At 48.7% G+C, this 57,671-nt stretch carries 52 protein-coding genes, 2 tRNA genes and 1 pseudogene (1 of these 55 running past the window's edge); 40 read left to right on the forward strand and 15 right to left on the reverse strand.

All coding sequences use genetic code 11. From position 1 onward, the window contains the following. Positions 1 to 402: 402 nt before the first annotated feature. The 3 genes from DW085_RS13475 (at position 403) to metA (ending at position 4,361) form a co-directional block, all read left to right on the forward strand. The gene (locus DW085_RS13475) at positions 403 to 1,191 is read left to right on the forward strand and encodes a pseudouridine synthase (RefSeq protein ID WP_118493190.1); all 789 of its coding nucleotides are present in this window, start codon (positions 403 to 405) and stop codon (positions 1,189 to 1,191) included. Between the two features lie 112 nt (positions 1,192 to 1,303). After that, positions 1,304 to 3,265 (forward strand): NAD-dependent DNA ligase LigA, encoded by a 1,962-nt coding sequence (gene ligA / locus DW085_RS13480; protein WP_107001284.1) that lies wholly within the window; start codon positions 1,304 to 1,306, stop codon positions 3,263 to 3,265. A 172-nt stretch (positions 3,266 to 3,437) separates the two neighbouring features. Then, positions 3,438 to 4,361 (forward strand): homoserine O-succinyltransferase, encoded by a 924-nt coding sequence (gene metA / locus DW085_RS13485; RefSeq protein WP_107001283.1) that lies wholly within the window; start codon positions 3,438 to 3,440, stop codon positions 4,359 to 4,361. Between the two features lie 308 nt (positions 4,362 to 4,669). On the opposite strand, the gene DW085_RS13495 is transcribed toward metA, so the two are convergent. The 4 genes from DW085_RS13495 to DW085_RS13510 form a co-directional block, all read right to left on the reverse strand. Continuing rightward, positions 4,670 to 6,085, reverse strand: a complete 1,416-nt coding sequence (locus tag DW085_RS13495) for an alanine/glycine:cation symporter family protein (RefSeq protein ID WP_117796004.1) — start codon at positions 6,083 to 6,085, stop codon at positions 4,670 to 4,672. A gap of 40 nt (positions 6,086 to 6,125) precedes the next feature. Further along, positions 6,126 to 7,058, reverse strand: coding sequence for a glutaminase A (glsA, locus tag DW085_RS13500; protein ID WP_107001281.1), 933 nt, complete (start codon positions 7,056 to 7,058; stop codon positions 6,126 to 6,128). 231 nt (positions 7,059 to 7,289) lie between these two features. Then, on the reverse strand, positions 7,290 to 8,222 hold the full coding sequence (locus tag DW085_RS13505; RefSeq protein WP_118493192.1) for a LysR family transcriptional regulator: 933 nt from the start codon (positions 8,220 to 8,222) through the stop codon (positions 7,290 to 7,292). A gap of 118 nt (positions 8,223 to 8,340) precedes the next feature. After that, positions 8,341 to 9,831 (reverse strand): polysaccharide biosynthesis protein, encoded by a 1,491-nt coding sequence (locus DW085_RS13510; RefSeq protein WP_118493194.1) that lies wholly within the window; start codon positions 9,829 to 9,831, stop codon positions 8,341 to 8,343. 292 nt (positions 9,832 to 10,123) lie between these two features. On the opposite strand from DW085_RS13510, the gene DW085_RS13515 reads away from it, so the two are divergent. Next, positions 10,124 to 11,419 carry a Na+/H+ antiporter NhaC family protein gene (locus tag DW085_RS13515; RefSeq protein WP_118493196.1) on the forward strand — a complete coding sequence of 432 codons (1,296 nt, stop codon included), beginning with the start codon at positions 10,124 to 10,126 and terminating at the stop codon, positions 11,417 to 11,419. Positions 11,420 to 11,438: 19 nt separating this feature from the next. Further along, a complete protein-coding gene (locus DW085_RS13520; RefSeq protein ID WP_107001277.1) occupies positions 11,439 to 12,353 on the forward strand; it encodes an AEC family transporter in 915 nt (304 codons plus the stop codon). A 186-nt stretch (positions 12,354 to 12,539) separates the two neighbouring features. Here DW085_RS13520 and DW085_RS13525 read toward each other — a convergent pair whose 3' ends face one another. After that, entirely contained in the window at positions 12,540 to 13,340 is an 801-nt protein-coding gene (locus tag DW085_RS13525) for a helix-turn-helix transcriptional regulator (RefSeq protein WP_118493198.1), read from the reverse strand. A gap of 437 nt (positions 13,341 to 13,777) precedes the next feature. On the opposite strand from DW085_RS13525, the gene DW085_RS13530 reads away from it, so the two are divergent. From DW085_RS13530 to DW085_RS13540, 3 genes are read left to right on the forward strand one after another with little or no spacing between them, the layout of a single operon-like run. Beyond that, on the forward strand, positions 13,778 to 14,281 hold the full coding sequence (locus DW085_RS13530) for an NAD(P)H-dependent oxidoreductase subunit E (RefSeq protein ID WP_118481989.1): 504 nt from the start codon (positions 13,778 to 13,780) through the stop codon (positions 14,279 to 14,281). 1 nt (position 14,282) lies between these two features. After that, the gene (gene nuoF, locus DW085_RS13535; RefSeq protein WP_182430888.1) at positions 14,283 to 15,746 is read left to right on the forward strand and encodes an NADH-quinone oxidoreductase subunit NuoF; all 1,464 of its coding nucleotides are present in this window, start codon (positions 14,283 to 14,285) and stop codon (positions 15,744 to 15,746) included. Further along, a complete protein-coding gene (locus DW085_RS13540; RefSeq protein ID WP_347475098.1) occupies positions 15,743 to 17,467 on the forward strand; it encodes an NADH-dependent [FeFe] hydrogenase, group A6 in 1,725 nt (574 codons plus the stop codon). The genes nuoF and DW085_RS13540 overlap by 4 nt, the downstream gene beginning before the upstream one ends. 92 nt (positions 17,468 to 17,559) lie before the next feature. Here DW085_RS13540 and DW085_RS13545 read toward each other — a convergent pair whose 3' ends face one another. Beyond that, positions 17,560 to 18,339, reverse strand: a complete 780-nt coding sequence (locus DW085_RS13545; RefSeq protein WP_118493202.1) for a DUF3878 family protein — start codon at positions 18,337 to 18,339, stop codon at positions 17,560 to 17,562. Then, positions 18,312 to 18,515, reverse strand: coding sequence for a DUF3878 family protein (locus DW085_RS20210; RefSeq protein ID WP_118493204.1), 204 nt, complete (start codon positions 18,513 to 18,515; stop codon positions 18,312 to 18,314). The genes DW085_RS13545 and DW085_RS20210 overlap by 28 nt, the downstream gene beginning before the upstream one ends. Before the next feature lie 364 nt (positions 18,516 to 18,879). On the opposite strand from DW085_RS20210, the gene DW085_RS13555 reads away from it, so the two are divergent. From DW085_RS13555 to DW085_RS13580, 7 genes are all read left to right on the forward strand, one after another. Next, a complete protein-coding gene (locus tag DW085_RS13555; protein WP_107001272.1) occupies positions 18,880 to 19,101 on the forward strand; it encodes a DUF1858 domain-containing protein in 222 nt (73 codons plus the stop codon). A 311-nt stretch (positions 19,102 to 19,412) separates the two neighbouring features. After that, positions 19,413 to 20,369 carry a LysR family transcriptional regulator gene (locus tag DW085_RS13560; RefSeq protein WP_117795998.1) on the forward strand — a complete coding sequence of 319 codons (957 nt, stop codon included), beginning with the start codon at positions 19,413 to 19,415 and terminating at the stop codon, positions 20,367 to 20,369. A gap of 625 nt (positions 20,370 to 20,994) precedes the next feature. Beyond that, positions 20,995 to 21,828, forward strand: a complete 834-nt coding sequence (locus tag DW085_RS13565; RefSeq protein WP_243034032.1) for a fumarylacetoacetate hydrolase family protein — start codon at positions 20,995 to 20,997, stop codon at positions 21,826 to 21,828. A 328-nt stretch (positions 21,829 to 22,156) separates the two neighbouring features. Beyond that, the gene (locus tag DW085_RS19885) at positions 22,157 to 22,390 is read left to right on the forward strand and encodes a hypothetical protein (protein ID WP_243015244.1); all 234 of its coding nucleotides are present in this window, start codon (positions 22,157 to 22,159) and stop codon (positions 22,388 to 22,390) included. Beyond that, a complete protein-coding gene (locus DW085_RS13570) occupies positions 22,312 to 22,950 on the forward strand; it encodes an SDR family oxidoreductase (protein ID WP_243015249.1) in 639 nt (212 codons plus the stop codon). Before DW085_RS19885 ends, DW085_RS13570 begins: the two co-directional genes overlap by 79 nt. Before the next feature lie 273 nt (positions 22,951 to 23,223). Further along, positions 23,224 to 24,471 carry a dicarboxylate/amino acid:cation symporter gene (locus DW085_RS13575; protein ID WP_107001268.1) on the forward strand — a complete coding sequence of 416 codons (1,248 nt, stop codon included), beginning with the start codon at positions 23,224 to 23,226 and terminating at the stop codon, positions 24,469 to 24,471. Positions 24,472 to 24,600: 129 nt separating this feature from the next. Further along, a complete protein-coding gene (locus DW085_RS13580; protein WP_107001267.1) occupies positions 24,601 to 25,779 on the forward strand; it encodes a pyridoxal phosphate-dependent aminotransferase in 1,179 nt (392 codons plus the stop codon). Between the two features lie 270 nt (positions 25,780 to 26,049). Here the strand turns inward: DW085_RS13580 and DW085_RS13585 are convergent, their stop codons facing one another. Beyond that, positions 26,050 to 26,988 (reverse strand): LysR family transcriptional regulator, encoded by a 939-nt coding sequence (locus DW085_RS13585; protein ID WP_107001266.1) that lies wholly within the window; start codon positions 26,986 to 26,988, stop codon positions 26,050 to 26,052. Between the two features lie 781 nt (positions 26,989 to 27,769). On the opposite strand from DW085_RS13585, the gene nifS reads away from it, so the two are divergent. The 5 genes from nifS to DW085_RS13610 all read left to right on the forward strand — a co-directional run bounded on the left by nifS (position 27,770) and on the right by DW085_RS13610 (position 32,069). Next, a complete protein-coding gene (gene nifS, locus DW085_RS13590; RefSeq protein ID WP_022358754.1) occupies positions 27,770 to 28,957 on the forward strand; it encodes a cysteine desulfurase NifS in 1,188 nt (395 codons plus the stop codon). A gap of 64 nt (positions 28,958 to 29,021) precedes the next feature. Next, positions 29,022 to 29,459: a Fe-S cluster assembly scaffold protein NifU gene (nifU, locus tag DW085_RS13595; protein ID WP_022358753.1), complete on the forward strand. Its 438-nt coding sequence runs from the start codon at positions 29,022 to 29,024 to the stop codon at positions 29,457 to 29,459. Continuing rightward, positions 29,459 to 30,538, forward strand: coding sequence for a tRNA 2-thiouridine(34) synthase MnmA (gene mnmA / locus DW085_RS13600; RefSeq protein ID WP_118493206.1), 1,080 nt, complete (start codon positions 29,459 to 29,461; stop codon positions 30,536 to 30,538). Before nifU ends, mnmA begins: the two co-directional genes overlap by 1 nt. Before the next feature lie 140 nt (positions 30,539 to 30,678). After that, entirely contained in the window at positions 30,679 to 31,899 is a 1,221-nt protein-coding gene (locus DW085_RS13605) for an N-acetylmuramoyl-L-alanine amidase (RefSeq protein WP_118493208.1), read from the forward strand. An 80-nt stretch (positions 31,900 to 31,979) separates the two neighbouring features. Further along, positions 31,980 to 32,069: transfer RNA gene (locus DW085_RS13610), tRNA-Ser, on the forward strand. A gap of 180 nt (positions 32,070 to 32,249) precedes the next feature. Here the strand turns inward: DW085_RS13610 and DW085_RS13615 are convergent. Next, entirely contained in the window at positions 32,250 to 33,098 is an 849-nt protein-coding gene (locus tag DW085_RS13615; protein ID WP_107001264.1) for an aminotransferase class IV, read from the reverse strand. A 117-nt stretch (positions 33,099 to 33,215) separates the two neighbouring features. Then, the gene (locus tag DW085_RS13620) at positions 33,216 to 34,370 is read right to left on the reverse strand and encodes a hypothetical protein (RefSeq protein WP_243034033.1); all 1,155 of its coding nucleotides are present in this window, start codon (positions 34,368 to 34,370) and stop codon (positions 33,216 to 33,218) included. Between the two features lie 219 nt (positions 34,371 to 34,589). On the opposite strand from DW085_RS13620, the gene DW085_RS13625 reads away from it, so the two are divergent. Further along, the gene (locus tag DW085_RS13625) at positions 34,590 to 35,483 is read left to right on the forward strand and encodes a LysR family transcriptional regulator (protein ID WP_284525747.1); all 894 of its coding nucleotides are present in this window, start codon (positions 34,590 to 34,592) and stop codon (positions 35,481 to 35,483) included. Between the two features lie 110 nt (positions 35,484 to 35,593). Here DW085_RS13625 and DW085_RS13630 read toward each other — a convergent pair whose 3' ends face one another. After that, positions 35,594 to 35,938 carry a cupin domain-containing protein gene (locus DW085_RS13630; RefSeq protein ID WP_118493210.1) on the reverse strand — a complete coding sequence of 115 codons (345 nt, stop codon included), beginning with the start codon at positions 35,936 to 35,938 and terminating at the stop codon, positions 35,594 to 35,596. A 65-nt stretch (positions 35,939 to 36,003) separates the two neighbouring features. Beyond that, complete coding sequence (locus DW085_RS13635) at positions 36,004 to 36,858, reverse strand: 4Fe-4S binding protein (RefSeq protein WP_118493212.1); 855 nt, start codon at positions 36,856 to 36,858, stop codon at positions 36,004 to 36,006. Positions 36,859 to 37,379: 521 nt separating this feature from the next. Between DW085_RS13635 and DW085_RS13640 the strand changes: the two genes are divergently transcribed. The 10 genes and pseudogenes from DW085_RS13640 (at position 37,380) to holA (ending at position 46,250) form a co-directional block, all read left to right on the forward strand. Further along, positions 37,380 to 38,555: an aminotransferase class I/II-fold pyridoxal phosphate-dependent enzyme gene (locus DW085_RS13640; RefSeq protein WP_118493214.1), complete on the forward strand. Its 1,176-nt coding sequence runs from the start codon at positions 37,380 to 37,382 to the stop codon at positions 38,553 to 38,555. 44 nt (positions 38,556 to 38,599) lie between these two features. Continuing rightward, on the forward strand, positions 38,600 to 39,169 hold the full coding sequence (locus DW085_RS13645; RefSeq protein ID WP_118493216.1) for a VanZ family protein: 570 nt from the start codon (positions 38,600 to 38,602) through the stop codon (positions 39,167 to 39,169). Between the two features lie 26 nt (positions 39,170 to 39,195). Then, positions 39,196 to 39,423, forward strand: coding sequence for a hypothetical protein (locus DW085_RS20645; protein ID WP_347475100.1), 228 nt, complete (start codon positions 39,196 to 39,198; stop codon positions 39,421 to 39,423). Continuing rightward, positions 39,384 to 39,950: a tRNA pseudouridine synthase A gene (locus DW085_RS13650; RefSeq protein ID WP_347475101.1), complete on the forward strand. Its 567-nt coding sequence runs from the start codon at positions 39,384 to 39,386 to the stop codon at positions 39,948 to 39,950. The genes DW085_RS20645 and DW085_RS13650 overlap by 40 nt, the downstream gene beginning before the upstream one ends. 120 nt (positions 39,951 to 40,070) lie before the next feature. Next, positions 40,071 to 40,661 carry a sigma-70 family RNA polymerase sigma factor gene (locus DW085_RS13655; RefSeq protein ID WP_118471852.1) on the forward strand — a complete coding sequence of 197 codons (591 nt, stop codon included), beginning with the start codon at positions 40,071 to 40,073 and terminating at the stop codon, positions 40,659 to 40,661. Then, entirely contained in the window at positions 40,658 to 41,887 is a 1,230-nt protein-coding gene (locus tag DW085_RS13660) for a hypothetical protein (protein WP_118493218.1), read from the forward strand. Before DW085_RS13655 ends, DW085_RS13660 begins: the two co-directional genes overlap by 4 nt. Then, entirely contained in the window at positions 41,851 to 42,111 is a 261-nt protein-coding gene (locus DW085_RS13665; RefSeq protein ID WP_182430889.1) for a hypothetical protein, read from the forward strand. The genes DW085_RS13660 and DW085_RS13665 overlap by 37 nt, the downstream gene beginning before the upstream one ends. Before the next feature lie 286 nt (positions 42,112 to 42,397). After that, positions 42,398 to 42,470: transfer RNA gene (locus DW085_RS13670), tRNA-Gln, on the forward strand. Positions 42,471 to 42,724: 254 nt separating this feature from the next. Next, a pseudogene (gene feoB / locus DW085_RS13675) lies at positions 42,725 to 45,084 on the forward strand (ferrous iron transport protein B). A gap of 212 nt (positions 45,085 to 45,296) precedes the next feature. Then, positions 45,297 to 46,250 (forward strand): DNA polymerase III subunit delta, encoded by a 954-nt coding sequence (gene holA / locus DW085_RS13680; protein WP_347475102.1) that lies wholly within the window; start codon positions 45,297 to 45,299, stop codon positions 46,248 to 46,250. 189 nt (positions 46,251 to 46,439) lie between these two features. On the opposite strand, the gene rpsT is transcribed toward holA, so the two are convergent. Then, complete coding sequence (rpsT, locus tag DW085_RS13685; protein WP_022358531.1) at positions 46,440 to 46,703, reverse strand: 30S ribosomal protein S20; 264 nt, start codon at positions 46,701 to 46,703, stop codon at positions 46,440 to 46,442. Between the two features lie 516 nt (positions 46,704 to 47,219). On the opposite strand from rpsT, the gene DW085_RS13690 reads away from it, so the two are divergent. Beyond that, positions 47,220 to 47,714: a DUF2798 domain-containing protein gene (locus tag DW085_RS13690; RefSeq protein ID WP_117795985.1), complete on the forward strand. Its 495-nt coding sequence runs from the start codon at positions 47,220 to 47,222 to the stop codon at positions 47,712 to 47,714. 40 nt (positions 47,715 to 47,754) lie between these two features. Here the strand turns inward: DW085_RS13690 and DW085_RS13695 are convergent, their stop codons facing one another. Then, positions 47,755 to 48,231, reverse strand: a complete 477-nt coding sequence (locus DW085_RS13695) for a GHKL domain-containing protein (RefSeq protein WP_182426599.1) — start codon at positions 48,229 to 48,231, stop codon at positions 47,755 to 47,757. Positions 48,232 to 48,811: 580 nt separating this feature from the next. On the opposite strand from DW085_RS13695, the gene DW085_RS13700 reads away from it, so the two are divergent. The 8 genes from DW085_RS13700 to ytvI all read left to right on the forward strand — a co-directional run bounded on the left by DW085_RS13700 (position 48,812) and on the right by ytvI (position 56,647). Next, positions 48,812 to 49,240 carry a hypothetical protein gene (locus tag DW085_RS13700; protein WP_107001300.1) on the forward strand — a complete coding sequence of 143 codons (429 nt, stop codon included), beginning with the start codon at positions 48,812 to 48,814 and terminating at the stop codon, positions 49,238 to 49,240. Further along, the gene (locus DW085_RS13705; protein ID WP_022359167.1) at positions 49,237 to 50,172 is read left to right on the forward strand and encodes a hypothetical protein; all 936 of its coding nucleotides are present in this window, start codon (positions 49,237 to 49,239) and stop codon (positions 50,170 to 50,172) included. The genes DW085_RS13700 and DW085_RS13705 overlap by 4 nt, the downstream gene beginning before the upstream one ends. Before the next feature lie 98 nt (positions 50,173 to 50,270). Continuing rightward, the gene (gene cdaA, locus DW085_RS13710; RefSeq protein ID WP_118467076.1) at positions 50,271 to 51,146 is read left to right on the forward strand and encodes a diadenylate cyclase CdaA; all 876 of its coding nucleotides are present in this window, start codon (positions 50,271 to 50,273) and stop codon (positions 51,144 to 51,146) included. Further along, positions 51,124 to 52,500, forward strand: coding sequence for a CdaR family protein (locus DW085_RS13715; protein WP_118493222.1), 1,377 nt, complete (start codon positions 51,124 to 51,126; stop codon positions 52,498 to 52,500). The genes cdaA and DW085_RS13715 overlap by 23 nt, the downstream gene beginning before the upstream one ends. 44 nt (positions 52,501 to 52,544) lie before the next feature. Continuing rightward, positions 52,545 to 52,808 (forward strand): HPr family phosphocarrier protein, encoded by a 264-nt coding sequence (locus tag DW085_RS13720; protein ID WP_107001249.1) that lies wholly within the window; start codon positions 52,545 to 52,547, stop codon positions 52,806 to 52,808. 53 nt (positions 52,809 to 52,861) lie between these two features. Further along, positions 52,862 to 54,163 carry an O-antigen polymerase gene (locus DW085_RS13725; protein ID WP_118493224.1) on the forward strand — a complete coding sequence of 434 codons (1,302 nt, stop codon included), beginning with the start codon at positions 52,862 to 52,864 and terminating at the stop codon, positions 54,161 to 54,163. A gap of 139 nt (positions 54,164 to 54,302) precedes the next feature. Next, positions 54,303 to 55,493, forward strand: a complete 1,191-nt coding sequence (locus DW085_RS13730) for a pyridoxal phosphate-dependent aminotransferase (RefSeq protein ID WP_107001247.1) — start codon at positions 54,303 to 54,305, stop codon at positions 55,491 to 55,493. Between the two features lie 38 nt (positions 55,494 to 55,531). After that, positions 55,532 to 56,647 carry a sporulation integral membrane protein YtvI gene (gene ytvI, locus DW085_RS13735; RefSeq protein ID WP_117795979.1) on the forward strand — a complete coding sequence of 372 codons (1,116 nt, stop codon included), beginning with the start codon at positions 55,532 to 55,534 and terminating at the stop codon, positions 56,645 to 56,647. A 163-nt stretch (positions 56,648 to 56,810) separates the two neighbouring features. On the opposite strand, the gene DW085_RS13740 is transcribed toward ytvI, so the two are convergent. Next, positions 56,811 to 57,671: the 3' portion of an AraC family transcriptional regulator gene (locus DW085_RS13740; protein WP_118493226.1), read on the reverse strand. It continues 63 nt past the right edge of the window; 861 of the gene's 924 nt are visible here — the last part of the coding sequence; its start codon lies beyond the right edge, outside the window; its stop codon occupies positions 56,811 to 56,813.

Raw genomic sequence — 57,671 nt, forward strand, 5'->3', positions numbered from 1 at the left:
GATATTTTATACGGGAACTTTTAAAACCCTTGCCGGAAACGGAAAGGTCTTCACTGGAGGCAAAAGTACCTGCAGTGAAGCGTAGAACCTCCTGTGTTTATGCAGATTTGAGAAAGCTTTATGTAGAAGTAAACAATTTAAAAGCGGCATAAATGCAGGCAGATATACAGCGGACTACCTGTAATGTGGAAACCAGCCGTATCCGGCATGGGAAAAGTGCGTATCCGCACGAATTCTAAGTTACTGGCGTATCCGCCGATATTTAGTCTTGCCGTTTAAAACGGCTGAGAAGCATGTGACTTTAGCCATGTGAGGTTCACCCCCATGGACGAAAATGTTATAATTTTTATACTTTGGTTGCCGGAATCCTACGGCACAATAAATCGAAATGAGATGAATAAAATGCAAAAAAATCAAAATGATAAATCATACAAGAGATTACAGCCAGGTGAAAAGCAGGAATCCCGGATTCCAACGGAAGGCATTCGTTTAAACCGCTTTTTGAGCGAGGCGGGCATCTGCTCCCGGCGGGAGGCGGATCGGCGGATCGCGGACGGGCGTGTGACGATCGATGGGCGCGTGGCAGAGGTCGGGCAGAAGCTGATGCCGGGACAGCGCGTGGCGTGCGATGGCGTAGCGGTGTCCGGCAAGGATGCGCCGGTGCTTTTAGCGGTCAATAAGCCGCGGGGGATTGTCTGCACGACTTCTGATAAAGATCGGGCAGAAAATATCGTAGAATTTTTAGATTATCCGGTCCGGATTTACCCGATCGGGCGTCTGGACAAGGATTCAGAAGGGCTGCTTCTCATGACGAATGAGGGCGAGCTGGTCAACCGGATTCTAAGGGCTCGTTACGGACATGAAAAGGAATATCTGGTAACGGTGGATAAACCCATTGATAGTGAGTTTGTCCGGAAGATGAGCGCAGGAGTGAAGATTTTAGATACGGTTACCCGTCCTTGTGAGGTGGAAAAGACCGGGAAGACGAGTTTCCGGATCATCCTGACCCAGGGACTCAACCGCCAGATCCGCCGGATGTGCGAGGCGCTGGGGTACCAGGTGCAGACGTTAAAACGCGTCCGGATGCTGAACATTACGCTGGATGGGCTGAAAACAGGCGAGTACCGGGAAGTGACAGCGGCAGAGAGACAGAAATTAGAAGATATTTTGAACGGAAAGAAGAATGACTGAGACAATGTTGTCTGGCAGTCAGTGCAGGTTCACATATGAGGTTGCATAGAAATGCTTGAAAACGCATTCAGAGGTAGTTGGAGAGAGCGATGGGAAAGGTGGAGTCAGATAGATGGCAGAGGACAAGACAAAACGGATACGGGAGCTGATTGGGACGCTGCGGGCAGCAGGGCGCGCCTATTATCAGGAGAGCCGGGAGATCATGAGCAACTTTGAGTATGATAAGCTTTATGATGAACTGGTTTCATTGGAGAAAGAGACGGGAATTGTGTTTGCGAACAGCCCGACGCAGAATGTAGGATATGAGGTAGTCAGCGCGCTTCCGAAGGAGCGCCATGAGAAGCCGATGCTTTCGTTAAATAAGACGAAGAGCGTGGAAGAGCTGGCAGACTGGCTCGGCGGGCAGACCGGGCTTTTATCCTGGAAGATGGACGGTCTGACGATCGTCCTGACCTATCAGAATGGAACACTTGTCAAGGCGGTTACGCGTGGAAATGGTGAGATTGGCGAGGTTATCACGGCAAATGCAAAGGCGTTTGTCAATGTGCCGTTAAATATTTCCTACCAGGGTGAGCTTATCCTGCGCGGTGAGGCGATCATCCGGTATTCGGATTTTGAGAAGATCAATGAGCAGATCGAGGATGTCGATGCGAAATATAAGAATCCGCGAAACTTATGCAGCGGTTCGGTGCGTCAGTTAAACAGCGAAATCACAGCGCAGAGACAGGTCCATTTTTATGCGTTCAGCCTTGTAAAGGCGGATGGCATTGATTTCAAAAATTCGCGGAAAGAGCAGTTTGAGTGGCTGAAAACACAGGGGTTTGAGGTCGTAGAGTACCATGAGGTGACAAAAGAGACGCTGCCGGAGACGGTCAAAATGTATTCTGAGGCGATTGCGGAAAATGATACGCCGTCGGATGGACTGGTGCTTTTGTATGATGATATTGCCTACGGCCAGTCGCTGGGGCGGACGGCAAAATTTCCGCGCGATTCGATCGCATTCAAGTGGGCGGATGAGATTCAGGAGACGAAGCTTCTCTATATTGAATGGAGCGCGTCGAGAACGGGGCTGATTAACCCGGTGGCAGTATTTGAACCGGTTGAGCTGGAGGGAACGACGGTCAGCCGCGCCAGTGTCCACAACATCAGCATCATGGAGGCGCTGGAGCTGGGGGCAGGCGACCGGATTACGGTTTATAAGGCAAATATGATCATTCCGCAGATCGCGGATAACCTGACGCGCAGCGGCGTCCGGGATATTCCGGAGGCATGTCCGGTGTGCGGCGGTCAGACGGAGGTGCGCCAGCTCAACGATGTAAAATCACTCTACTGCACGAACCCGGACTGCCAGGCGAAGAAGATCAAGAGTTTTACTCTTTTTACAAGCCGCGATGCGTTAAATATTGCGGGACTTTCAGAGGCGACGCTGGAGAAATTTATCGGTGTCGGCATGATTCATGAGTATGCGGACATTTTCCATCTGGACCGCCATCAGGAAGAGATCGTTGAGATGGACGGATTCGGGCAGAAATCGTATGACAATCTGATTGCGGCGGCTGAGAAAGCGTCCCACACGACCCTGCCGAGAATGGTGTACGGTCTGGGCGTTGCAGGCATCGGTCTGGCAAATGCCAAGATGATTTGCCGTCATTTTAAAAATGATTTTGAGGCGATGCGCCATGCCACCGTGGAAGAGCTGGTCGAGATTGATGGAATCGGGGAAGTTCTGGCGCAGGCGTGGACGGCATTCTTTTCGGATGGAAAGAATAATGCGATCGTCGATCATCTGCTGGCGGAGCTGACCTTTGAGGCAGGAGACGAAGAAAGCAGTGAGGGTGCAGATGAGGCATTCGCCGGGATGAATTTCGTCATTACCGGTTCGCTGGAACAATTCAAAAACCGGAAAGAACTGCAGGAGCTGATTGAGCGCCGCGGCGGCAAAGTGACCGGAAGCGTGACGTCCAAGACGAATTATCTGATCAATAATGATGTGGCGTCGTCGTCCTCGAAGAATAAGAAGGCGCGGGAATTGGGGGTGCCGATTCTTTCGGAGGAGGAGTTTTTGAAGCTATAAGAGAGGTGAAAAAGCCGGACGCCAGACAGTGTTTAGCTGGCTTTTTTTTGCAGCTTGTGTTATGATTAGGAATGCTGATATAGTTTTTATTGTAAGTAGAAATGAATCATATCGGTATATAATAGAATCCTAAAATTCAAACGAATTTTATATAAAAAGGGGATATATAACCATGCCAATTAAAATACAAAAGGATCTTCCTGCTAAGGCAATTTTGGAATCGGAGAATATATTTGTGATGGATGAGGATCGGGCGATGAGCCAGGATATTCGTCCGCTTGAGATTTTGATTCTGAATCTGATGCCGATCAAGGAGGATACGGAGACGCAGCTTCTGCGGGCACTTTCGAATACGCCGCTGCAGGTGGACTGTTCATTCCTGATGCTGGAAACGCACGTTTCGAAAAATACATCGCAGACGCATTTGAATAAGTTTTATGTGACGTTTGACGAGATCCGCCGCAAGCGCTTTGATGGTATGATTATTACCGGTGCGCCGGTGGAGAATATGGAGTTTGAGGAGATCAACTACTGGGACGAGCTGACGAAGATCATGGAGTGGAGCAAGACGCATGTGACTTCGACACTTCATATCTGCTGGGGGATGCAGGCGGGACTCTATTATCATTATGGAATCCAGAAACATCAGAGAAAGACGAAGCTTTCCGGCATTTACAGACATCGTCTTTTGAACCGGAAGATCCCGCTGGTCCGTAGTCTCGATGATTATTTTTACTGCCCGCATTCCCGTTACACGGAAGACCGGGAAGAGGATATTCTGAAACATCCGGAATTGCAGATTCTGGCGAAATCGGATGAGGCTGGCGTATTTCTGGTGATGAACCAGGATGGAAGCCAGATTTTCGTTCAGGGGCATCCAGAGTATGATCGCATGACGTTAAACAACGAGTACCACCGCGATCTGAAAAAAGGCTTAAATCCGCAGGTACCGTGCAACTATTACCCGGACAACGATCCATTTTCCATGCCGGTGCTGAAATGGAGAAATATGTCCAACACGCTGTACACGAACTGGCTGAATTACTATGTATACCAGATGACGCCGTACGTGCTGAAGGAGGACGAGCAGGAGTAGGAACAGAAATCTGCTATTTATGAGAGTATAAGATATAGAAATAGAGATTTCGATAAAATTGATCGGGGAAAATATCTTCTTCGAACTGGATGGTGGGAGCCGCCGTCGGAGTGGTGCTGCTGGCAGCTGGAATGTTTTTGATTTGGAAGAACCGCAAATAAGGCTGCAGATTAATAAAACGGTAAAAAGATAGATATAATACAGATATGAAAAAATACAGGCAGGGCTGTCGGAATTTTGCACAGTGTGGTTGAAACCATGTGTGGGAAAGATTCTGACAGCCCTGTTTATGCGGATTTTTGTTTTTATTAATTCCAGAAATCGGTTTCTTCTTTCAACTCAATATCAGCTGCTTTAAAGACCGGATTCTTCCCAGCCTGTTTCTGTGCCCGGTAGTCTTCCAGGCAGCGGAGCGCCGGCTTGGCAATCAGGAAGATAATTGGTACGTTGATGACTGCCATCAGTCCCATCAGAACATCGGCGGTATCCCACACGATGCCGAGACTTGCCACAGAACCGATGAGGACAATCACGATAGCGATCACTCTCTGGGTAATCCGGATGCCCTTGACTGGAGTTTTGCCGCAGAGATAAGCCATGCCGGTTTCAGCAAAATAGTAGTTTCCGAGTAGCGTGGTAAAGGCAAATAAAATCAGGGCAACTGTGATAAATACAACACCTGCGGTGCCGAATACGTTATTCATAGCTGCCTGCACATATGCCATGCCAGCCATGTCTGCACTCGGTGCAACGCCGGAGCAGAGCAGTAAAAATGCGGTTGCAGAGCAGATGACAATAGTATCGATAAATACGGATAATACCTGAACAAGACCCTGTTTGACCGGGTGGCTGACACCCGCGGAACCGGCTGCGGTAGCGGAAGCACCGACACCTGCCTCATTGGAGAACAAGCCTCTCTTGATGCCGAGCATCACAACGGATCCCATGAAGCCGCCGAAGATAGCCTGAATATCAAAAGCCCCTTCAAAAATGCTTGCGAACATACCCGGAATCATGTTTCCGTGGAGAATAATCATCAGCAGGGCAGCTGCAATGTAAAGTCCGCCCATTACCGGAACAAGAATTCCTGTGATTTTAGCGATCTGTTTGCCGCCGCCGCTGATGCAGATGCCGAAGATAACAGCCTGGATGATACCGATGAGAATCGGAGTCAGGCTTGGATTGTAGAAACTGTATACTTTAAAAGAATCTGCCACATTGAAGGATGCAACAAGGTTAAATCCAACCATGTAAGTCAAAATCATGAAAATAGCATAGAGAACACCCAGCCATCTTTTTTTCAGAACGGCTTCAATATAGTAGGAAGGACCGCCGTAGCAGCTTCCGTCCTCGGCACGGCGTTTGTAGATCTGTGCCAGCGTACTTTCTACAAATGCGGTTGCACTTCCGAGGATCGCGGTCATCCACATCCAGAAGATAGCGCCCGGACCGCCGAAACAGATGGCGGTAGAAATGCCGGCGATATTTCCGGTGCCGACGCGCGAAGCAGTGGAAACCATCAATGCCTGAAAGGCGGAAATAGACTCATCTTCCTTGTCGGATGGCTCCAGGATAACCCGGATGGATTCAAGTAAGTAACGAAGCTGTACCCCTTTGGTGCGGATGGTAAAATAGATGCCGCCGCCTACCAGCAGGATGATTAACACGTAGCTGTAAAGATAGTTGCTTGCTGTGCCGATTATCTTTGCGTATAAATCTGCCATTTTAAAATACCCCTCTCATACAATTTACATATTGTTTTTGCTATAAAGTGTGCCGCTGCGGATCAAACATATGGAGATGCAGTTCATGTGACATATATTCAAGCACGCATTCTCCAGCGACGCTGTTCCCCTTTTTATCTAACGCCGGTCCGAAGATGCCGATTCCCATCTCGCCGTCTACCACTGATAAGATACCGCCGCCGACGCCGCTTTTGGATGGGATGCCGACCCGGACGGCAAATTCGCCGGAACCATCGTACATACCGCAGGTAAACATGAGTGTTTTGACGATTTTAACCGCCTGGCTGCTTAAAAGCCGTTTCCCCGTGTCTGGATGAATGCCATCGTTGGCGAGAATCAGTCCCAGTCCGGCGAGGCTTTCTGCCGTCACGCTGAGAGAGCACATTTTGACATAAAAATGCAGGCTGTTTTCCACATCTTTATTCTTTTCGATGTACCCCTTGCTCTCCAGCAGATAGGCGATTGCCCGGTTGCGGGAAATATGAGACATTTCCGAGTGATAAACCTTTTTGTCGAGGTTGATGTCCGGATCCATGCAGAGAGCCCGGATGGTATCAAGCATGGTATCGAAACTGATTTCGGAAGCAAGGCAGCTTGCCACTACGATAGCGCCTGCATTGATCATCGGGTTGTAGGGGGAACTGTCCGTATTTTCCAGTTTCATCAGCGAGTTAAATGGATCGCCGGTCGGCTCCATGCCTACTTTTTTAAATACCTGGTCGAAGCCGCAGATTTCCAGCGCGACTGCAAGGGTGATGATTTTGGAGATACTCTGAATACTGAATCGGACTTTCGTATCCCCGACGGAAATCCGTTTGCCGTTCCGGCAAAAAACACTGACTCCGAGCTGACTGCCATCTACCTTTCCAAGTTCTGGTATGTAGGTGGCAACTGCACCCTCATGGGTATGTGTTTTTCCCAGTGCAACGGCCTGTTCAAGTACATCTCTCATACTTAAACGCCTCCTGTTTTTTATTCGGTGTTGCTTTCTGATAGTATGGTAGCATGGGGAAGACAGTTTGTATAATGCGTGTCAGCTTTAAGGGATATGACAAAAAGGTATAACGGGATATATATGTCAGATATGAATAAATATTTATGATGAACGGGGAAGAGGTGCTGAAAAGGATCAAAAAAACTGCCGGGACGGCTGTGAATGTCCGGCAGCTTTGATGGTGTTTTTTTAGAGAAGTTTTTTCTTTAAGTCATAAATAAATTCTTGTACGATCGCCGTCATTGGCGTGTCTTTCCGCATTGCATATCCAAATTCCAGCATAAAACCACAGTTTGGAATCGGAATAGAAGTGGAGTGGTAGGAGGCTTCTTGTTTGGCGAAATCGTGGATGCCGATGCTGTAGCAGTCACTGATCGAGATCATGTACATCAGGGTGGCGCGGCTGGAAAGATAGGTGATTTTCGAGCGCATTTTTTCTGCATCCTGATCCCCTTCGGAGAGAAGTTGGTAAATATAATCATCGCATTGTCCAAGATACCAGAGAAAGCCGTACTCTGCCAGTGTGTGCAGGTTGACCGGTTTCTGTTGCAGCAGAAGCGGATGTTTGCGGGAAATGATAATGTGTGGTTCGATGTTGGCAAGAAAATGGTATTCCAGCCCTTTTGATTCGAGCAAGGCCTCTATTTCACGCCGTTTGCGGCTGTCAAAATGAAACACGCCTACATCGACACGCCCGGATACCACATCCTCGATGACTTCGTCTGAATTGCCTTCATACAGTCGATGGGAGAAGGATGGCTGATCGCGGTGACGCAGGATTATTTCACTGAAACTTTCCATGATATGAGAAAAACGTGTCATGGAAACAGCCAGCGGATCAGAAATTTTGATTTGTTCCTTCTTTTTCTGAAACCAGAGCTGTTCCATTTCGTCAATGATTTTTTCGGAATGTGTCAGAAATTCCATTCCTTCAGGCGTTAATGTTACGCCTGAGCGGCTGCGGTTAAAGAGCCTGGCGCCGAGATTTTCTTCCAGATCGTGCATGATTTTCCCAAGATACGGCTGGGAAATATAGAGCGCCTGGGCGGCTTTATTGATGGATCCGAGGCGCGCTACCTTGATAAAATATTCTAAATGCCGAAAATTGATATCGTATTTCAAAAAAGTTCCCCCTTTGTAAATCCCCCTGAATGTAATAAGTATAAAATAAAAAAATGTAAATTGCCAGAAAATACCTAAACATATTGCATTTAAGGGATATAGCAAAATAGCATATAATTTATTGTTTGACTGTACCTGTATGTAAGAGAAGCAGTCCTCCTATATACAGCAGGCAAAGGATACCGGACTGGATGAGGACAGGCGGAAACAGGTGAGGCAGGTAAGACGCGTTTGGAATAACTTCTAACATCCCAATCGAAACCAGCAGGCAGAATGCCGGTTTTACAATGCCCTGGCTGACTGGTAGGCGGATCGGGACTTCGCAGGCGAGGGCGTGGATGTGGAGAAAGGCGAGCACCAGTTCGCTGATGAGAAGCGCCGCCAGATAGGCGAAAATCCCCCATCGCGGGATGGCGAAAAGGACGAGCGACAGGGTGAGAAGCATGGAAACCGTATGGTGGATGAAGACGGTTCCCGTTTTCCCAAGCCCGTTTAAAATACTTCCCATGGTAGTGGAGAGGTAGAGAAACGGGCAGAGCCAGGATAAAATCTGGATGAAACGTCCGGCATCGGCGTTGTGGTAAAAGGTTTCGCCCAGTGCTGGACCGAAGCGGGTGAAGAGCCCGACGCAGAGAATTCCCATGTACAGGCTGTAGCGGAGTGCCATGGAGATGGTGCGTTCGATTTTGTCCGGCTGATTCTGCGCCTGCGCCTCCGAGACTGCCGGGAGCAGGACGACGGCGAGGGAGTTGGTAATGGCGGATGGAAAGAGGACAAAGGGGAGTGCCATGCCTGTGAGAACTCCGTAAATACTGACCGATTCAACCCGCGAGAGCCCGGAGAGGAGAAGCTGGTTCGGTACAAAGATGGCTTCGAGGCTTTGGAGAAAGCTGAGCGTGAGGCGATTCGCCATGAGGGGGAGTGCCATGGTGAGGAGGGGGAGGAGCAGGGGAGTAATAGGTGTGTTTGCATTTGTCAGTATGGCAACGGACTTCGAGCATCCATAAACTAACAGACAGAACACCGCCGATGCCGCTTCCCCGATCAACAGCCCCCAGACAGCCAGCAGCACCGTGATCGGAATCCTGTTCGTGCGGCAGACATGGACGATCAGCAGGACGGAGAAAATGCGGATGCACTGCTCGACCACCTGTGAAAATGCCGGGACTGCCGTTTTTTTGAGCCCATAATAATACCCGCAGCAGCAGGCATGGATCGCGCAGAAGGGGATCGAGAGGGCGAGTGCGGGCAGAAGCGGCGCACATTCGGGCGCAAGAAGGACGCGCGCGGCGAGAAAATCGGCGAAGGTGTAGATCAAAGAGGTCAGCGGCAGGGCGATCGATAGTGAGAGTGCGAGGCTGACCCGCAAAAAGGCGCGTCCCTTTTCCGGGGAGGCGGCGGTCAGGCGGGAGAGCGAAGTCTGGATTGGACCGGCGCAGAGAGCAAATGCGATGCCATGTATGGGAAAAATCATCTGATATAAACCCAGACCTTCGGCGCCGATCGTCCGGGAGAGAAAGATGCGGTAGAAAAAGCCGAGAATCCGGCAGAAAAATCCGACTGCCGTCAGGAGCAGGGTTCCGGTAATCAAAGGATGAAATCTTCGCATGGCAGATCTCCGGGGAGGGTATGTCAGAAAAGTATATGAGGAGGAAGATGAAAGTAGAAGAAAACCAAGATGTTTATAAAACACTGGGGACACATTTTTTGGGAAACTGAAAGAAGACCCGAGTTGGCAGAAGGGCAGAAATAGCTTAAATTAAAGGATACAAAAATAAACTGTATTTAATACATAAATTAACAGATGGACATTGAGTTAGAACAGGAATATACTAAAAACATCAAAAAATAAAAAATTACTGCGAAAAATAACTGGTTGGTAGGGAAAAGAGTGTGAAGCTATGTTAGAAGGAATTGTATTACTTGCATTTATCGCGGCGCTGGCAGGCTGCGTGTTTACCGGCGTATCGGTGCTCTGGGCGCTGGCGGGCGGCTATCTGATCTTCTGTGTGTACGGTTTGATTCGGAATCACAGCCTTGCGGAACTCGGAAAAATGTCGCTTTCCGGCGTTAAAACCGTCCGCAATATCCTGATGATTTTCGGACTTATTGGCTTTATCACAGCGCTGTGGCGGGCGTCCGGCACGATCGCCGTGATCGTGTGCTGGTCGTCGAAGCTGGTGTCGCCGTCGGCATTTCTTGTGATCGCGTTCCTTCTTAACTGTATGGTGTCGATCCTGACCGGAACCTCCTTTGGAACCGGCGCGACGATGGGTGTTATCTGTATGGCGATGGGACGTGCGATGGAGCTTGACCCGTTCTGGATCGGCGGCGCGATTCTTTCTGGCATCTATTTTGGCGACCGCTGTTCACCGGTATCGTCCAGCGCGAATCTTGTCTGTGTGCTGACGAAGACGGATATTTATGAAAATATCCGCGAAATGATAAAGACATCGATGGTGCCATTTGTGGCTACATGTATTCTCTATTATATAGTGGGACGTTCCATGAGTGCCGGAAACGGACGGATGGATGTGGAAGGGCTGTTTTCCAATCGTTTTGTACTTCATTGGAGCGCGGTAATCCCGGCGGCGATTATCCTGGTGCTGTCTGTGTTCCGGGTGGAGGTCAAGAAAACGATGCTGATCAGCATTGTGTTGGCGGCGTTTCTGAGCGTGGCGCTGCAGGGGCGGACAATCGGAGAAATTTTACAGATGTGCCTGACCGGTTATCAGGCAAACGATCCGGCGCTCAGCTCCATGATGAACGGCGGCGGCCTGAAATCAATGATTAAGGTGGCTGCGATTGTGAGCCTGTCCTCCTGTTATGCAGGAATTTTCGAGGGAACCGGGCTCTTGAAGCCGATTCAGGGGAAAATAGAGGCGCTGAGCCGGAAAATTACTCCGTTTGGTGCGACCTTTGCGGTGGCAGCAGTTGCTTCCATGATCGCTTGTAACCAGACGCTTTCGATCATGCTGACCCATCAGCTCTGCAAGGAAGGAAATCCAGATAATAAACGATTTGCAATCGATCTGGAAAATACGGCGGTTGTGCTGGCACCGCTGGTTCCGTGGTCGATCGCCGGAGCCGTTCCTCTGGCAGCCGTCGGTGCTCCGATTGCGAGTGTGGTGGTGGCGTCGTATCTGTACATACTGCCGATCTGGAGTTTTTTGGTTCGTCTCATAAGAAGGTCGTAGGAAAAGGAGGAAGAGCCATATGAATTTACTCGAACTTTGCAACCTACAGGGTTCCTTATTCCTGATGATACTGGCGGGTGCGGTACTGAAACGGCGCGGGATCATCAGCAAGGAAGGCGAAAAATGTCTGACGGATCTCTGCGTGAATATCGTGATTCCCTGCAATATTGTGAAATCGTGCCTGATTTCATTTGATGCTTCGATTTTTAAAACGTGCGGGTTGCTGTTGGCGGTTGGATTTGTCTTGCAGCTTGTCTGTGTGGCCCTCAACAAAGTGCTGTTTAAGGAATATTCAGAGCAGCACCGGAAGGTGCTTCAATACTGTACGATCGTTTCCAACGGCGGATTCCTCGGAAATCCGGTTGCGGAAGGCGTATATGGAAGTATGGGACTTCTCTACGCATCCATTTTTCTGATTCCGATGCGCGTTGTCATGTGGTCGGCGGGTACATCCTATTTTGTTGGAGGCGGTTCTGACCGGAAAAAGGTATTGAAAAATGTCCTGACGCACCCGTGTCTGGTCGGTGTCTACATCGGTATGTTCCTGATGGCAACACAGCTGCAGCTTCCGGGCGTGCTGAAATCGACGGTTACCTACATTGGAAACTGTAACTCGGCGCTGACGATGTTTATTATCGGTACGATTCTGACCGATGTGAAACTGCGTGAGATTATTAATCCGACGGCCCTCAAATTCAGTGTGCTCCGTCTGTTCCTTCTTCCGCTTCTGGCATATGGAATCAGCCTGGCGGCCGGATTGGATTCGGTGGCAGCAGGTGTGGCAGTCATCATGACGGGAATGCCAGCCGGTGCAACTGCAGCGATCTTTGCGGCGCGCTATGACAGCGATGCACCGTTTGCAGCGAAAACGGTAGTGCTCACGACACTGATTTCGATGATTACGATTCCGGCGTGGTGTCTATTTATAGGATAAAAAGAATAGGTAAGAAGCAACAATAATAGAAAGAATACTAGAAAAATTGAGAAAATAATGTAAATATGGTAAATGAATATAAAAAGACCTGAAAGGTGCGGTAAATGGCTGCTCTTCAGGTCTTTTATATTTTAAAATGAATAAAAGGATAAGCAAACAGAGGTTGAAAGAATTAGTTTATGATTCTTATTCATTCGTTTCACTCTTTCGTGAAATCCGCGCTTCTTCCAGATAATTATACAGTGTATACTTGGAAATCTGCATCGCGTCGCACAGGAGCAGGCTGGTTTTTGTGATCTTGAAGACGCCTTTCTGGTCAAGATAGTCGAGTGCACGAATTTTTTCTTCCTTGTTCATCAGCATCATCGGTTTTCCGATCATGGACTCTGCCTGATAAATATAGTGCTGTAAAATATCATCGACATTCTTTTTGAGAATAAAGTCACGGTCAGACATGGCTGCCTGATTTGCGCCATTCGTGCCGTCCGTGCTGCCAGTTCCTGAAAAGGTGCCATCAGAAGCCATTCCGGATGGTGTGCAGCCAGACATGCCGTCGATCTGTGCGCCCACAGCTGCCGATACGCCGATGGTGCCTGGGCGTCCGATCAGATTTTGCAGGGCGCTCTGTGCCAGATAGAGATCGCGAACATCCATATTTAAGCAGACAGATCCGATAATTTTGTGATGTTCGTCCTCGATGAGCGTTGTGCAGGACTTAAAAAGCCGGTCTTTCTGGCTGGTATCGAGGGAAATGATCGAATGCTTGAGCGGCTCGATATCATTGCCGAGCTGTGTGATCATGCCGCCGCGCGGGGAACCGCCGCCGTCGCGCCCGCTTAGCTGTGAGTTGAATGCGTAGACGATCGTGTGATCGTAGCCTTTGCGGTAATCGTGGACGATGATCTCACAGTTATCTCCGAGAAACTTTTGAAGTCCTTCGAGAAAACGGATGAGAAACTGAAAGTCCATGTAGTTGGAAATTTCCATGAATACCTCCTTTGGGGTGCTCTGTGCCCCGAGTGTGTATCGCAAAATTTTGCGTCTTAAAATAATTCGGAAAATGAAATGCACAGGGATTGTCTTTCTTTTGTCAAAGTTCCTGAAAAAAATTTTATCGCGTTCATTTTGCTGCGTCAATCCTGTTTCTATAGAAAAAAGTTAGTAGATAGGGAACATAAATAAGAGAATGTTCTCCTTTTTTTGTTTAAAAATCAAAAATTCAGGTACAAGATAACGGGAAATGAGAGCAAACCTGTTTCTTTCATCATACTCTCAGACAAACTGTTTGTCAATTAACAAACCAAACTGTAAGTTTTTCTTGACAATTTGTCAGTGCATCCCTATAATTGAGAAAAAATCAAACAGACAGTTAGTCAAACAAAAAATAAGTCTGGAAAAATACAAACTGAAAGTGAGGGAGCAGGATGGACAGGGACAGTTATGTATATAAGACACCGGCTTCAAAGCTGGTACAGGTGTCTGCGATTGCGGCGGAATACAAGGGCAGACCGGATATGCTGATGACAGTGATCATCCGGGCGCAGAAGGTTGTGTCGGCATTTTCCAAGGAGGTGGCGTCAGTCATCGCCAGGGAGATGGATATTCCGATGAACAAGGTGTACAGTTTCATCACCTTTTATGCGATGCTGTCGGTAAAACCGAGGGGGCGCTACATCGTCCGGATGTGCAAGAGCGCGCCGTGCCACGTACATGGGGCGCAGGCGGTCGTGCAGGCGCTGGAGGATCAGCTTGGCATCAGCATCGGGGAGACGACCGAGGACGGACGTTTCACTCTGGAATACTGTCCCTGCCTGGGACTCTGTGAAATATCCCCGGCGATCATGATCAATGAGCACGTGTACGGCAACCTGACGCCGGAATCGGTGCGGGATATTATCAAACAATATATACGGGAGGATGTGGAATAGTATGGAGGAAATGCACGTATTGCTGAAAAACCGCGGCAAGATTAATCCGAGAAGTTCACAGGAGTATGCGGACCGCGGCGGATTTGAAGCGCTGAAAAAAGCACTTTCGATGGACAGTGAAGCGATTATCGATGTGATCCGCGCCTCCGGACTTCGTGGACGCGGCGGTGCGGGATTCCCGACCTATCGCAAGATGGAGTTTACCGCCCACACATCTGACCCAACGAGATACATTGTCTGTAACGCCGATGAGGGAGAGCCGGGAACGAATAAAGACCGGATTCTTCTCTCGACCGACCCGTGTGCGGTCTTCGAGGGCATGGCGATTGCTGGAAAAGCAGTCGGCGCCCATACCGGATATATCTATCTGAGAGCCGAGTATACATATTTGTTCCCGGTATTAAAAGATGCGCTGGAGGATGCGGAAAAACGCGGATTTTTAGGAAAAAATATGATGGAGAGCGGTTTTGACTTTGAAATCAAGTTCCGCTCCGGTGCGGGTGCTTACGTCTGCGGCGAGGAGACGGCATTGTTTGAGTCCATTGAGGGAAAACGAGGCGAGCCACGTTTCCGTCCGCCGTTTCCGAGCATTCACGGACTCTTTGGAAAACCGACCATGTTAAATAACGTAGAGACGCTGGCGAATATTGCACCGATCCTCTTAAACGGAGCGGAATGGTACCGCAGCATCGGCACAGCGAACAGCCCTGGCACAAAGCTTTTTACGGTCTGTGGAAATGTAGTCCGCAGGGGCGTATTTGAATTTCCGATGGGCGTGAACCTCAAAGATATCATTTATGAAGTGTGCGGCGGCATCGCGGATGGAAAAGGGCTTCTGGGCGTGCAGACCGGTGGTACCTCCGGTGCGATCATCAATGCCGATCAGATCGATATGACACTGGATATTGATACAGTTTCGGCATCCGGCGGACGTCTTGGCTGCGGTACGATTCTGGTCATCGACGACAGCAACTGTATTGTAGATATTGTACGAAACAATTTGGACTTCTTCCGCGGCGAGTCATGCGGGAAATGTACACCGTGCCGCGAGGGCGGCCAGCAGCTGTACAATCTGGTTACCCGCATCAGCCGGGGGCTGGCGACTCTGCCGGATCTGGAAAAAATCGATGAGCTGACGGAGACGATGCGTCTGACCGCACTTTGTGGTCTGGGACATTCGACCGCAGTTCCGGTGCAGACGAGTATCCAGAACTTCCGAAAGGAATATCTGGCGCACATTGATCGGGATTACTGTCCGGTCTGTACACAGGCAGCTGTGGCGGAAGGCATTTATGAAGCAGAAGAAGATTATAGAAGCGATGGGAACAGTCGGATAGGAATACGGCGTGCAGCAGTCGGTGAACGTGATGTCATGTATGATTCGTATGACGCGTATGCGAGACACCGCAGCCGGGGAGCATCCTACGCGGGACGATTTGAGCGGAGAGGGGGAAGAGAAGCATGATGGTACATCTGACAATCGACGGACAGCCGGTAGAGGTGGAGGAAGGAACGACGATCCTCCAGGCGGCGAAGAAAGCCTGTATCCACATTCCGACTCTCTGCTATCATGAGGATTTGAGCATCAAGGCGGTCTGCCGTATCTGTGTGGTTGAGGTAGAAGGACAGAGACTTCTTCCGACCGCGTGCAGTACACCGGTTTCGGAGGGAATGGTCGTGCAGACGGCATCCCCGAAGGTACTGAAAGCGAGAAGAAATATTCTGGAACTGATTTTTGCGAGACATCCGCAGGAATGTCTTGTATGTCCGAAGGATGGAAAATGCGATCTGCAGAAGGTAGCGCAGGATGTTGGTATGCATCTGGACATCCGCTATGACAAGCAGCTCCGCCATCAGAAGGAGGACTGGAGTTCTCCGGCCATCATGCGGAATCCGCAGAAATGTATTCTGTGCGGGCGTTGTATGGAGGTCTGCAATGAGATTCAGGGAATCAATGTCCTTTCGAAGGAAAACCGTGGATTCCATACGCTGATTGCCCCGGCCTATGGGGAAAAACTGGCTGATACCAATTGTATTAACTGCGGCCAGTGCGTGCAGGTGTGTCCGACCGGAGCATTGACGGTGCATTATCATACCTACGGGGTATATCGCCAGAAAGAATTAGGCAAAAAACTGATTATCCAGGTGGCTCCGTCCGTCCGCATTACGCTGGCGGAGGCACTGGGCGAACAGCCGGGCGTTGTCAGCACAGGACGTCTGGTGTCGGCTCTCAAGCGCCTGGGATTTTACAAGGTATTCGATTCCGATTTCTCTGCCGATCTGACGATCATGGAGGAAGGAACCGAGCTTTTGAACCGCCTGCAGAACGGCGGAACCCTGCCGATGATCACCTCCTGCTGTCCGGCGTGGGTCAAATATTGTGAAACCTATGCACCGGAGTATACAAAGCATTTATCGACGGCGAAATCTCCGCAGCAGATGTTCGGCGCGCTGATTAAAACCTGGTTTGCAAAGCGCGAGGGAATCGATCCGGGTGATATCTGCAGCGTTTCGGTTATGCCATGTACAGCAAAGAAATTTGAGTGTACCCGTCCGGAAATGAAGGACAGCGGCTACCAGGATGTGGATATTTCCATCACGGTTCAGGAACTGGCTGCCTTGATCCGTGCCGGTGGAATCGATTTTGCCGAGCTTCCGGATACACCGTTTGACGATCCATTTGGCGAAGGAAGCGGCGCGGGACTTATTTTCGGTGCGACTGGCGGCGTCATGGAGGCGGCACTCCGCACCGTCTACGCGGTGGTAACCGGCAAAGAGATGGAACATCTCGACTATACACCGGTCCGCGGCTTCGAGGGAATCAAGGAATCACAGGTTGATTTGAACGGCAGAGTCATCAAGGTAGCGGTGGCACATGGCATTAAAAATGCGAAAGTTTTGCTGGAAAAGGTAAAAAACGGAACCGCCGATTATCAGTTTATCGAGATCATGGCATGTCCGGGCGGCTGCATCGGCGGCGGTGGAAATCCGCCTAAGACATGGTCGATCATGGAGAAGCGGAAGAAAGCCATCTATGAGGCAGAGGCAGAGCTTCCGGTCAGACAGTCGCACAAGAACCCGGCGATCCAGAAAATTTATGAGACGTATCTGGGAGAACCGTGCGGGGAGCTGTCACATAAGCTGCTGCATACAGAGTACTGCAACCGGCAGGATCTGTTGCAATAAATTATTTTATTCCAACCATCATTTTCTTAAAAACAAGGTGAAAACCTGAGAACGGCTTCCAGTGCTGCCGCTCTCAGGTTTTTCACGTCCCACTACGGCTCCTCCCAGGTTTCAATCCTCGCCTTACGGTTCAAAATTCCTTTCTCCCATATCATTAAATGCATCTTAAATTCAATCGAATCCTGCGCTGTCGTAAAGGGTTCTTCACGCAGCAGTTCGGAGCGGATGCCGCGCTTTTCAAGCTCTTTCTGTCTTTTTTTGGCAAGAAGTTCGAGAGCCAGGTGACGGGTCTGCTGGGCTTTCCCGAAGGTGCGGGACGGGTAGGCGGAAGAGGCTTTTTGAAGCTTCCGGGTCAGGAGATCGACTGTCTTGGCATGGGCGTTCCGGTGCAGGAGGCGGGCAATCCGGCGGGCGCGGCGCTTGGTGGGGTGCTGCTCATAGTCCTTCAGGCGATGTAGCAGTTTTGGATCACCGGCTTCGACGGCGATGGACTGGAAGACGCGCGAAGCGTCTTCGGAGAGATGCCAGGGATTTTCACGGATGACGCGGTATTTTTCCGGGACCGCCGGGTAGCAGCAGACGTTTAGCGGAGGAAATTCCGCGAGGGAGGCAAGCTCCCGCTCGTTTGCGTTGCAGGAGTTTTCCCCCAGATAGTCGAGTTTGTCGCGCAGGATGGCGATGTGGTATTCAAGCTGGCGGAGGTATTCGTAGCCTTTCATCCAGAAGTGCCCGATCTGACTGTAGTCATAGTAGTGATTTTCGAGAGTCAGATCTTCGAAAAAGAGTGTGACAACCGAGTCTCCCTGATGGACGATCAGGGCGTAGCGTTCGTTTTCATCCTGGGTTAAGAGGCATCGAGTTCGCCCTCGTATGCCGGATCGTAGGTACCGGTCAGGCGGGCGTTGTGGAAGAGAAGGAAACTTTCGACTGCGTCATTCATCAGGTAAACCAGGCGGATCGTGTCGGGAGCAGAAGTACCGGTTTCCGGGAGAATAAGTTCGAACTGGTTTTCGGATAATAGTAATTCTAACATGGAAAAGGGATCCATTTTATAAAACTCCTTAATGTATAAAAATCAAAATGTTTTCCGACACAGGCAGAAAAACGGAGCCAGTGACTATCGTATTCTCAATACAGGAAAACATAGAACAATCATGGTAATTATAAGAGAAATAAGAAGAGGATGCAAGAGAAGAGCAATGCTGCTGCCGGATTGTACAAAATTTTCAGCTCAGAAAAATTTTTCCAGTGAATCGTAACATTTTCTATGTTTCACAAAAAAAGATAGTAAAACCGCGCGATTCGTGTTAATATAAGAAAGCATAAGAATAATCGCGGTGTTTTTGCAGCGGCGGTGAAAACCGCAAAGCTGCGTAAGAGACTGCAAGTATGAATAGAAAGGAAAATTTATCATGGAAATCACAAAAGCAACCACGATGGGCGAGATGCTTCAGTATGATATGGGTATTGCATATGTTCTGATGGAGGCAGGCATGCACTGTGTTGGCTGTCCGTCTTCGATCGGTGAGTCTCTGGAGGAGGCCTGCATGGTACATGGTCTGAACGCAGACGAGGTTATGGCAAACATCCAGGAGTACCTGAATGCAAAGAAAGAGTCTGAGCAGGCTGAATAATCCAAATTTTATATTTTAATAAAATTCTGGATAAAAAGACGCTGTGTACGAAGTATGAGGCTTCAGCATAGCGTCTTTTTCGTTGTTTTATAGGAAAGAACGCCTCATAAAGCAAGAGTGAAAAATGCTCGGATTGTTGTTTAGAGACTGAAAATTGTGTAAAATTAGTATACATTACAGAATTGACGTGATAAAAAGAACTCGTTATAATGACATAAAAAATATTTTTACTTTTTTTCGGAGAGTGGCTTAAACATATAACCGGACAAAAGATAAAGTAGTACGTAAAGATACAATGGAGGGATGGGAGTATGTTCAGTAAGCGTGAGTATGAATACGTGATGGAAATTGCGAAGGAAGGAAGTTTTTCAAAAGCAGCCCAGAAACTCTATATTTCCCAGCCGGCGCTCAGCGGTGCGATTAAAAAGATTGAGAAAGAGTTATATGGGATCTCGCTTTTTGACCGGAATGTGAACCCGGTGGCACTGACCCCGGCGGGGCAGTATTATCTGGAAAAAACGCGGAAGATATACGAGCTCAGCAATGAGATGGAGCAGCATTTTGCAGAGCTGGCGGGTATCCGTTCCGGTGTGATTAACATCGGAAGCTCCGGATATTTCTGTGCGTATTTTCTTCCGGAGGTGATCCGGGGCTATTGCAGACTGAATCCAAAGTGCCGGATCAACGTGACGGAGACGGATATTTCAGGGATGGATGCGGGGCTTAGAACCGGGCAGTTTGATATCACGATGGATGTCGAGGCACTCGACCCGGAGATGTTTGAGAGTGTGACGCTGGGGTATGAGTATATGATTATGGCGGTTCCTGCTTCCTTTGCTGTGAATGAGAAGCTGAAAGAGTTTCAGATCTCCAGGGAATCAATCCTGGAGCGGAGTTTTCTGGATGAAGCGGTGCGTGCGGTGGACCTTTCCAAAGTCTCGAAAGAACCATTTCTGATGCTGAAAAAGAATCAGGATTCTTATAAAAGGAGTATGGATATCTGCGCCCACGCTGGTTTCGAGCCGAAGGTGATTATGTATTTTGATCAGCTTCAGACTGCCTATAATGTGGCGCGGAGCGGACAGTCCGGTATCATCTTTTTTAGGGATGCACTGCTGAAATACACAGAGAAAACGGAAAAACTCTGTTATTACAAGATTGGCGATCCGCTGGCAAAGCGTGCAATCCTTTTGTCGATGAAGCGCTATCCGGGCGTGGGGGCAACAGTGGATGATTTTATCAAATACATTCTACTGGCTAAAAAATAGTTTAAAATTTCATAAAATATTGATAGGAATCTGCTTATAGAGCCATATTTAAAAGTGACTTGGATTTTTATCAGATAAAATGCTAGAGTATATCCCGTAGCTGAAAAAATAGAAACTCGGATGCAGAGCCTGGGCGGCGGCTATTCCCATGACTGTGCGAAAGCGATTGCACTGGTGCCGTTTTTCAAGGCTGCATATTAAAATAAGTGTTCAAATTCTCAGTGCCATGGACAGGCATAAGGATTCTCCTATGGACATCAAACATACTACTAGAATGATTAACTTATAAAAGCCATAATAAAACGATTATATATATTTAAAATCATACGTCTGGAACAGGCATTTCCACTTCCTCCAACTACAAGAAAAGCCTGTATCCAGGCGTATTTTCGCTTATTAGGGAAGGTCAAGTATCATTTTAGACACGTTATGGTCCATAACCATTTACCTATACGTCCATATTCGAAAGAGAGTTGGAACATTTTTGGTGGGAATGGTAAAGTAATGTCAGAAAGAAACAGAGAGCTTCAAGAGGTTGGGTTTCAGACGCTGAAACAAAATGAAAAGAAACAGACAAATAGAACTTCTGAAGAAGCAATCTCTGACAGATAAAGGAGGAAACCATATGAGATTTGCAACTATCAAAGTGAACGGAACAGAAAAAGCCGGTATCGTCTTAAAGAATGGAGTGCTTCCGATTGAGGCACTGAATGCAGCAAAGGGAACCGCATGGGCCGAGGATGTCATGAGTCTCATCCAGAAGCAGCAGATTCCGGGACTGACAAAATGGTATAACGCAGGCGGCAAGGAAGAGCTGGAAAGTATTCCGGGACTGGTTCCGAGCGAGAAAGTTGTATACGGACCGCTCTACCGCAACCCGAAACGTATCTTTGGTATCGGCCTTAACTATGCAGACCATGCCGGAGACATCGGTTCTGCAGCTCCGAAGGGATTTCCGGGAAGCTTCTTCAAGCAGGCAGACACCCTGATTGGTCCGGGCGATGAAATCCTGCTTCCGAAGTTAAAAGAAGCACAGAAAACCACCGCAGAGGCTGAGCTTGGAATCATCATGGGCAAGGATTGCAGAGATGTATCCGAAGAAAACTGGCAGGATGCCATCGTCGGTTACACCACCATCCTTGATATGACTGAGGAATCCATCTTAAAGGGAAATGATTATGTAAGCGGCAACCCGAGATATTTAACCATCGTAAAGAACTTCCCGACCTTCTTCTCCTTCGGTCCGGAGCTGGTAACCCCGGATGAGGTACCGGATGTCAATGAACTTCTGGTCCAGAGTGTTCACAACGGTGAAGTTCATGCAGAAAACGTAGTAGCAAACATGACCCACAGACCGCCGCGTCTGGTATCCCTGCACAGCAGCATCCAGGCTGGTACGCCGGAGACATCCTTTCCACCGGAACACCGAGAGCGTTCCATATCCAGGATGGCGATGTAGCAGAGTGCCGCATCACCGGACCGGACGGATTCGAGATGACACCACTTGTAAACCCGGTTGTTGATTTAAAGAAACATCCGGAGAAAGAAGCGTAAAAAATGAGATTTCATCCGTGATGGATGGAGATAAAAATGGGCTGCATGGTGATTTCCCCCAAATAGAATCGCCTTGTAATATGTACCGGGGATGGCGTGAAAGCGCCATCCCAATTCCAAGAAACTGACACATATCAGATACATTTGGGAAATAAGATACTTCAAAAAAACGAAAAATTCAAAAAGAACATTCAAATCATTTTATATATTCATTTTAAGCAGGAGGTAGCAACATGGATTTAGGATTAAAAGACAAAGTAGTTCTCTGTATGGCATCAGCAGCCGGACTTGGCAAGGGAATTGCAACCGAGATGGCAAGAGAAGGTGCAAAGGTTATGATTTGTACCGCAGAACCGTTTAAAGATCAGCTTCTGGAGCACAGGCTGAGATTGAGAAAGAAACCGGAAACCGTCCGGAGACCTTCCTCTGCGATGTTAACAAGGCGGAGGACATCGAGGCACTTGTAAAACACACCGTTGAAACACTGGGCGATATCTACGCACTCGTAAATATGTGTCCGGGTCCGAAGCCGGGACCGTTCGTAAGCTTTGATGATGCGGCATGGGAGGGCGCTTTTGAGATGTGCCTGCTCTCCTACGTAAGAACCATCCGTGCGGTACTCCCGTCCATGAAACGTCTCGGCGGCGGCCGTATCGTAAACTCAACTTCTTCTTCCGTTAAGGACTGCCTGGACAACCTGATTCTTTCCAATACCATGAGAATGGGCGTTGTCGGCATGAGCAAGACCCTGGCGAGTGAGGTCGGCAAAGACAATATCTTAGTCAATGTCATTGGACCAGGTCGTATCGGCACCGCAAGAATTGAGAATCTGAACAAGATGCGTGCAGACAAGGCTGGCATCAGCGTAGCAGATTACGAGAAGGAAGACCTGAAGAAGTTCCCGATGGGACGCTACGGCACCATCGATGAATACGGACGTCTGGCTACATGGCTGTGCTCCGAGGCGAATACATACGTATCTGGTCAGACCATCCTGTTAGACGGTGCGATGACAAGAGCATACTAATTGCAAAACATGGCAAAGATGCATTTTCGGAATGCAGGACATCCGGAAGAGTTCACGGAAGGCATGTTTTGCAGGTGAATTGGGAAATTTACCCGGAACTGCAGATACCTCTCTCCCGGAGGACATTTGGGGAAATGAAATCTGGGAGAGAATATAGCATAGAGGAGGTTGTTTAAAGCAGGCACTTTTGAAATAGAAAGTGCTGTGAAACAACATGGTGGTCACATATGTGTGAACAGTAAGTGAGGGTATTGCATAAGAAGGGGAATATTCATGAAAGAAAAAAAGAAATTGAGCTTGGCGACAAAGACGTTCATCGGTTTTGGCCTTGGTATTGTCATCGGACTCGTATTTGGAGAAAAAGCAACCATTGTAAAACCTCTGGGAACCATCTTTTTAAATATGATTAAAATGATTGTCGTTCCGATGGTATTCTTTTCCATCACAGCGGGAGTCGCGAGCTTAGGAGACTTGAAAAAGCTTCGGAACATTGGCGTGAAGGTGGTTGGACTGTATGCGCTGACATCTGCACTCTGTGTAGGATTAGGGCTTATCATGGCAAACATCATCAATCCAGGAAAAGGATTTGATTTAACCGCGTTATCACAATCGACTGATTATGAGGCGCAGGCGATGCCGAGTATCATTGATACGTTAATCGATATGTTCCCATCCAACATTTTCACTTCTTTTACCAACACAAATATGCTGCAGATTATCGTATTTTCGGTATTCTTAGGCGTAGCACTTATCATGATGGGAAAAGAGGGGGAACGCCTTTTAGCAGGTGTACAGAGCTGTGCCAATGCAATGTATAAAATCACAGCTATTGTTATGGAGTTTTCTCCGATTGGTGTATGTGCACTGTTAGCAGATTCAGTTGGTGCATATGGTCTGAAAATCTTTGGACCGCTCGGAAAGCTGATTCTCACGGTTTATGCTTCCGATGTAATCCTTGTTTTACTGATGTATATTCCGATGGTAGCGCTTCTGGCAAAGTTCCCGGTAAAGAAATGGCTGCAGGGTATCTGGAAAGTATGGGTTGTAACGGCCAGCACCACCAGCAGCAGCGGTTCTCTTCCGATCACAACCTCTGTTACGAATGATGAGTTTGGCGTATCTTCCGAGTTATCATCGTTCTCCCTGCCGCTTGGCGCAACCATCAACATGAATGGTGGATGTATCTACTATGCAGCAGCTATCGTAATGACGGCACAGATTTATGGAATGAACCTGACACCGTCCGCATTGGTAAACATTATTATTTCTACTGTATTAGTAGCTATGGGCTGTCCGGGTGTTCCGGGAGGCGCGATCATCATGACCACGATTCTTCTGACGAACATGGGACTTCCGCTGGAGATTGTAGGTCTGATTGCCGGTATCTTCCGACTGATTGATATGGCAAATACAACCTTTAACGTAACCGGTGATGTGGTAACTACCATGGTAGTAGCACGCAGCGAGGGCATGATGCATACGCTGGGAACTGGTGCGGAAACCGAGACGAAGGCAGCGTAAGGGCTGGAGAACAGAAAAACGGAATTCCGGCCGGCTACCAGGAAAAATAAAATATTCTTGGAAAAGTGTCAGCAGATGCGGACCAATGAGAATCTGAGAGTATATGCAGAATGAAAAGGAGATTTTATTATGGATAAATTATTCGCAAAAAGAATGGATGAACTGGTTCCGTCTGGAATCCGTAAAGTAAACGAAAAGGCGCTGGCAATGGAGCGCGCAGGAGAGACGGTCATTCACTTTGAGTTAGGGCGTCCGGATTTCGATACACCGGAATACATCAAGAATGCCTGCATCGAGGATATCAAAAAAGGCGATGTATTCTATACTTCCAACTTTGGTACCATGGAGCTGCGGGAGGCGATTGCCTGGAAATTAAAGACGCAGAACAATGTAGAGTACAAACCGACTGAGATCATCGTCAGTGTAGGTCTTTCCGAGGCAGTTTTTGATGTCATGGCAGCAATTCTCGACGAGGGCGATGAGGTTCTGGTTCCGAATCCGGGCTGGTTAAACTACTTAAATGTTCCGAAGCTTCTGGGCGCGGTTCCGATTACCTATACATTGAAAGAGGAGAATGATTACCAGATTGATCTGGATGAGATTCGTGCAAAGGTTACCCCACGGACCAAGGCACTCGTTCTTATCACTCCGAGCAATCCGACCGGCGGTGTGCTGGCAGAGGATGTGCTGAAAGAACTGGCAGAGATTGCTGTGAAGAACGATATCATGATTATATCAGATGAGGTATATGAGAGACTGTTATACGATGATGCAAAACACATCAGCATCGCCTCTCTTCCGGGCATGAAGGAGAGAACCATCACATTAAACGGCTTCTCCAAAGCATACTCCATGACCGGCTGGCGTCTCGGCTACGCAGCCTGCAGCGAAGAGATTGTCAAGACTGTCAATAAGCTGCATCAGCACGTGGTTACCTGTGCAAGTTCCTTCGTACAGAAAGCCGGCGTCGTAGCGCTGAAAGAAGAGAAGAACGAAGTAGCAGACATGGTAAAAGAGTATCAGAGACGCCGCGACTATGCAGTTAAAGCAATCAACGAGATCGACGGACTGAGCTGTCGTTGCCCGAAGGGTGCATTCTACATCTTCATCAACATCGAAAAGCTTGGCATGAGCGGCCAGGAATTTGCTCCGCTGCTTCTTGAAAATGCCAAGGTAGCAATGGTACCGGGCGATGTATTCGGAAGCGAAGGCGACCACTATATCCGTATGTCCTTTGCAAACAGCTATGAGAATGTTGTTGAGGGATGCAAGAGACTGAAGGAATTTGTGGAGAAGATTCGTAAGTAAAAGTTACTTAAAAAATTTGCTTTACGAATTGAAAGACCGAGTGAATGGTCGGAATCTGGATAAGGAAGAATAGTAGAATAAAAATTCTTCAAATGTTAAATAAATTCGACCAAGAAATGATAGAAAAATATGAAATAAAACACAGGCAGCTTCGACGGATATCGTCTAGGCTGCCTGTGTCTATTAGGGGCTGAAGTCCCATTTTGTACGTTTTGTGCAAAAATTCTAAAATATATGTAGAAACAGAATGCACAGAGAAAGAGCAAATTCTTATGCCTTAATCTTCTTTTCCTCCAGATTCCGGTAATACTCCTTCACCATATCGATAAAATCCTTCGCGTGTGGTGAAATAATGCTGTTCTTCTTATATAAAAGCAGCAGCGGCACGCTGAACGGTGGATTGTCTACGGTGAAGAATGCAAGCTGCTCCACGTGGGCAGTGTGGCGGATTCCGCCTTCCGGGAGGAAGGTGATGCCGAACCCTCTTGCCGCCAGGTTGACCGAAGTCGTACTGCTGGTGGTGTATAGGGCATCCTTTGGTTCCATATTCATCTTGGCAAAGAGGTTTTTCATGGCGTGTCCCATGACCTGATCCTCCTGCAGCAGGATGAAGCGTTCCCGGCGCAGCTTTTTCATGTCGATTGGAAGCGGATGGTCCGGAGTGCCTGCTTCCAGACCGCGGATAGCCGGATGGTCCTTGCTGGCTACCAGAAGGAGGCGCTCATTGAAGATGGTGTCATAGACGAAATCATCCAGATTGAGCGGCATATTCATCAGGGCAAAATCGATCTGATCCTCCTGTAACAGCTTGGAGAGCTGGGCAGTGTGGTGTTCACGTAAGGTGATGCGGACATCCGGGTGGCTTTCAGAGTAGCTTGGCAGGATATCCGGCAGCAGGACGGATCCGCGCCACAGCGTCATGCCGACATTCAGAGTACGGCTGCGTCCCGTTTTCAGCTCGCCGAGCTGTTCCTCAAACTGCCCGGTCAGGACTCCGACACTTTCCAGATAACGCATATAGATTTTTCCTGCCTCAGTTAGTTTGAGCGGCATATGGCTGCGATCGAAGAGCTTGACACCTAATTCCTTTTCGGTTCGTGCGATACACTGGCTTAAATATGGCTGTGACAGATATAATTTTTCAGCCGCTTTGGAAATGCTTCCCTCACGGACGGTGGTAATAAAATACTCCGGGTTTTTAATATACATTTTTCCGCCTCCATTTAGCTTAATTAGCCTTTGCTTTATAGGACTATTTTTAAATGCTTATATTATTGTAAAAAAACAATATTTATATTCTCGTTCCGGGGATGGTATTTCAAGTTGATGCGTGTTATATTATAGCCATCAGGAAAAAACAAGAGTTTTCACTTAGAAGTATCCTAATAATATATAATAATATTACAATAGCGATATGTCAAGTGAAGAACCAACCTGATTCTATACCAATCCCTTTTATGTATAAGTATTGACAGGTATCCGTTACCAGTTTATTTCTTTTTATTTATGTAAACCCTATTGCATCAACCCTCCATGTGCGGTCAGAAGCCAATGACAGCACCACAGCAGTTATCCGAAGATTCCCTCTTGGAGGATAACATGCGTTTCCACGGAATTGCTGCCGATTGGGTAACGGATTTCAAGGCAGAAGTGGAGCAAAGATTTAATAAAAAACCGTTTAGTCAGGAGTTGACCCCTCCTAGCTGGACGGTTTTTTATTGTCTGGATAAGTAGGGTGGAATAGCTTGAGCACATTATATACCCCATTTTTAACTAGGTTTTTTCAAAAACCCGCTCATTCTTGCTTGTATTTTTTTAATTTTCCTATATAATAATAAAGAACGTAGATGAAGCTTTTACCTTTATTGCTACAAACTATGTACGCAGCAAATGTTTACAGGCGGGGAGTTCCTGCCGTGAGATTCCGTGTGATACAATCACAATAAAGGCAGGCGTGCATACACTAAGAAGAAAGGCGGATTTATTAGTTATGAAACAGTTGATTTATCTGGACAATGCGGCGACAACCAAAACGCGTCCGGAAGTAGTGGAGGCAATGCTCCCGTATTTTACGGAGTATTACGGCAACCCGTCTTCCGTTTATGAATTTTCGGCAGAGCCGAAGAGAGCGATTGCACAGGCCCGCGAGACGATCGCGAAAGCGCTGGGCGCAAAGTCCAACGAGATTTACTTTACCTACGGCGGCACGGAGTCTGATAACTGGGCGCTGATTTCCACAGCAGAGGCATATCAGGCAAAGGGCAAGCACATTATCACGACCAAGATTGAGCACCATGCGATTCTGCACACCTGTGAGTACCTGGAGCAGAGAGGCTTTGAGGTTACTTATCTGGATGTAGATGAGTTCGGTGTTGTTAAATTAGACGAGCTGGAGAAGGCGATCCGTCCGGACACCATCCTAATCTCTGTTATGTTTGCAAACAATGAGATCGGTACGATTGAGCCGATCAAGGAAATTGGTGAGATTGCGAAGAAACACGGCATTTTATTCCACACCGATGCGGTACAGGCATTTTGTCATGTTCCGATCAATGTAGATGAGTGCCATATCGATATGCTCAGTTCCAGCGCCCACAAGTTAAATGGACCGAAGGGAACCGGCTTCCTTTATATCCGTACCGGATTAAAGACTCGTTCCTTCATCCACGGCGGCGCACAGGAGCGTAAACGCCGCGGCGGTACCGAGAATACGGCTGGTATCGTAGGATTCGGCAAGGCAGTTGAGATTGCGATGGCGACGATGGAAGAGCGCACAGCAAAAGAAAAAGCGATGCGTGACCACCTGATCGAGCGTGTATTAAAAGAAATTCCATTTGCACGCCTCAACGGACATCCGTCCCAGAGACTTTCCAACAATGCAAACTTTGCATTCCAGTTCATCGAGGGTGAGTCCATGCTGATCATGCTTGACATGGAAGGCATCTGTGGTTCCAGCGGTTCTGCATGTACCTCCGGATCCCTGGATCCGTCCCATGTACTTCTGGCGATCGGACTGCCGCATGAGATTGCACACGGTTCCCTGCGTCTGACCCTGTCAGCCGAGACAACCATGGAGCAGATTGATTTCACGGTAGACTGCTTAAAGAAGATTGTAGAACGTCTTCGTTCTATGTCTCCGCTGTATGAGGATTACATTAAGAAACATCCGCAGCAGTAAGATTTAGACATTTTAAGCAAAATGAACATACACAGTGAATGAAGATATAGAGAGGAAACACCCGATGTATTCAGAGAAAGTAATGGATCATTTCCAGCATCCGAGAAATGTAGGCGAGATTGAAAATGCCAGCGGTATGGGTACCGTCGGCAACGCAAAATGCGGTGATATTATGCGTATTTACCTGGATATCGATGACAACCAGATCATCCAGGATGTAAAATTTAAAACATTTGGCTGCGGTGCAGCCGTTGCGACCAGTAGCATGGCGACCGAGATGGTAAAAGGAAAAACTATCCAGGAAGCGATGGAAGTTACCAACAAAGCCGTTATGGAGGCACTGGACGGACTTCCGCCAGTTAAGGTACACTGTTCTCTGCTCGCAGAGGAGGCAATTCACGCTGCTCTCTGGGATTATGCTCAGAAGAATGGCATTGAGATCAAAGGACTCGTAAAACCGAAGACGGATATCGGCGAGGAAGACGTCGAAGAAGAGTATTGATGAAAAAGAAAAAAGTAGTAGTCGGCATGTCAGGAGGAGTTGACTCCTCCGTGGCTGCCTGGCTTTTAAAAGAACAAGGATACGATGTGATCGGCGTCACAATGCAGATCTGGCAGGATGAGACGAATGTAGAGCAGGAAGAGCACGGCGGCTGCTGTGGTCTGAGCGCTGTCGATGATGCCAGACGGGTTGCAGAACGGCTTGAGATCCCGTATTACGTGATGAACTTCAAAAAAGAGTTCAAAGAAAATGTCATGGATTACTTTGTACAGGAATATCTGGACGGGCACACACCGAATCCATGTATTGCCTGTAACCGATATGTAAAATGGGAGTCCCTTTTGCAGAGAAGTCTGGAAATTGGGGCTGATTATATTGCAACGGGACATTATGCGCGCGTGAGGAAGCTGCCGAATGGCCGCTATGCGATCTGCAAGTCTGCGACGGCGGCGAAGGATCAGACCTACGCGCTTTATAACCTGACCCAGCATCAGCTTGCACACACTTTGATGCCGGTCGGCGAATATACGAAAGACAAGATTCGAGAGATGGCGGAGGAGATTGGACTTTCGGTGGCACACAAGCCGGACAGTCAGGAGATCTGTTTCGTGCCGGACAACGATTATGCAAAATTTATCGAGGAAAATAGTAATTGCCGGATTGACGAAGGCAATTTTGTAGATAAGTACGGCAATATTTTAGGTCATCATAAAGGAATTACCCATTATACAGTGGGACAGAGAAAGGGCTTAAATCTGGCACTCGGTCATCCGGTGTTCGTGACGGAGATCCGTCCGGAGACGAACGAGGTTGTGATCGGGGAAAATGAGGATGTCTTTTCCAACTGCCTGACCTGCCGGAATCTCAACTGGATGGCGATTGAGGATCTGGGCGATCAGGAGATGCGCGTCAGTGCGAAGATTCGTTACAGCCACAAAGGGGCGCTCTGTACGATCCGCAAGATTGGCGAAGATCGGGTGGAATGCGTATTTGATGAGCCGCAGAGAGCGGCGACGCCGGGACAGGCAGTCGTTTTTTATGACGGCGAATATGTCGTAGGCGGCGGTACGATCGAATAATATAGAAATGAAAGAAGATTTTAATTGGGCAGAAATGTCTGTCGGCATCAAAGTTGTGCTGCGATGGGATTGATTGGAAACAGTGAATGCGCGGATCATGGAGAGGTTAGAATCTTCTGTAAGATTGGAGTTTTTTATAAATGGCAAGAGGAGAAAGCAGAAAAAGAAAGCCAGGCACACCGGATTACCGGAAACGTTTCTGGGCGGCGGTGACCGCGATTGTGGTCGCGGCGGGTTCCATTGGCGTAAGCCATGCGGGATTTACCCTTCCGAATCAGGCACAGAAGCAGGTGCAGATGGCGGCTGCTGAGACAGAACCGGCGGAACAGACAGCGAAGAAACAGGTGCCGAATGCGGCAAAGCGAAGTCTGGAGCTGGAAGATGCACAGGGCATTCAGGAGGCGGATGCAGCGGCGGTTGCGGACCAGAGCGAGCTGGAGAGTGACAAAACGACGGCGAGCGGCTTCCGGAGTGTCGATGAGACAGTGTATGCGACTGAGAACCTGCTCAACGTGCGTTCGGGCTGTGGAACGGAGTATGAGATTGTGACACAGCTGAATCAGGGCGACAGCGTGCAGCGCGTCGGTATCGGAGACGGCTGGAGCGAGGTGCTTTATAAGGACAAGAGCTGTTTTATCCGTTCCGAATACCTGACGACGACCGAGCCGGGCAGTGAGGAAGCGACGGTCACAGCGCAGGGGGCAGAAGCGGATGCACAGGGTGCACCGGTGTCCAACGGACGTATCGTAGCGATCGACGCGGGACATCAGGCAAAGGGCAATCCGGACAAAGAACCAGTTGGACCGGGCTCCTCGACCATGAAGGCGAAGGTGGCTTCCGGCACCGAAGGTGTATCGACGAAGCTGCCGGAATATGAGCTGACTTTATCAGTTTCGAAGAAGTTAAAACGGATTCTGGAAGAGAGAGGCTATCAGGTCGTCATGATCCGGGAGTCCAACGATGTCAACTTAAGCAATGCGGAGAGAGCGGAGATCGCCAACAAGAGCGGCGCCTCCATTTTTGTCCTGATTCATGGCAATTCGCTGGATAACACGACAGTCAACGGAACACTCTCCATGTGCCAGACGGCGACCAACCCGTACAACGGCGGGCTTCACGCGGCAAGCTATTCTCTTTCCAAGAAGATCACGGACTCTGTCTGCGCGGCAACCGGCTTCAAGAACCGCGGTGTGCAGGAGACAGACAGCATGAGCGGCATCAACTGGTGTAAGATTCCGGTTTCCATTGTCGAGATGGGCTTTATGAGCAACCCGGAAGAAGACCAGAAGATGGCACAGGATGATTATCAGGAATTGATTGCCGGGGGAATTGCGAACGGAATTGATGCGTATTATCAGTAAATAGTGAAAAAAACAGATGACAAAAGTCAAACTATCATGTATAATAGTATAGGTGTTTCGAAGAGAAACACCTAATATCTGGAGACGTAGCGAAGCGGCCGTAACGCGGCGCACTCGAAATGCGTTTGTCGGTTCATCCCGGCACGAGGGTTCGAATCCCTCCGTCTCCGCTTCCTGGGGGATCCTTGTAAATACAGGGATCCCTTATTTTATTTCATAGGAAATTGTGTCCTATGAAACAAAAAATGCTCCGCGAGGATGCGCACTTGCGCGAAGCAGAAACATGTCGCAAGCGAAAAAGAGCTGCCACGTTTTGAGTGACAGCCCTTGATTGGCAAATTTATGGATTTTTACCGTACCTTCGTATCTTCCGCATAAAACTCCGCATAAGCATCCTGCAAAGTCTTCAGCGTCTTCGGATCTTTTCCTCCGATTGGTTTACCATCGAGTTCAACGGCCTGGATGCAGAGCCCGCCGGAGCTGCTGACGATGATTTCGTCGGCGTCTGCCAGTTCCTGCATGGTAAATGGTGCCTCGCTGGTCGGGATGCCGTTTTTCTCAGCTAACATCAGCAGATGTTTTAACGTGATGCCCGGAAGAATCAGATTATCTCTCGGTGGGGTGCAGAGAACGCCGTCCTTGATGATTAAGATATTGCTGTGGGCGCATTCGGTGACGCGTTCGCCGCGGTGGAAGACCGTTTCCTGGCAGCCCTGTTCGATGCAGCGCTGGTAAGCGATGACACTTGGAATCAGGTTCAGCGTCTTGATGTTGCAGTGCAGGAAACGGGTGTCCTCCATCGAGATCAGGCGGAAAGTCTTATCAAATGGAATCAGGTCGCACGGAACAGTAAAAATCATCAGATTTGGTTTTACGGAAGCAGGTGGAAACTGATGTCCACGATAGGTAGTTCCGCGGGAACACTGCCAGTACAGCATACCGTGGTCAATCTCATTGGCATCGATGCATTTCTGCAGCTCGGCACGCAGTTCTTCACGCGACATTTCAAACGGGATTTCCAGCAGCTTGCAGCTGTTGTAGAAACGGTCGAGGTGGTCGTCTGCGGCAAAAATGTTGTTGTTTGCAAAGGTGGTGGCATCGTAGCAGCCATCTCCAAAATAAACGGCGCGGTCCAACATCGGGATTTTCATTTCCTCGAGAGGGCCGATTTCTCCATTGTAATATCCGACATATTTCATTGCATATACTTCCTTTCTATGTTGATTCGAAAATAACTCGTCAAGTGTTTACATTATACCACATCCGCCTATAAGATGAAATCTCCCACAGGCGGATGTGTTCTTATCATTACATATTTATTTGTCTTTATGTTTAATAATCTTATATCCGCCTACCAGCAGCGTCGGCAGGAGGTAGAAGAGGATAAATCCGTAAGACAGGTACGAATAGCCCTGCTCGATCAAGGTGACAACGCCGACGCGGGATAATACGAGTGCAGCGATCAGCGTGATGACCGTAATCAGACCGCGGTTTGTATCGGACAGCTTGGCAGCGCCCTTTTCCTCCATGGCAACGTCGAAACGGTCGATGATCATGTGGATGCAGCCAGTTGCCGTCTCAACCAGCGTCCAGCCCATAACGAGACTGAACAGTGCCATCAGTGCCGGTCCGCCGTTGACTGCCTTGATCATTTCCATCCACGGGGTTGTGACATCCGCGCCGACGATGGAGGTGTCACCGTAGAAGCACATCATCGCAAAGTAAGACAAAAACCACGGAATAACCATCAGAAGACCGGCGATCAGACCGGAAATAAAGGTTTCTTTCCGTTTGGTCTGGCGTGTCAGGGAGAACATGCCCATCGGGATGGAATTGATGTTGTAGGCAACATACAGGATACCGGTGTAAATGCACAGCGGAACAGTGACAGAGCCGTCGTAGGTGCTGGTGTCCATCGTGCTGAATACATGGGAAATGTTGCCGCCCTTGTTGACGAGTACCAGAATTGTAAACAGAATATAGCCGCCGTACAGTAAAATAGTACCGATCGATTCAAATTTCTCGATCATCTTGGAACCCTTAAAGTTCAGGAGTCCGCAAATCAGAACGATCACAACGGAGCCGAGAATATTCGGAAGTCCGACCTGCTCGAAAATACTTCCAGTTGCGGCTGCCATAACGGCAATCAGCAGAATCGCGATGAGGACAGTTAAAATATCCATCATCGGCCAGAGCGGTCCAATGACCTGCTTGATATAGTTTTTATAATCGTAAACCTTGTAGATCCGGCAGATCTCAAAGGTCAGGAAGGCAAACAGGGCAAAACCGATGCCGATCGTCAGTCCGGAGATCCAGCCCATTGCTCCGAATTTCGCACCGTAAGAATAAATCTCACGTCCGGTTGCATAGCCGCCGCCAATCAGAACCGATTGCAGCAGGACGCCCGGCAGAATGTACTTGGCGTATGTGCTTCGTAGAAATTTTTGAATTGTTTCATACCTTTCACTCACTTTCTTTTGTTGACTATTAAAAATTATAAAGGATGAATGAAAAACTTGCCAATAGAAAGAACAGATATTATAATAAGGGAAACTTATAACAAAACAGGAAAAGCCAGATCGAAAGCCCGTAAATTGGGCGGCATGATTCATTTTTCTGCTCGATCGAAAAGACGCGATTACATATAGGATATAGAAATGGGGAAATAAGATGAATTTAAAACAGATGGAATATTTTGTGGCGGCGGCGGAGCAGCTGAATTTTACGCGGGCGCGAAAAAATGTTTTATTTCGCAGACAGCGATGACGCTGCAGATTCAGTCGTTGGAGGAGAAGATCGGGGTGCCGCTTTTTGTGCGGGACAAGCACCATGTCGAGCTGACGGCGGCGGGAAAGGTATATCTGAACGAGGCGCGGGCGATTCTGGTCCGCGCCGAGGAGGCGGCGAAGCTCGCGCGGACGGCAGCGGAAGGCGTAGCTGGGGAGCTGACGATCGGATTTATCCGGGGATATGAGCAGAGCCGTTTTTCGGAGACGCTCAGAAGTTTTCATGAGGCGTACCCGAATATTTCGATTCATCTGCTGCGGGAAAATATGAGTGCGCTCTATGAGCTGTTAGATAATGGAACCTGCGATCTTGCGTTTAATCTGTCTCTGTACACGCAGAATTACGGGGATTTAAAGCATCGATTCCTCAAACGGTTTCCGATGATGGCGGTTCTTTATCCGGGACACACGCTGGCGGGAGAGAGCCATCTGATGTACCGTGATCTGGCGCGGGAAGACTTTATCATCATGCAGCCGCAGGGACGTTCCAACGATGAGGCGGAAGAAGTATTGATTTGTTACAATAAGGGCGGTTTTATACCGAATATCGTGGCGCGTGAACGGGAGGTACAGACGGTGCTTCTGGAGGTGTCAGCGGGATTTGGCGTGGCGATTCTCCCGGAATATGCCGTCCGCCATTATCGGAATGCGCGGAATCTGGTAGTGGTTCCGCTTCTCCGCGCGGACGGCAGCCGGAAGAACTTGATTTTGAGATCGCATGGCGTCAGAGCAACCCGAATCCGGCGATTGAAAAGCTGCTGCAGTGGGTGGAGACGCATGAGTACGTGGAGTAAGTAATTGGTTTTAAGATAATTAGTAAAAATAAAAACGGGCATATCGCAGAGTCTTTGTTTGAAGGGATTCAAGAATCTTGCGGTATGCCTGTTTTTGGATGGATGATAAGATTTTTAGTAAAATGGGAAAATAACCGTCAGCATCCACTTAAATGCCTCTGGCGCAAACACCGCGTGCGGCTTTTTCGCCGGCATGACGAGCACTTCACCGGCATGAACGAGATGCTCAACGCCGTCAACGGTAAAACGTCCGGTGCCTTCCAGAACCGTTACCATCGCATCGCCGGTGGAATCGTGGGTGGAGATCTCCTCGCCCTTTGCGAATGCGAACAGGGTAACGCTGACCGCCTCATTCTGCGCCAGTGTCTTGCTGACGATCTGACCGTCTTCGGCATTTACCAGACTGGTTAAAGTCTGAACTTTTTCATGGGTGATGTTTTTGATATATGGGTATTCCATGGTGTTCCTCCTCCATAATAAAAGATTTATAGTTGTTTATAATGTGCAGATTCTCAGAAAAAGGGTTAATCTAAGATCCTTCCATCAATCGAAATCGTCGTCACCTGCCACGGAATGAATTTTCCGCTTGCCTGCAGGGCTTTTTTCACGGCGTGCTCGATACCGCCGCAGCACGGAACCTCCATGCGGACAACGGTCACGCTCTTGATGTCGTTGCTGCGGATGATTTCGGTCAGCTTTTCGGAGTAGTCGATGCTGTCAAGCTTTGGACATCCGATCAAAGTTATTTTACCATGGATAAAGTCCTGATGGAAGCGGCTGTATGCGTAAGCGGTACAGTCGGCAGCGACCAAAAGTTTGGCACCGTCGAAATACGGGGCGCGGATCGGGGCTAATTTGATCTGAACTGGCCAGTTGGACAGAACGCTTATTGGGGTGTTTTCTGAATGGTCACAAGCAGCGGATTCAGAAAAATTGTCATGTGTGATAGCGGAAGCAGCACTGCCAGGACCGCCTGTGGATGTGGCTGCTGAGGATGCATGGGAAGCAGCTGTGTCAGGACGTTTCAGAAAACGGCTCATGGATCCAGGACATCCGCCAAATGCCGGTGTCGCCGGTTTTGCTTCGGAACGTGCGGATGTGTTTGCCGCTGCGTTTGCCTCTAATACCTGCTTTGCTTTGCGTGCTGCCATGTGGACCTGGACTGCCGCCTCATCGTAAGCCGCCGCCTCGCGCTCGACAAAGGAGATCGCGCCAGTCGGACAGGCTGGCAGACAGTCGCCCAGGCCGTCACAATAATCATCTTTTAAAAGGGTTGCTTTACCGTCCACCATGCCGATCGCGCCCTCATGACAGGCGGAAGCGCAGAGACCGCAGCCGTTGCATTTTTTCTGATCAATTTCTACAATTCTTCGTACCATATAAATTCCTCGTCTTTCTTATTCATGTGCATCTGACCGATCTTCATACATGAAAGGATGAGATATGTCAGAATATCTATTTTGATTTTTTTGTTTTCTTAAGTACATGATAAGTATAATCGTCCGGCATAGAAAAGTCCGTTGTTTTTACAACATTTTTGAAAAGTTATAGACGCTTGAATGCTTGATGGACGTCTGCCGAATGTATTACTGGGCACGTATGCGTGAACAGTAACCTGAATGCCTATCGGGTAGCTGGCGAGAGCTGTTATCCTCCCTTTACTTTCCCATATCCATGTACTATAATTAATACTTATATAGCCTGATGATGCAAAGCTGGATTGATAAGATTCAGCGAGGGCAGTTCGATGTGATTTGGTGGAACTGGTTGAATAAGTCATTTGACAGAGTGATCGGGCGGATGGGAATTATTAGAGTTTTAAAGAGGATTCATAGAGATAAAAATAGAAATAGAAAAGGAAAGAAAATCGGAGATTTCTTTCAAGAAAGGACAACACAAGATGAAATTTGCAAATAGAATGGACCGGTTTGGCGAGGGCGTGTTCTCCATGCTGGCGCAGATGAAGAAGAAAAAACTGGAAGAGGGGGAGATGATCGTTGATCTGAGCATCGGTGCACCGAATATTGCCCCCGCACCGCATATTTTAAAGGCGCTCAGCGAAGCCTGTCTGGTACCGGAAAATTACCTGTATGCAATTCAGGATCAGCAGGCACTTCTGGAGGCAGTGTCCGACTGGTATGCGCGCCGCTATGGAGTGGAGCTGAACCCGGAGACAGAGATTTGCTCTTTGCTCGGTTCCCAGGAGGGACTGGCGCACATTGCACTTTCGATTGTGGATGAGGGGGATGTGGTTCTGGTGCCGGATCCGTGTTATCCGGTGTTTGCGGATGGTCCGTCTTTGGCGGGGGCAGAGCTTTACTATATGCCGCAGCGCGAGGAAAATCACTACATCATTGATTTGAAGGAAATTCCGGAGGAAGTCGCTCAGAAAGCGAAATTTATGATTGTTTCCTACCCGAACAATCCGACGGCGGTGCTGGCTCCAGACAGTTTCTATGAGGAATTGATTGCATTTGCAAAGAAATATGATATTATCGTTCTTCACGACAACGCCTACAGTGAGCTTGTGTTTGACGGAAGAACCTGCGGAAGTTTCCTGCGTTTTCCGGGCGCACGCGAGGTCGGCGTGGAGTTTAATTCGCTGTCAAAAACGTACGGATTGGCGGGCGCGCGCGTCGGCTTCTGTGTGGGAAATGAGGAAGTGGTCAGTCATCTGAAAACATTGAAATCCAACATGGATTATGGTATGTTCCTGCCGATTCAGAAAGCGGCGATCGCGGCGATCAGCGGTGACCAGAGCTGTGTGGCTTCGACGAGGGCGGCATATGAGAGACGGCGCGACTGTCTGTGCGACGGACTTGCATCCATCGGCTGGAAGATGGAAAAACCGGAAGGCACGATGTTTGTGTGGGCGCCGATCCCGGCAGGATTTACGGATTCACTGGAGTTTGTAAAGGCTTTATTTGAAAAAGCAGGTGTTCTGGTGACACCGGGCAGCGCATTTGGACCGTCGGGCGAAGGTCATGTGCGGATGGCACTGGTGCAGGACGAGGATGCGATTGCGCTGGCGGTGCGCCGGATTGCAGAGAGCGGCATTTTACAATCCAATCAGTAAAGATATAAATCAATAGAAGATAGAATGGATACAGGAATTTATAGATGAATGTGGAAAAAAATATCCGGGGAAGACAGAGAGTCCTGGTGACGGTCTGGATTTGGCATATTGTTTTAATTTTATATATTTTGTTTATCTACTCCAATTCCATGCGTCCGGCAGTACAGTCATCGGCGGAGAGCGGACGGGTTCTCCGGCTTTTGCAGAAGCTGGCAGCAGATACCGGAATAGCCGTACCATGGCTGACCGAGCATATTGTGCGCAAATGTGCTCATTTTATTGAGTATACAGGGCTGGGAATGCTGCTTAGACAGAGTGATGCCTGTGTGCGCAGGAACCGGACTGTCTCAGAAAAAATGCGGATAGAGGATTTGGTTGATCGGGGAGATGGGACTGGGAGAATGTGTGCGCTGACACCGGACGGACATGTATGGCTGGAAATCCATCGTATCGCTATTTTTGCGGTCCCGTTTCTGGATGAGACGATTCAGCTGTTTACCGAAGGACGTTCCGGGCAGATCAGCGATGTATGGCTGGATATGGCGGGAGCACTGACTGGAACGGTGCTGTATCTGGCAGCGAGGCGGATATATTTGCGAATAAAGAAAGAATGAAGATAGATAACACATGGAGAAAAAATATGTCGGATCGAAATATAAAAATCACCCTGCAATACGACGGAAGCCGCTACGACGGCTGGCAGAAGCAGGGAAACACGGACAAGACGATACAGGGAAAATTAGAGCAGATTCTGGAGAAAATGGCGGGGCAGACGGTAGAGGTGCACGGTTCCGGACGGACAGATGCAGCGTCCACGCATGGGGACAGGTGGCGAATTTCCATCTTCCGGCGTCCTGTGCCGGGATGAGCGCGGAGGAGTTGAAAGCGTACCTGAACCGCTATCTCCCGGATGATATCGCTGTTTTATCGGCACAGGAGGCGGGAACGCGTTTTCACAGCCGTTTAAATGCTGTTTCCAAGACGTACTGCTACCGGATTGAGACGGCAGCGAAGAAAAATGTATTTGAGCGCCGATATGTGTACGGTCTGGGGGAACCTCTGGACATAGCGGCCATGAGGCGGGCGGCTGCGTATCTGACAGGTGAGCACGATTTTAAAGCATTCTGCTCGTTGAAACGGATGAAAAAATCGACGGTGCGGAATCTCACTGCCATCGAGATTGCCATGCGGGAAAGTGTGTGCGAACTACATTTTCGTGGCAATGGCTTCCTATATAATATGGTAAGAATCCTGACCGGAACACTGATAGAGGTAGGACTTCATAAGCGGACACCGGAATCGGTGGCGGAGACGCTTTTTTCCTGTGACCGAGCGTTGGCGGGCTTTACGGCGCCGCCGGAGGGGCTTTTTCTGGAACGGGTCGAGTATGAATAAAGCTGCATTGATTTTTGCCAGCTGCTGCGAGGAGCTGGACAGGAATCAGAAAAAATTCATAACAAATGCAATAAGAACTGGTTTATCTGCATTAAGTTATATAGAAAGGAAATTTCGTCCATGTTTTTGATGGGGCTTTTAACGACCATGGAAGAGACGGTCGCCTATGATAAGATGAGCGATGAAAAGCTGCTTTTGCGAGTGGCAGAGGGAGATAAGGCGGCGTTTCAGCAGCTTTATCAGAATACGGATAAAACTATATACGGTTTTATTCTGTCGATTTTGCGGAATCCGCAGGACTCTGAGGAGGTCATGCAGGAGCTTTATTTAAAGGTCTGGACTTCGGCTGGAAGCTATCAGTCGCAGGGCAAACCGCTGGCGTGGATGTTTACGATCGCTAGAAATCTTTGCTATATGCGTTTCCGTGACCAGAAGCATGAAGCGGATATCGGGCTTTCGGATCTTTCTGAGATGGAGACAGGGGAATTCTGTCCCCAGATAGAGGATGCTGCGGATAAGATGGTATTACACGCAGCACTCAAAATATTAAATGAAGAAGAACGGCAGATTGTACTTCTGCGGACATCAGCGGGGTTAAAACATCGTGAGATCGCGGCAGATTTGGAGATGCCGCTGGCAACGGTGCTTTCCAAGTACAACCGTGCTATGAAAAAACTGAAAAAACACCTGAGAGAGGAGGGAGTACATTGACCGATCACTCTGAAACAGCGTGGGAACAGGATGAGATTGAGTCACATCTGCGATCGGCGATGGACACCCTGACTCCCAACGTATTCGATAAAATCGATCTCTCGACGCCACAGGAGATCTATGTAAAACCATCCCGCCGTGTACGGATGTACCGCCGGATGAGGACCGTGGCGATGGCAGCAGCCGCCTGCCTGTGTGTGGCTGTGTTAGGAGGCGGTGTTTCATTTTACCAGAATCACCGTGTCGATTCGGTGATTGGCATCGATGTCAATCCGAGTATTGAGCTTTCCGTCAACCGGAACGAGAAAGTATTGCAGGCGAATCCGCTTAATGAGGATGCGGAGACGATCCTGGATGATATGAATTTGAAAAATGTAGACCTTGATATTGCGGTCAACGCATTGATCGGTTCGATGGTCCGGAATGGTTATCTGGATGAACTGGACAATGCGATTCTGGTTACCGTGTCCAATGAGAATGAGAAAAAGGCATCATCATTGCGTCAGGATGTCGTAGGGGATGTAGAGTCTTCCCTGCAGGAACACGCGGTACAGGCGGTTGTCTATGACCAGCGGATGAAGGTAACCGGGGAGATTCAGGATCTGGCGGAGAAATACAATATTTCTTATGGAAAAGCGTATTTTCTGCGGGAGCTGATCCGTGACAACGACCTGACCGAAAATGATATGAAAAAATTTTCCGGTATGACGATGGAAGAGATTGCGCGGGAGATCGCGGATCGTGCTTATACGGTAGGTTATTCGAAGACGGACAGCACCATTGAGACGGATGCGGCTCTGGTTCGTGAGGTGACATTGCCGCAGACCGAGGAAGAAACCTTAGCGGAGACGACCGTGGAAAGCACCGGTCAGCCGGAAAATGAACCGACGCCGGCAGAACAGCCATCGACTGCAGTACGCCCGGTGGAGACAACCGCCGCAGCAGATGAGGACGAGGAAGAAGTCGATTCGGGAGGCAAGAAAGCGAAGATTGACTATGTAGATTACGAGAGCGGTTCGCTGAACATCGTTTTTAAGGAAAAGGTTAAATGGAAAAATCCGACCGTGTCGGTGGTAGATCCGGACGGTCAGAGCTATTCGGCGAGAATCACGGACACAGGCGGAACCTCCTGTGAGATTCACGTCAAAGGCTTCCAGCCAATACGGAGTGCACGTTTACGCTCGGCGGAGTGGCAGTGCGGGACGGCGGTTCCTTTGGTACGGTAAAAGGCTATTTCGAGACGCCGGATATTGCGGACGATCTGATTGATGAGGATGACGACGATGCGGATGATGAGACAGTGGAGACAAAGCCGTCCGAGACATCCCGTGCGCCGGAGACACTGACAGAAGCAGTAAAAGAGAGCACGCACTCGGAGACAGAGTACAGTCAGATGGAGACAAAGCAGACGGAAAAAGAAACGAAGACAGATGCGGAGTCAGCTAATTAAAGCGGAGTGTATGAGGATATATGATTCCTGTTGCCTGAACCATGATATGTCTGGAGTTATCAGAAGTTGGATTCGGGCAGCAGGAATTTTAAGAACCATTAGAATTATTTGCAGGAAGCCTCGTGACGGAAAAATATCCGGGGCATTACGAGACTGTAAAATGTTTCGAACTGGTAAACAATTATAATTGTTCAAAAAAACATAAGTGTTTGAAAAAAATACTTGACGAAACAAAAATTTATGATATAATAATAAATGTGGCTGAGACAGCTATGAAATAAAAGATTGGGCTATCGCCAAATGGTAAGGCAACGGACTCTGACTCCGTCATTTTCAAGGTTCGAATCCTTGTAGCCCAGCTATTTTGAGACAGTGAGGATGATTCATCCTTGCTGTTTTTCTTTTATCTTTTCTATTTTTTTCTGATTGGTAGATTCTTAAAGATTCCAACGATTGACAAATTCCCTAAAGTACAATAGACTTATCTGGAAACATAATTGAGAAAAAGTTTCAATAGTATTTTTCTCTCTATGCTTTGCTTCAAAATCAGGCGGATGTAGAAGCCTGATGACATACAATGAGTTTGACTAATGAAGAGAGATGGAGGCAGAGAATGACATTAAAGGATTTACCAATAGGAAAAACTGCAACCGTTCGGGCAGTTGGCGGAGAAGGTGCACTGCGGCATCATTTTCTGGATATGGGATTGATTCCGACTGCATCGGTTACGATGGTAAAATATGCGCCGATGGGCGATCCGGTTGAGGTGCGGATTCATAGCTATGAACTGACGTTGCGCCTGGCGGATGCAGAGAAGATAGAGATTGAGAATGTACGCGAGGCAGGAACCGAAGCAGCGGACAAAAAGGAACATGGGATTCCGATGGCGCGCGCGATCGATCACCCTGGACTCGGAGAAGGTGGAAAATACCATACAAAGGCGGAGGAACACCCATTGCCGGATGGCATCGTCCTGACGTTTGCCTGGCAGGTAATCAGAACTGTGGCAAAACGACGCTTTTTAACCAGCTGACCGGATCCAATCAGCATGTGGGGAATTTCCCGGGTGTGACGGTGGACCGGAAGGATGGCACGATCCGCGGACATGAAAATACGAAAGTGACCGACCTGCCAGGAATCTATTCCTTATCGCCATATTCGAATGAGGAGCTGGTGACGCGCCAGTTTATTTTGCAGGAGCACCCGAAGGGAATCATCAATATCGTGGATGCGACAAACATTGAGCGCAACCTGTATCTGACCATGCAGCTTCTGGAACTGGATATTCCGATGGTTCTGGCGCTTAATATGATGGACGAGGTGCGCCAGAACGGCGGTTCTGTCCGTGTCAACGAACTGGAGGAAGAACTGGGAATTCCGGTTATCCCGATCTCAGCGGCAAAGAATGAAGGAATCGGAGAGTTGATCGATCATGCGCTTCATGTAACGCATTTTCAGGAGAAACCGGGACGGCAGGATTTCTGTGATGCGGATTATCACGGTGGTGCGGTGCACCGCTGCCTGCATGGCATTATGCATCTGATCGAAGATCACGCGCAGAATGCGGGTATTCCGGTGCGCTTTGCTGCATCAAAGCTGGCAGAAGGCGATGAGGAGATTGAGGCGCGTCTGAATCTGGACACGAATGAAAAAGAGACGCTGGAACATATTATCTGCCAGATGGAGAAGGAACGCGGGCTGGATCGGGCAGCTGCGATTGCGGATATGCGGTTTGGTTTTATCGAAAAAGTCTGCAGGCAGACAGTCGTCAAACCGAGGGAAAGCCGGGAACACCAGCGAAGTGTGAAGATTGACCGTCTTCTTACCGGAACCTACACGGCGATTCCGGCATTTATTGCAATCATGGGTCTGGTATTCTGGCTGACATTTAATGTGATTGGCGCGGTCCTTTCAGATGGTCTGGAACTGGTGATTGAATGGCTGACAGAGCGGGCAGACGCAGCGCTGACAGCGGCCGGTATCAATCCGGTGCTCCATTCCCTGCTGATCGATGGTGTGTGCAATGGCGTGGGAAGTGTTTTGAGCTTTCTGCCGATCATTGTGACGCTGTTTTTCTTCCTGTCACTTTTAGAGGACAGCGGTTATATGGCACGTGTGGCGTTTGTGATGGATAAACTGCTTCGAAAGATCGGCCTTTCCGGACGGAGCATCGTGCCGATGCTGATTGGCTTTGGCTGCACGGTACCAGGAGTCATGGCAAGCCGGACGCTTTCTTCGGAGCGAGATCGAAAAATGACGATCCTGTTGACTCCGTTTATGAGCTGTTCCGCCAAGATTTCGATTTATGCGTTTTTTACCGCTGTATTTTTCCCGCATCATGGGGCGATTGTTATGATTGCACTTTATCTGTTGGGAATCCTGATGGGAATTTTGATGGCAATGCTTCTTAAAACAACTTTATTTAAGGGTGAAGCCGTTCCGTTCGTCATGGAGCTTCCGAACTACCGGATGCCGGGGGCGCGCAATGTCGCCCAGCTTCTCTGGGAAAAGGCAAGGGATTTCCTGCAGAAAGCATTCACGGTTATTTTTGTGGCGACGATTTTAATCTGGTTCCTTCAGACATTTGATCTGCACCTGAATGTTGTGTCCAATTCCCAGCAGAGTCTTCTGGCGGTTATTTCTGGTGTGATTGCACCACTGTTTGCGCCGATGGGATTAGGCGACTGGCGTGTCTGCACGGCACTTCTGACCGGATTTATGGCAAAAGAGAGTGTTGTATCAACGCTGTCGGTTCTGTTCGGGACGACTCAGAGCCTGCGTGACATTCTGACCCCTCTTTCAGCGGTCAGTCTGCTGGTTTTCTGCCTGCTCTATACGCCGTGCGTGGCAGCGATCTCATCGGTCAGACGCGAACTGGGCGGAAAATGGGCTTGCTTTGTCGTGATGGCGCAGTGCGTGATTGCGTGGATCGTAGCGTATGCGGTCTATCTTTTGCTGGGGATGGTAATGTAGGTTTTGACAGAAAGTGAACCAAGGAAAAATTTCAAGTAACAAAAGGAGCTGCTGTTTTATTCTTTTTATGGGTTTACAGTAGACAACATTTTAGAAAAATGTTTATAATAGTAGGAAGTGAAAAAATAGACAGGAAAGTAACCGGATGGACAGTCATTCGAAAAAATGGATCTGTTTTTATCGAATAGAACCAGGAGGCGGGGACGGAGTTAATGCAGACGATCAATGAAGACATCAAAAATGGCACATTTAAGCCGGTTTATCTGCTATACGGCGAAGAGGCGTTTTTGAAGCAGAGTTATAAAAAGAAGCTGCGGGCGGCGATCTCGGGCGATGATACGATGAACTACAATTATTTCGAGGGAAAAGGGCTGGATGTGAACGAGCTGATCAGTCTGGCGGACACGATGCCATTTTTCAGCGAGCGGCGTCTGATTCTGATCGAGGACAGCGGATTTTTCAAGACTTCTTCGGAGGCGCTGGCGGAGTATCTGCCGATGATGCCGGACACGACCTGCATCGTATTTGTGGAGGAGGCGGTCGATAAGCGAAACAAACTCTACAAAAAGGTCAAGGATCTGGGTCACATTGCGGAGATGAAGCGGCAGGACAGCGCGCAGCTCGCCAGATGGGCGGCGACGATCCTGGCGCAGAATGGGCGGAAGATCACGCCCTCCACGATGAATCTCTTTTTGGAGCGCGTCGGCGATGATATGGAAAACATCCGGATGGAGCTGGAAAAACTCATTTCCTACACGATGGGCAGTGAGGTAGTGACGGCAGAGGATGTGAAAGTCATCACGACCGTGCAGATCACGAACAAGATCTTCGACATGGTAGCGGCGATCACGGCGGGAAAGACGAAGCGGGCGATGGATCTGTACGAAGACCTGCTGACACTCAGGGAGCCGCCGATGCGGATCCTGTTCCTGATTGCCAGACAGTTTAACCAGCTTTTGCTGGTGCGAGAATTGCAGGCGTCCGGCGCAGACCGGGGGACGGTTGCCTCGAAATTGAAAGTACCTCCGTTCGTAGCCGGAAAACTCAGCAGCCAGGCGGCGGCATTTACGAAAGAACAGCTCATTTCCTATGTGCAGACCTGCGTGGATGCCGAGGAGGCAGTCAAGACCGGGCGGATGGCGACCGGCTGGCGGTGGAGCTGCTGATCAGTCAGCCCAGAAGTTCCGTGCGCTGATTCTAAAGGGCAGTGCCAGCATCAGAATCAGCGGTTCTTCGGCCGGACCCGGCTGGAAAAGAAGCAACAAAAAACCATTATTCTGTCACACCCACAGAATAATGGTTTTTTAATTTGGGTTAATTTTTAATATATAATTCGAAAGATCCGCTCTGGATAATTAAGCCAGAGTATTTACAGCCTTGGAAAGACGGGATACTTTGCGGGAAGCTGTATTCTTGTGGTATACGCCCTTGGAAGTAGCCTTGTCGATCTCGCTGGTAGCAGCTAATAATGCAGCCTGTGCAGCAGCCTTATCTTTTGCAGCAACAGCAGCTTCTACTTTCTTAACAGCAGTTTTAACTTTGGATCTGATAGCCTTGTTTCTTGCAGCTCTTGTCTCTGCAACTAAGATTCTTTTTTTTGCGGATTTAATGTTAGCCAATGTAGTGTACCTCCATCATAAATTCTTTTATTTTGATTCGTAATTCATTTTGTATTTGGTTTGCATTAAAGCCTGGACACGGACAGTTCAATGTAAACATACTATTACATTCTATCGAATAAAGGCAGTATTGTCAATATCTATTTGCCTGTTTTTAGGGAAAAATTCGGAAAAAATGAAAGGGGAGCTGAAAAAGCAGCTCTTGTCAAGTTGCATAAGCGGAATAAAAAATAAAAAAATTGATCGTTCAATATGATGAAATTGTGAAAAAATAAAAAAAGTGCTTACACGAATGGAAAAAAGACGTTATAATAGCGAACCGTAACCCAAATCGAATATAGTTTGAAAAAACGCAGTGAGATTGCATACAGCAGTAGAGATCGAAACGAGTTTCCGATTTCTGCTGCCTTTTATTTTGTGAAATTTATCACGGACAGCATCTTGTGCGTGGGTGTGTCGGACTGATTTGCCGTTGCATCTGGATAGAAGCAATTATTTTATAGGAGGAGAAGGAAAATGCCAAGAAATAAGAGAGAAAGTTTTATCTATTCCGTTATCATGTGTTTCACGATGGTACTCTGGATGAGTATGTACAATGTAACCCTTCATATGGGACATTTATCCTTGGAAACGATCCGCGAAGGATGGATCGGATTCCCGTTTGCATTCGTGTATGCGTTTCTGTTTGACTGGTTCATCGTGTCCGGTCCGGCGAAGGGAATTGCGTTCCGTTACTTTGTATCACCGGAGAGCAGCACACTTCGTAAAGTAATCACGATCTCCTGCTGCATGGTCGTTCCGATGGTATTTGTTATGTCCTTATATGGCGGTCTGGAAGCCTGCGTGAAATCCGGCGCATGGAGCCAGTTGCTCATCATCTGGCTGACCAATATTCCGAAGAACATCATCATGGCGCTTCCGTTCCAGCTCATTGTAGCAGGTCCGCTGGTGCGCCGCGTGTTCCGTACCGCATTCCCGGAGGGAACCGTGCTGCAGGAACCGGTTATGTAGGGAGATAGCAGAAAAAACTGGATATCCCCTTTTTGTGTCATTACGGATTCAGCAATACCGAAGCATAAAATACGCCGTCCCGCCATTCAAACCGCGCATCGCCGTGGTACTGTTCGGCGATCATGCGGATCGATTCGGTTCCGATGCCGCTTCCAGCAGGTTTGGTCGATACCAGTTTTTCATTCATCCAGGTAGGGCTGAATGCGCTGGTGTTGTCCGTGGTGATGGACAGGGTGGAGGTACCCGTCTGCACCGCGGAGAGACGGATGAAAGGCGGCGTGTTTTCAGAGCTGGAACACCCGGTCTGACAGGAGAAAAAGTTGTAGCCGAAGAGCGCCTGACAGATGCAGAAAGCGGCGGCACGCACGACCAACAGATAATCGATGATAAATAAATATAGAAATAAAATCATTCCGATCTCGGCGTCTACTATCAGCTTAAATAAAACGCCAAAGCAAGGGAGCGCGAGGTATTGCACCCATACACTGGACAAACCATCTACAATCGCGATTTTCAAAACAAAATCCCTCTTTTCTTCTGATTGTCTGGGAAAAGGCTGCTTACGCATGTTTCGAACCTTTTGATCCTAATATCATAAAGATGTTGGGGTCAAAAGGCATTTTGACCCCTCTGATACCAGATGCTCCGCACTATATGCTCCCGCAATCTTCAAAAACATTCGTAATTCGCTCATTTTTCTTTGAAAAATGGCTACTTACTCATGTTTTTGGCGGGTCCCAAGGTCAAAAATGCTCCTGCAAGCAAGCTTGCGTCGAACTTCTGACCTTTTGACCCTGGTATCATCATAAAAGTATCATAACATAAAAAGAAGCAAAAAAGGCATAGTTTTTACATCTTATGAAACAGACTTGATACGCTCTGCCGATCATGCGAAAATGTGTGATCGGCAGAGCTCTTTTTTGATGTCTGACAATCCCTTACAAATTTATGAAAAACCTATGAAAAATCCCCCCGCCCCCTCGCCAAGAGAAAAAAGTTATGTTATAATTTATGGAAGAATGCGTTTTTGGCGCAGCGGTTTCAGAAACGGGACGTATCGGACCGGAAGCGCGGCATATATAAAAAAGGAACCATGTATGCTCAACGAAGACAAGATAAAATTAATGACCGAACTGGCACTGTTTGAGAAGAAGCATGCTTCCCAGATGAAAACAGTCAATCAGTATTTTAAAAGCGACTATATCAGCCGCAATCTGCTCCGGGGATTTATAAGCTATACATTGTGCAGCATACTTCTCTTTGGAATGTGGGTATTATTTAATGTAGAAGTAGTTCTGAGTTCGATAGGAATGGATGAACTGAAGGGACTGGCTTTTCGAGGAGGAGCTTTATACCTCGGGGGGCTTTTTCTGTATGTCGTCCTGACGATCATCGTGTATGGCGGGCGGTATGAGTACGAGGAAAGGATGAACCGGATCTACATAGCGAAACTGAAACATCTGGATAAGCGCTACGATATACACCGGCGCGCCAGAAAAATGGAGAGAGAGAGGAGAGGCAGATGAGAGGACTCCTTGCAGGGAAAGAAGCACTCAAGGCTTTCTATGCGAGATACAGTGCATTTGTGAATGCATTCCTGCGTTTTATAACTGCCTTTGCGGCGGTGTTTCTGATTAACCAGAACATCGGACTGATGCCGAAACTGAGCGGCGGTCTGGTGCCGCTGTTTGCGGGAATTATATGTGCATTTCTCCCATTTGGAGCCATTGCGTTTCTGATTGGGATTTTTTTGCTGGCACAGCTCTTTGCAGCATCGATGGAAGTGGCGCTCATCACCTTGGTGTTCCTTCTGATCGTGGTGCTGCTGTATTACGGATTTCAGCCGGGTGACAGCGCGTACCTGATTGTAACGCCGATCTTGTTTTTTCTGAAGGTGCCGTTTGCAGTCCCGATGATTCTCGGACTGACTGGAAGCCTCGTATCGGTGATTCCGATGAGCTGTGGGATTTTTCTGTACTACGTGATTCTGTATGTGAAGCAGAACGGAAGCTTCTTGGCAGGCAGTGAGCAGACTGAGATCACGCAGATGCTGGCGCAGGTCATCAAAAACCTGCTGGCAAACCCGGCGATGCTTGTCATGATTGCGGCATGCTGCCTGGGGGCGCTGACGGTCTGTGTGCTCAAGAAACTGTCGATCAACTACTCCTGGGGGATCGCGATCGGAGCTGGCCTTATTTTACAGATTCTGGTTGTGTTTATCGGCGATTTCCGCTTTGGCGTTCCGGTGTCAGTGCCGGAGCTGGTTGTGGGAATGATTGGTGCGGTCATTGCATCGCTGATCTATCAGCTGTTTGTTTTTTCGGTCGATTACAGCCGGACCGAGTACACGCAGTTTGAGGATGACGATTATTATTACTATGTGAAAGCGGTTCCAAAGATTGCGATCTCGAGGACGGATGTAAAGGTACAGGAAATCAATAAAGTAAAGAGAAGATAGACTATTTTATAAAAGAAACTTGTTGTTAAAAGAAATGCGTGACGGGTCATATGTACGTGACTGGTAACAGAAACGCAGCCCGAAAGGGAGGGAAAAGAATGGCAGAGATACTGACGGAGATTTATTCGTGGATCTCGTTCGTACCGAAGATAACCTTTAAAAATTTAATAGAGATCGCGATTATAGCAATTCTGGTATATGAAATGCTGATCTGGATCAAAAATACGCGGGCGTGGACGCTTCTGAAGGGTATTGTTTTTATTCTTGCATTCTTTCTGGCAGCTGCGATCCTGGAACTGGATACGATTCTGTGGCTTCTGGAAAAGACATCGTACATTGCAGTAACGGCGATCATCGTTATTTTCCAGCCGGAGCTGCGGAAAGCACTGGAGCAGATCGGAAGCCAGAACGTGCTGACGACGCTGTTTTCAACGGATGATACGAAGAAAAATGAGGATTTCAGCGAAAAGACGATTGCAGAGCTGGTGCGTGCTTGTTTTGAGATGGGAAAAGTCAAGACGGGCGCCCTGATCGTCATCGAGAGGGGCACGCCGCTCGGAGAGATCGAGAGGACGGGCATCGAGGTCGATGGTATCGTGACGAGCCAGCTTCTGATCAATATTTTTGAGCACAACACACCGCTGCACGACGGCGCGGTCGTGATTCGCGGTAACCGTGTGACGGCGGCGACCTGTTATCTGCCGCTCTCGGACAATATGGATATCAGCAAGGCGCTGGGAACCAGACACCGTGCGGCAGTCGGAGTCAGTGAGGCGACCGATAGCGTGACGCTGGTTGTATCGGAAGAGACGGGGCGTGTGTCGGTGGCTGTGTCCGGACGGCTTAAGAGTGTCAAGGATGGAGATGAACTGAGAGATATATTGTCAGTTCTGGTAAAACGGGAAACGGAAAACACAGGTCGTTTCAGAATATGGAAGGGAAGACGCAGAAATGAAAGAAAAGCTGACGAATAATCTTGCGATCAAGCTGATTGCCCTGTTCTGTGCTTTCTTTGTGTGGCTGGCAGTCGTGAATGTGGCGAACCCGATCAAGGTATCGACGAGGGAGGTTCCGGTCACGATCACGAACGATCAGGTGCTGGAGCAGGCGGATCTTGCCTATGATGTGGTAGGCAAAAAAACGGCGGTGATCAGTTTCAAGATCCGGACGAAGGATGATTATAAGGTAAAGGCGTCGGATTTCAACGCCTATGCGGATTTATCGGAAATGTATGATGTGACGGGTGCGATCCCGATCCGAGTGGAAGTGGTGAACAATGAGGAACTGCTGGAGTCCACGCCGGTTGTGAAGTCCCCGGAGGTCATCAAGATCACGACCGAGGCGCTGCAGACCAAGGCATTTACGCTGAAAGCGTATCCTCAGGGCAAGGCGGCAGAGGGTTACGAGGCGGGTGAGGTGACAATGGTGCCATCCCAGGTGACGGTTAAAGGACCAACCTCCCTGATCGGACAGATCAGCAGCGTGGGTATCCGTTTTAATATTGACGGTGCTGCGGCGGATGTCGGTGGAACAGCAACACCGGAGTATTTTGACGCCAATGGAAATGTGCTGTCAGATTTGGGAGATTCTGTCAAGACGGTTGGCGGAGATGTCTCTTATACGATGCAGATCCTGAAAGTAAAAGAAGTACCGCTTGATTTTGACGTCAGTGGTGAAGTGGCGGATGGATACCGCTATACGGGTCCGAAGACGGATATCAAGTCGGTGTCTGTGGCGGGGCTTAAGACGGATCTGGCATCGGTCAGCACGCTCACGATTCAGGGACCGTCCCTTAATGTGCAGGGCGCGACGAAGAATGTGGAGTGCGAGATCGATCTGGATGATTATCTGCCGTCCGGGCTTACGATCGTGGGACTGGATAGCACGACGATCAACGTGACACTACAGGTCGAGAAGTTGATAGAGAAGACCTTTACGGTCAAACCGGAGGATGTGACTCTAAACGGAAAGAACAGCAGCTACAGCTATACCGTCGAAGATACGAAGATGGAAGTCAAGGTACAGGGACTTGAGGAGGATTTAAGCAGCCTGTCGGCGGCGAAGATGAATATCCGGGTCGATGTATCAGGCATGGGACTGGGCGAGCACACGGCAGCGGCGCAGTTCCAGCTGGGGGACGCGTATAAGATGCTGTCGGCGCCGGCTGTGACAGTGCGGGTCAGCGAACATGGAAGCTCCAGCGCCCAGACGACGGAAAGCACCGAGAGTGACCGTGGAGACACGGACAGCCAGAGTAGTTCCAACCGGGAGAGCGGGGCAAGCTCGGCAAAAGAAAATGTGGATGCAGAGAGCGGAAATGTGGCATAAAGCATAGTACGCCGTCCACAAATGAGGAGAAAGAAGTTAAAATAATGGTAAAAGCAAAAATTAAATTAAAAAACCCGACCGGTCTGCATTTGAGACCGGCGGGAATCCTGTGTAATGAGGCGGTAAAATTCGATTGTTCCGTCCAGTTCCAGTTCCGTGGCACCGTGTCCAATGCAAAGAGTGTCCTGAGCGTGCTTGGGGCGTGCATCAAGAGCGGTGATGAGATCGAGTTTATCTGTGATGGAAAAGACGAGGAGGAAGCTCTGTCAGCGATGCTGAAAATCGTTGATGACGGGCTGGGCGAGTAGAAAAAAACGGTGCGGTAAAAGACTGTGTACAGACGTACGGATAGGATGGAACTATGATCGTTTATTTGGTTTGCTATGCGGCTTCGCTGCTTCTGGCGCTCAGCCGCCATTATCTTTTATCCGGCGCAGGGCTTCTGGCGGCGGCGGTGTATCTGTATGCGTCAGACTATATCCGGAGTGGAAATCTTCTGCATCTGCGGGGGATTTTCGCTCTTTCCTTTGTAGGTGGACAGGGACTGGCGTGTATGAAGCTTAGTTATTTAAGTCAGGCATGGAGTGCGGGAACGTGGCTGGGACTTCTGGCGGCGTTTGCGGGCTTTTATCTGGCTTTTTATTATCTGGAAGCATTTTCCGGTGAAGCGTCCGTCCGTGTGGGCGGTCATTCCGGCGCGGTGCAGCGCCGGGGGCTGGAATCTTATGCCGGAACCGTCTTTTTCTGCGCGGTGGCGCTGGCGGCGGTATCGGCAGGCTGCTTCGCGATTGAGGCGGTCTATATGGGCTATATTCCTCTGCTGCTCCGTGGAATTCCGCATGCCTATTCCTATTTCCATGTGACCGGGCTTCATTATCTGACGGTGTCCTGTGTGCTGGTTCCGGCGCTCTCTGTGATCTATTTTTGCATCGAGGGCGGTCGCAGCCGGGGACGGCTGGTGTGTATGCTTCTGGCAGATGCAGCGGCGGTGGCGATTCCACTTCTGTGCGTGTCGCGCTCCCAGCTTCTGTTTGCGGTACTGCTGGCATTGATTACCTACATGCAGATGGAACACCAGCTGAATCCGATCTACGTTGTTTTTGCGCTGGCGGGGCTGATTATGCTCTACATTCTGCTGACGATCGCGCGCAGCCATGATACTGCCTACCTGAATACGGTTTTTGAGATGAAACGGCACCTGCCGATTTTTGTGACGCAGCCGTATATTTATATTGCAAACAATTACGATAATTTCGACTGTCTGGTCAAGGGACTTGTGAAGCACAGCTGGGGCATGAAGATGCTGGCACCGTTCTGGACGCTGACGGGACTCAAGTTTCTGGTTCCGTCGTTGACGGCATTTCCATATTATGTGACGAAGGAAGAGCTGACGACGCTGACGATGTTTTATGATGCGTACTACGATTTCGGCGTAATTGGCGTGTTCGTCTTTTCTGCCCTGTTAGGAGCGGCGGCGTATCTGCTGATGCGGATGATGCGCCAGGTGCAGAATCCGATTACCTATCTTCTGTACGCACAGTTTGCACTTTACATGCTGTTATCGTTTTTCACAACCTGGTTCAGCAATCCGTCCACATGGTTTTATTTCGCGGTGACAGCGGTTGTGACATTTCTGGTATCACATAAGATTGCAGGGCGGTAAAAATATATGGATTAAGATATAAAAATGAAATAAAATCTGCTATAATAACAAAAAGACGACAATTCAGCAAGTTAAAGTGCTGCTTGTATACAGATTGAATTGCCGCATGGATCAATTTTATAGAAAAGAGGGCAAGCCAATGATTTCAGAAAAAATGATACCGCTTATGAAAAATAACTCCGCCATCCGTATGATGTTCGAAGAGGGCAATAAGCTGGCAGCGAAATATGGACGTGAGAATGTGTTTGATTTCAGCCTTGGAAATCCGAGCGTACCGGCTCCGGCAGAGGTAAATCAGGCAATTCAGGATATCGTAAAGGAAGAAGATTCCCTGTTTGTACACGGATATATGTCCAACGCAGGCTATGAAGATGTGCGTGAGACGATCGCTCAGTCGTTAAACCGCCGGTTCGGCACCTCCTTTCACGCAGGCAACATCCTGATGACGGTCGGTGCGGCAAGTGGTTTGAATGTCATTTTAAAGACCCTGTTAAATCCAGGAGAGCAGGTCATTACCTTTGCACCATACTTTGTAGAGTATGGTTCCTATGTCCGCAACTATGACGGCGAGCTGGTGGTTGTATCTCCGAATACGGTGGATTTCCAGCCGAATCTCGTTGAATTTGAGGAAAAGATCAACGAAAAGACCAAGGCAGTGATCATCAACACCCCGAACAACCCGACCGGCGTTATTTATTCCGAGGAAACACTGCAGAAGATTGCAGCAATTCTGGAAAAGAAACAGAAGGAATTTGGTACATCGATCGTGCTTCTGTCCGATGAGCCGTATCGTGAGCTGGCTTACGACGGCGCGGTTGTACCGTATGTGACAAAATATTACCGCAATACAGTGGTTTGCTACTCTTACAGTAAGTCTCTGTCCCTTCCGGGCGAGCGTATCGGTTATCTGGTAATCCCGTCTGAGATGGATGAGAGCGCAAATGTATTCCAGGCGGCAACGATCGCGAACCGTGTTCTGGGCTGTGTCAATGCGCCATCCCTGATGCAGAGAGTCATCAAGCGCTGCGTAGATGCGAATGTGAATCTGGAAGCTTACGACCGCAACCGTAACCTGCTTTACAACGGATTGAAAGAGTGCGGATTTTCCTGCATCAAGCCGGAGGGCGCGTTCTACCTGTTTGTGAAATCTCCAGTGGAGAATGAGAAGGAATTCTGTGAGGTATGCAAACAGTACAATGTACTGGTAGTACCGGGAAGTTCATTCGCTTGCCCAGGTTATGTGCGCATTGCATACTGCGTATCATATGGACAGATCGAGAGATCGCTTCCGGCATTCAGAAAGATTGCGGAACACTATAATCTGGTATAGCGAAATTGTATCATCGTCTTGGAAAGGAAAAGGATGAGATGAAACGATGTTTTAGAATGATTCTGAATATTGTGATTCCGCTCCTTGGTTTATGTCTGGTCATCTTTTTAGGTCCCAGACTTCTGCATTTTTTCATGCCGTTTGTGGTCGGATGGATTCTGGCACTTTTAGCAAATCCGCTGGTGCGGTTTCTGGAACGGCGCGTGAAGCTGGTGCGGCGCCACGGCTCGATGCTGATCATTATCGCGGCGCTGGCGATCGTGATCGGTCTTTTTTACGGGGCGGGTCTTCTGGTTTACCGGGAAATGGGAAGTTTTCTGGCGGATGCACCGGAAATATATCAGAGTGTGATCGCTGAGATCGAGAATGCATTGCAGAATGGGCGGAAGCTTGCAGAATATTTTCCGCAGAATTTACAACCGCCGCTGCTGGCATTTTCGGATAATCTGGATGGTCTGTTTGGAAAACTGGTATCGCGGGCGGCGGAACCGACCGTGCAGATCGCCGGACATGTGGCGAAGAGTATTCCGAATCTTCTGGTAAATATGGTCATTATTATCCTGTCTTCATACCTGTTTCTGGCGGATCGGGAGTCCATCATGCGGTGGCTGAAAGAGCATCTTCCGGCATTTGTATTCCGCTATATCGAGTATATGAAACGGGACGCAAAGGGACTGATTGGTGGATATTTTCTGGCACAATTCCGTATCATGTGTGTGGTGGCGCTGATTCTCGCGGCAGGATTTTTGGTGCTGGGTGTCCGCTACGGTGTCCTGTTGGCGTTTTTGACGGCGATTCTGGATTTTCTGCCGATCTTTGGAACGGGAACGGTGCTGTTCCCATGGGCGGTTGTGAAACTGTTTGCGGGGGAGTATGCGTATGCGACCGGGCTTATCCTGCTCTACATCCTGACGCAGGTCGTCCGTCAGATCATCCAGCCGAAGATCGTCGGGGAGTCGATGGGATTGCCGCCTCTGATGACGCTGTTTCTTTTGTATCTGGGATTTAAGCTGCGCGGGCTGACAGGCATGATTCTGGCGGTGCCGGTGGGGCTTGTCTTTATCAATTTTTATAAATATGGGGCGTTTGATTCGATGATCCGGAATTTCAGGATGCTGATGGAGGCGATTCAGAAATTCCGGAGGGAAGAATAGGGGAGGTTTCCTTCTATTTCTATATAGTAAAATTTTCTTGTTTCATAGGAAATTGCGTCCTATGAAACAAAAAACGCTCCGCGAGGATGCGCACTCGCGCGAAGCAGAAACATGTCGCAAGCGACCGCGCGAGACGCCCGAATGTGCTGAGGCACATTCTTTTTTAGTAATTTAATCTGGATAAATTATGCGGCGTATCGCGATATTTTTTCTTATATGCCCGGAGGAACGCAGCATAATTGCGGAATCCGGATTGATAGCAGGCTTCTGTGACGGGGGTGCCCCGGCGCAGGAGCTCGTTTGCGTTTTGGAGGCGTTTTTCGGTCAGGTATTCGGTAATGGTGTAGCCGGTTTCCTGGCGGAAGAGACGCATCATGTGGTATTTGCTTATGTAAAAGCGGGCGGCGAGCTGGTCGATCGTATGGTCTTCTTCCGGGTGTTCAGAGAGGTAGCGCATGAGTTCCAGGATTTTTTCGCCGGAAGGGGAGGTCGGAACGTATTCCCGATGGTTTTCGGAGGCGGCGCGATCAAGATGTACCATAAATTCCAGGAATAATAAACGCAGAAGAAGCCCGGAGCCATAGCTGCTGCCACCAAGGGATTCAAAGTTAGCATTGTCTGTGCCATTGTCATTTGTACCACCTGCCTGATAGGCATTTTCCAGTCTTGACAGCGCCTCTAAGAGCGGCGTCATGGTAAGGGAACCGAGGCGCAGAACATCGGACTGCTGTTCTCTGGCAAGCTGGAAACAGAGGTCGAGCGCACAGTCAGCACAGGAGAATGCATCCAGACATTCCGGCGACAGGTAGAGGATGATGCGCTCATATCGGCTTTTGTATGGCACGACCGGCTTGTGCAGGCAGTGCGCGCCGACGAGGACGATGTCGAGCGGGCGGAGGTGGTAGGAACGGCCTTCCACGATGTAGTCCGCTTCGCCGTTTAACAGGATCAGGACTTTGTGGAAATCATGATAGTGGTAGGCAACCGGTGTATCCATCTGCCCGCGCAGGTGGAAAAGGCGGAA

The organism is Clostridium sp. AF50-3 (assembly GCF_003477445.1).
GTDB lineage: Bacteria > Bacillota > Clostridia > Lachnospirales > Lachnospiraceae > Otoolea > Otoolea fessa.

Coding starts and splice junctions, on each gene's coding strand:
- DW085_RS13510 (WP_118493194.1), bottom strand. CDS start 9,831: ATGCGAAGATTTCATCCTTTGATTACCGGAACCCTGCTCCTGACGGCA.
- ligA (WP_107001284.1), top strand. CDS start 1,304: ATGGCAGAGGACAAGACAAAACGGATACGGGAGCTGATTGGGACGCTG.
- DW085_RS13525 (WP_118493198.1), bottom strand. CDS start 13,340: ATGGAAATTTCCAACTACATGGACTTTCAGTTTCTCATCCGTTTTCTC.
- glsA (WP_107001281.1), bottom strand. CDS start 7,058: ATGAGAGATGTACTTGAACAGGCCGTTGCACTGGGAAAAACACATACC.
- DW085_RS13605 (WP_118493208.1), top strand. CDS start 30,679: ATGGCAAGAGGAGAAAGCAGAAAAAGAAAGCCAGGCACACCGGATTAC.
- DW085_RS20210 (WP_118493204.1), bottom strand. CDS start 18,515: ATGGATCCCTTTTCCATGTTAGAATTACTATTATCCGAAAACCAGTTC.
- DW085_RS13720 (WP_107001249.1), top strand. CDS start 52,545: ATGGTAAAAGCAAAAATTAAATTAAAAAACCCGACCGGTCTGCATTTG.
- DW085_RS13730 (WP_107001247.1), top strand. CDS start 54,303: ATGATTTCAGAAAAAATGATACCGCTTATGAAAAATAACTCCGCCATC.
- DW085_RS13630 (WP_118493210.1), bottom strand. CDS start 35,938: ATGGAATACCCATATATCAAAAACATCACCCATGAAAAAGTTCAGACT.
- DW085_RS13640 (WP_118493214.1), top strand. CDS start 37,380: ATGAAATTTGCAAATAGAATGGACCGGTTTGGCGAGGGCGTGTTCTCC.
- DW085_RS13645 (WP_118493216.1), top strand. CDS start 38,600: ATGAATGTGGAAAAAAATATCCGGGGAAGACAGAGAGTCCTGGTGACG.
- DW085_RS13560 (WP_117795998.1), top strand. CDS start 19,413: ATGTTCAGTAAGCGTGAGTATGAATACGTGATGGAAATTGCGAAGGAA.
- DW085_RS13655 (WP_118471852.1), top strand. CDS start 40,071: ATGTTTTTGATGGGGCTTTTAACGACCATGGAAGAGACGGTCGCCTAT.
- DW085_RS13530 (WP_118481989.1), top strand. CDS start 13,778: ATGGACAGGGACAGTTATGTATATAAGACACCGGCTTCAAAGCTGGTA.
- DW085_RS13700 (WP_107001300.1), top strand. CDS start 48,812: ATGCTCAACGAAGACAAGATAAAATTAATGACCGAACTGGCACTGTTT.
- DW085_RS13690 (WP_117795985.1), top strand. CDS start 47,220: ATGCCAAGAAATAAGAGAGAAAGTTTTATCTATTCCGTTATCATGTGT.
- DW085_RS13635 (WP_118493212.1), bottom strand. CDS start 36,858: ATGGTACGAAGAATTGTAGAAATTGATCAGAAAAAATGCAACGGCTGC.
- mnmA (WP_118493206.1), top strand. CDS start 29,459: ATGAAAAAGAAAAAAGTAGTAGTCGGCATGTCAGGAGGAGTTGACTCC.
- DW085_RS20645 (WP_347475100.1), top strand. CDS start 39,196: ATGTCGGATCGAAATATAAAAATCACCCTGCAATACGACGGAAGCCGC.
- DW085_RS13520 (WP_107001277.1), top strand. CDS start 11,439: ATGAATTTACTCGAACTTTGCAACCTACAGGGTTCCTTATTCCTGATG.
- DW085_RS13615 (WP_107001264.1), bottom strand. CDS start 33,098: ATGAAATATGTCGGATATTACAATGGAGAAATCGGCCCTCTCGAGGAA.
- DW085_RS19885 (WP_243015244.1), top strand. CDS start 22,157: ATGGATTTAGGATTAAAAGACAAAGTAGTTCTCTGTATGGCATCAGCA.
- DW085_RS13495 (WP_117796004.1), bottom strand. CDS start 6,085: ATGGCAGATTTATACGCAAAGATAATCGGCACAGCAAGCAACTATCTT.
- DW085_RS13515 (WP_118493196.1), top strand. CDS start 10,124: ATGTTAGAAGGAATTGTATTACTTGCATTTATCGCGGCGCTGGCAGGC.
- ytvI (WP_117795979.1), top strand. CDS start 55,532: ATGAAACGATGTTTTAGAATGATTCTGAATATTGTGATTCCGCTCCTT.
- DW085_RS13540 (WP_347475098.1), top strand. CDS start 15,743: ATGATGGTACATCTGACAATCGACGGACAGCCGGTAGAGGTGGAGGAA.
- DW085_RS13585 (WP_107001266.1), bottom strand. CDS start 26,988: ATGTATATTAAAAACCCGGAGTATTTTATTACCACCGTCCGTGAGGGA.
- DW085_RS13565 (WP_243034032.1), top strand. CDS start 20,995: ATGAGATTTGCAACTATCAAAGTGAACGGAACAGAAAAAGCCGGTATC.
- DW085_RS13575 (WP_107001268.1), top strand. CDS start 23,224: ATGAAAGAAAAAAAGAAATTGAGCTTGGCGACAAAGACGTTCATCGGT.
- DW085_RS13580 (WP_107001267.1), top strand. CDS start 24,601: ATGGATAAATTATTCGCAAAAAGAATGGATGAACTGGTTCCGTCTGGA.
- nifU (WP_022358753.1), top strand. CDS start 29,022: ATGTATTCAGAGAAAGTAATGGATCATTTCCAGCATCCGAGAAATGTA.
- DW085_RS13475 (WP_118493190.1), top strand. CDS start 403: ATGCAAAAAAATCAAAATGATAAATCATACAAGAGATTACAGCCAGGT.
- nifS (WP_022358754.1), top strand. CDS start 27,770: ATGAAACAGTTGATTTATCTGGACAATGCGGCGACAACCAAAACGCGT.
- metA (WP_107001283.1), top strand. CDS start 3,438: ATGCCAATTAAAATACAAAAGGATCTTCCTGCTAAGGCAATTTTGGAA.
- DW085_RS13705 (WP_022359167.1), top strand. CDS start 49,237: ATGAGAGGACTCCTTGCAGGGAAAGAAGCACTCAAGGCTTTCTATGCG.
- DW085_RS13715 (WP_118493222.1), top strand. CDS start 51,124: ATGAAAGAAAAGCTGACGAATAATCTTGCGATCAAGCTGATTGCCCTG.
- holA (WP_347475102.1), top strand. CDS start 45,297: ATGCAGACGATCAATGAAGACATCAAAAATGGCACATTTAAGCCGGTT.
- DW085_RS13555 (WP_107001272.1), top strand. CDS start 18,880: ATGGAAATCACAAAAGCAACCACGATGGGCGAGATGCTTCAGTATGAT.
- cdaA (WP_118467076.1), top strand. CDS start 50,271: ATGGCAGAGATACTGACGGAGATTTATTCGTGGATCTCGTTCGTACCG.
- DW085_RS13725 (WP_118493224.1), top strand. CDS start 52,862: ATGATCGTTTATTTGGTTTGCTATGCGGCTTCGCTGCTTCTGGCGCTC.
- nuoF (WP_182430888.1), top strand. CDS start 14,283: ATGGAGGAAATGCACGTATTGCTGAAAAACCGCGGCAAGATTAATCCG.